Origin of the sequence: Nocardiopsis sp. CC223A (genome assembly GCF_030766825.1) — a bacterium.
In the GTDB taxonomy this organism is placed as follows: domain Bacteria; phylum Actinomycetota; class Actinomycetes; order Streptosporangiales; family Streptosporangiaceae; genus Nocardiopsis.
In genome coordinates this window covers 1-57,671 of sequence record NZ_JASFDV010000007.1, presented here as the reverse complement: position 1 = coordinate 57,671, position 57,671 = coordinate 1, and the positions used below count along the sequence as shown (strand labels likewise).

Sequence of the window (57,671 nt, the reverse complement as noted above, 5' to 3'; positions counted from 1 at the left end):
CGCCATGGACCGGCTGCTGGCGGCGGCCCTGCCGGGGCTGCTCGACAACGGCGACGCCGACCTGGCGTCCGACCTGCTGGACCGGCTGCGCCGCCGCGGTTCGGGGGCGGCCCGGCAGCGGGCGGCCCACGACCGCCGGGGACGCTTCACCGACGTCGTGGACCACCTCATCGACCACACCCTGGAGGGGCTATGACCCCCCGTTGCCCAGGTCCGCGGCGGTGGGCGGGTCCGCCCCCTCGCGGGTGACGGTGACGGCCGCGGCCCGGGCGGCGAAGGACAGCATCTCCGCCAGCTCCTGTTCGGTCAGCCCGGCCAGCCGGGCGCGCGGGCCCTCGCCCAGCCGGTCCCGTCCGTCCAGCCAGGCCAGCAGGGCGCCCATGAACGTGTCGCCCGCACCGACCGTGTCCACCACCTCGACCCGGGGCGCGGCCACCTCGGCCCGCACCCCGTGGGCGAGGGCGAAGGCGCCCTGCGCGCCGCGGGTGACCACGACCAGCGAGGGGCCCAGCGCCGCCAGCGCGGCGGCCGCCTTCTCCACGTCCTGGTCCGGGTAGAGGAACGCCAGGTCCTCATCGCTCGCCTTGACCAGGTGGGCCTGTGCCACGTCCCGCAGCGCCAGCGCCCGGGCGGTGTCCGGGTCGCCGATCACACCCGGCCGGATGTTGGGGTCGATGCTGATCGTCACCCGGTCCCGCCCGTGCTCGCGCCGCAGCAACGCCTCGACCGCCCCCGCACCCGGTTCCCGGAACAGCGCCAGGGAGGCGGTGTGCAGGGCGCGCACCCCGGGTTCGAGTTCCCCGGGCAGCTCGCCGGAGCGCCACCGCCAGTCGGCGGCGTCGTCCATCCGGAAGTCGTACACCGCGGACCCGTCCACGCCCAGCCGGGCCAGCGCCAGCGCCGACGGCTCCTCGGCGGCCAGCAGCCCGTCCGGGTCCAGGCCCTCCACCGCCAGCCGGTGCCGGATCGTCCGTCCGAACCCGTCGGAGCCGATCCGGGACAGGAACCGGGTCGGCACCCCCAGCCGGCGCGCGGCGACGGCCGTGTTGGCCGGGCCCCCGCCCGGGGCGGCCCGCAGCAGCCCCGGCTCGCCCGGCACCGGCAGCAGGTCCATGACGTTCTCGCCGACCACCACCAGGTGCGGTGCCGCGTGCTCGCGCACCGCCGCCGCCAGGGACACCGACAGCGGCAGCTGCGGCAGCAGGGTCGCCTGGTAGGCGTGGTACACGTCCGGTTTGCCGGCCCACACCGTGGCCGCGGGCCGGTTCTGCGGGTCCAGCTCGTGGTGCCAGCTGCCGTGCTCGAAGTCCAGGTGGTACCGCTGGGCGTAGTCCCACCACTGCTCGTAGTACTCCAGTAGGACCGGGTCCTTGGTGTGCAGGGCCAGCGCCCACGCCGCCATGGTCGCCTCGGCCGCCACCCAGTGCATGCGCTCGCGCACCACCGGCCGGTCGTCCCAGTCCAGGGTGTAGACGAAACCCTCGGCGCCGTCAACGTTCCAGCCGCGTTCGACCGCGTGGGAGAACAGGGCCCGCGCGTCCGTGCGCAGCCACGCGGGGGCGGGCTCGCCCGCCCGGTTCAGGGCGATCTCCAGGTGCACCAGCAGGCGCGCCCACTCCAGCAGGTGGCCGGTGGTGCTCCCGAACGGCCGGAACGGGTGGTCGGGCCGGTCCCGGTTGTAGTCCGGCAGGGGCTTCCAGTCGGCGGTGAAGTGCTCGGGCAGCCGCCAGTCGTGGTCGGCCGCCACCCCGTGGACGAGGCGCTCGGCGATGGCCAGTGCCCGGCGGGTCCACACGGCGTCGCCGGTGGCGTCGGCGGCGGCCAGGAACGCCTCGACCGCGTGCATGTTGCTGTTGGCGCCGCGGTAGTCCTCGGTCTCGGTCCAGTCCGCGTCCCAGCTCTCCAGCAGGGCCCCCGCGGACTCGTCCCAGAACCGCTCCTCGATCACGGCCAGTGCCTCGTCCAGCAGCTCCCGCGCACCGGGGCGGCCCGCGACGGTCGCCGAGGCCGCGGCCAGCGCGACGAAGGTGTGCGGGTAGGCGGACTTACGCCCATGGGAGCGCTCCCGGGGCACCACGTCGAACCATCCGCCCTGTTCACGGTCGCGCAGCGGACCCCGCGCCAGCGCCCGGACCCCGTGGTCGGCCGACTCGGCGGCGGCCGCGTCGCCGCGCAGGTGGGCCAGGGAGAACACGTGCGTCATGCGCGCGCTGATCCAGGTCTCCACCGGCCGGTCCGGCTCCACCCGGCCCCGCGCGTCCAGGGCGCCGAATCCGTCCGCCACCGCCGAGACGGCGGCGAACCCGCGCAGGCGCGCCTCCTCCTGCCTCAACCGAACGGGGTCGCCCGGGGGCCGCTGCATCACAGTCACATTCCCTCGCCTCTTCCAACGCCCGCACCCAGGGGCGGGCGACCGACATGGACTCAGGACAACGTTGACACAACCACCGGGCGGAGGTCACCCCGTCCCCCTCCTTAACGGCCCCTGACCAGTGGCCCCTACCCGGCACCGGCGGCGAGGTGGGCGTTCCGCAGATGCCCCAGATCCGCCGAACGGCAGGTCCACCTGATGTGCTCGGCCACCGACACCGGGTCGTCCGCCATCGGGATGTGGCCGCTGCCGACCAGGGAGACCATGCGCGCGGTGGGCACCCGGAGGTGTGCGTGCTCGGCGCTGGACGGCAACAGGGTGCGGTCGCGGTCGCCCCAGGCGATGGTGACGGGGCAGTCGATCGGCCGGGACACGAAGTCGTACTCGGCGATGCGCGGGATCATCCGGATGAACGGCGAACCCTCCTGGAGCCCGCGGACGCTGAAGTGCGTGGCCTTGGCCTGCGGGGTGGACGGGTCGCCGCGCAGGACGGTCCGGGCCAGGGCGCGGGCCGGGCGCGTGCTCGCCAGCCTCTCCTTGACCGGCATGGGCACGCGGGTGGCCAGATGGGCGAAGGCGCCCACCGTGCGCAGCCCCCAGCGGCCCAGGAGATCGGAGAACCCGGCGGGCGAGAACACCGTCACCGAGCCGGCGACCCCCCGGACACCGAGTTCGAGCGAGATGGACCCGCCCAGCGAGTTTCCCGCGATGTGGGGGCGCTCCAGTCCGTGGAACCGGCAGAACGCCTCCACCGCGTCGGTCATCGAGATGACGTCGTAGGGCTCGTCCGCAGGCGGCGCCGGGGTGCGCCCGAACCCCGGCAGGTCAATGCAGAAGACGCGGTAGTCCCCCACCAGGCGGGGCAGGACCGCGCTCCAGCTCTGGCGGCGGTCGCCCAGGCCGTGGAGGAGGACCAGCGGGCGGCCGGTCCCCCGTCGTTCGAAGGCGATGCGTGTCGGATCCATGCGGCTCTGTTTACCCCGAGGCGACGGGACACCCCCGGGTCCGTGGACGGATTCTGAACGGAATCTGTCGTTTTCACACCCGCTTCTCACCCTGCGGCTACGCCGGGCGACGCTCCGGTGACCGGGTGAGAACGACACCGGCGACGACCATCAGCAGTCCGAGCAGCGGGCCCAGGCCCAACCCCAGGCCGGTCACCGTCAGGGTGAGCAGGCCGCCGCCGGTCAGGGCCGCGGCCGCCAGCACCTGGATCAGACCGGGCGAGCCGGACAGCGTCTTGGGCGGGTTCTCGAACCGCACCGCCCAGTGGGCCAGCGGCAGGACCAGCGGTACCACGACCACCAGGCCCAGGACGCCCCACACGATCCACAGCCAGGTCATCGGCTCCGGGGTGTCGATCCCCAGGCCGAACACCACGACCCCGGCGACCACGCTCATCGGCAGCATGTGCCACAGGTAGACCGTCATCAGCTGCGGGCAGATCCGGTCCAGCAGGCGCGCGGGGCCGGGTTTGTCGGCCCAGGCGCCGATCGCCTCGCGGGCCAGCAGCGCCACGCCGATCTGGAGCGCGCCCAGGGCCTCCAGCACCAGCGTCGGCGGGGACACGTTGGAGGTCTCGGCGGCGAACACACCCGTCATGTTCAGCGAGTACGGGCCGAACGTCACCAGGGTGAGCGCGGTCAGCGCGCCCGCGCCGGCCAGCAGCGCGGCGTGGATCCGGCGGACGCGGCCGGTCACGTAGAGGAAGCCCAACTGGTGGACGGCCAACCAGACGAACGCGACGTTGAGGTAGCCCGGCCACTCGGCACCGGTGCCGAACCGGATCACGTCCACGGTCACCGAACCGGCGGCCAGTCCCGCCAGGGTCCACCAGCCGAAGCGCTCCTGGGCCCGGACCAGGACCGGGGTGCAGACCACCACCAGCACGTACACCGCCAGGAACCACAGCACCATGCCCGCGGCCCCCGCGCCCACGAGCACCGGCTGCGCGGGGGCACCGCCCAGCACCAGCACGTGGGAGACCACGATCCACAGCACCGCCAGGGGCACCACCGGCCAGGCGAGTCGGCGCAACCGCTTGGCGTACCAGGTGGCGGCGGGGACGCCCCGGCCCGAGGCGGCCCGCCAGCTGATGAGGTTCGCGGCGCCGCCGACGAAGAAGATCAGCGGCATGACCTGGGAGACCCAGGTGAGGGCGAAGCCGCCCTCGGTGGTCAGCACGCTCCCGGCGTCGAGCATGCCCTGGTTCTGCGCCAGGACGGGGAGCCACCAGTGCTGGGCCACGACCAGCACCATGACCAGCAGGCGGAGGACGTCGAGGAAGCGGTCCCGGCCGGCGGCCGGGGCGCTGTGCGACTCGACGCCCGTGAGGGTCCGGGCCGTCGGCGGGGTCGGCGGGCCCTCGGGGCCTGCGGTCACGGTCATCCGATCACTCCTTGCATCTTCCTGCCGGTGTGCCCGGACACGCGGGTGTCCACGGGAGGGCCGCACCGACCGGTTTCGGGGGGAGGACGCGCACACTCGCGCCCCGTCGAAGGGATCACGCCCGAGCGGGGGGTCTGCCACCGGACCGGGCGCTTCGTATTCCACGACCTTAGGTGTGATCTACCGGTGATCGCGATGGATCTGACGCCTCTTTACCGGGGGCGGTTCATCCGCCCCCGAATGGTGGTGCGTGCACCACCACGGCCGGGGTCCCCGCCCCCGTGACATCAGGGGGCGGTGGGCAGGGCCCGCTTGTGCGCGGTGGCACGGTAGCGGTCCACCAGGGCGGTCTCCACCTCCACGGGGACGGGCCGGCCCTCCAGGAAGTCGTCGATCTGCTCGTAGGTGAGGCCCAGGGCCTCCTCGTCCGGCTTCTGCGGGGCGAGCGACTCCAGGTCCGCCGTGGGGACCTTGCGCACCAGGTCGTCGGGGGCGCCCAGGGCGGCGGCCACGGCCCGCACCCGGCGTTTGGTGAGCCCGGTCAGCGGGACGATGTCCACGCCGCCGTCGCCGTACTTGGTGAAGAACCCGGTGACGGCCTCGGCCGCGTGGTCGGTGCCGACCACCAGGCCGCGCAGGCCGCCGGCGACCGCGTACTGGGCGATCATGCGCTGGCGGGCCTTGGCGTTGCCGATGACGAAGTCCTCGGTGCCCTCGTCGGGGTAGACCATCCCGCCCTCGCGCAGTGCCGCCGCCATGGCCTCGGTGGCCGGGCGGATGTCGACGGTGAGGAGCCGGTCGGGTTCGGTGAACGCGGCGGCGCGGGCGGCGTCGTCCTCGTCCTTCTGCTCGCCGTGGGGCAGGCGCATCGCGATGTACTCGGCGTCACCGCCCGCGGCGCGGACCCGGTCGACCGCCAGCCGGCAGAGCCGCCCCGCGGTGAGGGAGTCGACGCCCCCGCTGATCCCCAGGACCAGCGCGGTGGTCCCGGTGGTGGTCAGGCGCTCGGCGAGGAAGGCGACGCGGCGCTCGATCTCGGCGTGCACGTCGAATTCCGCGGCGACCTCCAGGTCGCGGATGATCTCTCGGCGGTCCCGGCCGGGCTCCGTGTCGGTCACGTGGTGTCCCCCTGGGGATGCGGTTCGGCTGTTGGCCGATTATCACCTGTCCGCAACACCGGATGTGACATCGGCGACCTGTTCGTCCGTTTTCGGGCCGCCGTGCAGTCTGCGGGCGAACCGCTCGTAATCCACGACCAGGCCGGCCCCGTCGACCGTCAGCCGGTACTCGCCGTGCAGCGGGTCGCGGTAGGTGTACACCTCCAGGCCGTCCTCGGCCGGGTGGCGGGTGTAGCGCTGGCGCACCCGGCGCACCCGCAGGGACGGAACGTCGATCCAGGCCACCGCGATGTCGCGGTACTCCCCCGGGCGCAGGCCCAGGCGGCGGATCGGCAGGGTGTTGGTGAGCGGTGTGGCGGCGACGTCCGCGTCCAGGCAGCCCACCAGCTCCGGCAGGGGGCGGCCCTCGGCGTCGGCCCAGTGGCCGCCCTGGGCGGTGAGGAGCACCGAGGACGGCCCGCGCGCGGAGATCACCTCCACCTTCACCTCCCGGGTGGTCCAGGCGAGGTCGGCGCGGACGCCGAAGCGCACGAAGTAACCGGCGCCGTCGTCGTTCACGACGGTCTCCCCGGCCTCCAGGCGGTAGCCGTCGGGTGCGGGAAGGAGGGCGCCCAGCCCGAGCCCCTCCGGGACGTCGGTGCGGGCCCAGGCGGCCGGGTGTTCCGTCGGTGACGACATGTCACCGTTCTACCGTTCCGGGACCATGGGCGCCAAGCCCGCACAGGGCCCGTATCACCGCGGTGATACGGGCCCTGTGCCTGTTTCCGGGGGTCCGTCAGACCGCGGCCTCCTCGGTGGCGACCGAACCGCCGCCCTTGCCGGAGCGGACCTCGGCTTCGACCCGGTCGAAGTCGGCGGCCATCTGGTCGCTGACCTTGGCCAGGCCGTTGAACACGAAGATCGCAACGAAGCTCAGGATCGCGGCCGGGACCATCGCGTACAGGCCGGTGTTGAACACGGCCTTGTCCAGGATGTCCCACAGGATCGCGGTGGCGGCGCCGGCGATCATGCCCGCCAGCGCACCGGCCCAGGTCATCCGCTTCCAGAACACCGACACCAGCAGGATCGGACCGAACCCGGCGCCGAACCCGGCCCAGGCGTAACCCACCAGGCCCATGACCGACTGGTTGCCCCACAGGGCGATACCCGCCGCGCCCAGGGCGACGGCGACCACCGCGCCCCGGCTGATCCACAGCAGGGTCTTGGGGTCGGCGTCGCGGTCGACGAAAGCCTTGTAGCCGTCCTCGGTCAGCGCGGAGGAGGCCACCAGCAGCTGGGAGTCGGCGGTGCTCATGACCGCGGCCAGGATGGCGGCCAGCAGCAGTCCGGCGACCAGCGGGTGGGACAGGGACTCGATCAGGAGCGGGAACACCTGCTCGGGGTTGGTCAGCGGGGTGTCGAAGTAGGCGATGCCGATGAACCCGACCAGGACGGCCAGGAACATGGCGGTGACCGCCCAGGTGACGCTGATGGTGGCGGCGGCCGGGATGTCCTTGACCGAGCGGATGCCCATGTAGCGGGCCAGGATGTGGGGCTGGCCGAAGTAGCCCAGACCCCAGGCCAGACCGGAGATGATGACGACCGTTCCCAGGGCCTCGGTGGGCATCCACGCCCCGATCTCGCCGTCCAGGGAGGTGCCGCCCACCGCGGAGAGCAGGCCGTCGCTCTTGGCGGCCACGCCCTCGGTCAGACCGCCGAAGCCGCCCAGGGCGGTGATGGCCAGCACCGGGACGACGATGAGGGCCAGCCACATCATGGCCGCCTGCACGACGTCGGTGTAGGAGACCGCGAGGAACCCGCCCAGAACGGTGTACAGCACGACGATGCCCACGCCGATGGCGATCGCCGGGGCCGGGTCCAGGCCGAAGACCTGGTCGAACAGGGCGGACATGGCCACCAGGCCGGAGGCCACGTAGAAGAAGTAGAAGACGATGATGAGCAGCGACGACACACCGCGCAGTAGGCGGGTGGGGTCGTTGAACCGGTTCTCCAGGAAGGAGGACAGGGTCAGCGAGTCGGAGTCGCCGCCCGTGCGGGCATCGGTCACCCGCTCGGTGTAGACGCGCAGGCGCGGGGCCAGCAGGATCCAGCTGCCGGCGAAGCCGCAGGCCAGGCCGACGGCGATCCAGGCCTCGCCCAGGCCGGAGACGTAGATGGCGCCGGGCAGGCCCAGCAGCAGCCAGCCGCTGAAGTCGCTGGCGTTCGCGCTGAGGCCCGCGACCCAGGGGTTGAGCTGGCGGCCGCCCAGGACGAAGTCGGACTGGGAGACGGTGCGCCGGTAGGCCCACAGGCCGATGGCGACCATCGCGATGAGGTAGACGATGAAGGTGCCGATCGACCAGAGCATGGACTCGGTCATGCCCATCCTCCTTCCTATAGGGCGCGCAATGTGAATCTCACGCGCTTCTTACATGCACTGTCCGGGATCATCACCTTTTGTTTCCCGGGTCACAACACTCGGGCTCGGAAAAACACCACTTCGAGACCTCATCGAGTCTTTGACCAGGCAGGATTGTCCGCTGCTCCATGCGCGGGGGTATGCATTCGTCCGCTGGGACAAATGAACCGAACGGAGTTCGATCCCCGGTCCGCGCCGCCCGCCGCCCACAGGCCGTGAGCGAGTATCGACATCGCCGGAACCGCCGCCTAGCCTGGAATCAGGGCGGGATCGACCGGCCGTCCCCGCGCCCGCCCCGCGACGACCCCCGTTCCCGTCCGAGAGTCGAGGACGAACGGCCTTCCCGAGCCGCCGTACAGAAAGCGGGAGGACCATGACGAGCGGAACCGGCCAGACCGGCGGGCGCCGCCGCGGCGACCATCCACCGGTGATGGGCGGCGTCCCCCCCGCCGATCCCGACTTCACCGGCCGCGAGGCGATCCTCGAACAGATCCACGAGGCCCTGCACCGGAACGGGGCCGCCCGCTACCTCATCGAGGGCGGCAGCGGTGTGGGCAAGAGCCTCATCGCCGGCCAGTACGCGCACCGGTACGCCGACCACTACGACCTGATCTGGTGGGTGCCCGCCACCACCGACATCGACGCCAACGGCTCCTACCTGCGCCTGGCCGAGCAGATCGGCCTGGACGCCTCCTACGACCACATCGCCCGCACCGTCCGGGACGTGCGCCGGGCCCTGGCCCACGACCCCGCGATCGGGTCCTGGCTGCTGGTGTTCGACGGCGCCACCGACCTGGAGACCCTGGCCGCCGACTACATGCCCGAGGGCGGCGGCCGCATCCTCATCACCGGCCGGGACCACCGCCGTCCGCACCGCAGCGCACCGGGCCTCGTCGACGGCCGCGTCGTCCCCCGGCTCGACACCGCCGAGAGCCTGTCCCTGCTGCGCAGGCTGTGCCCCGAGCGGCTGGAACCGATCGGCACCGGGGAGCGCCTGGCCGAGCACCTGGAGCACCTGCCGCTGGCCCTGGCCCAGGTCGGCGCGTTCCTACGGGAGTCGTCGCTGGGCACCGAGGAGTTCCTGGAACGCTTCGAGGAGCGGTACACGGACAAGGTCACCCGGATGGGCACCGACGACGAGCACACCGCCCCGCTGGCGGCGGCCTGGGAGATCCAGGCCGGGGAACTGCTCGCCGGGGACGCGACCGGGCGGGCGGTCGTCGAGCTGGTGCGGCTGTGCGCGTTCCTGGCCCCGCTGCCGCTGTCCCGGTCGTTCTTCGCCCGTGCCCGCGACCTGGACGCCGCCCCGGAGCAGGCGGGGCTGTTCGGCGACGAGGCCCGGCTGGACCGGGTGCTGGAGTTCATGCGGCGGCGGCGACTCGCCTCCGTGCGGCCCGACACCTTCCACCTGCACGAACTGTTCCAGGAGGTCATCCGCGACTCGATGCCCCTGGTGGAGAAGGTGCGCTACCGCGACCTGGCCCGCCGGCTGCTGGCCCACAACGACCCCGGAGACCCCACCGATCCCGCGCACCGCGACCACTACCTGCTGATGCACGCCCACGTGAAGGCCTCCCAGGCCTGGTCCGGGCGCGATCCCCGGGTGCGCGCCCTGGTCCTCAACGTGATCGACTTCCTCACCGAGATCGGCGAGTACGCCAAGGCGGTCGGTGTCGCCGACCAGGCCGTCAACGCCTGGGGGGACGACCCCGTCCAGCTGCTGCACGCGCGGTTGCGGCGCAACATGATCCGCCGCCTGCACAGCGAGTACACCACCGCCCTGGCCGAGGCGCGCGACATCCACTCCGGCGAGGTGGCCCGCGGCGGACCCGACTCCGACGAGGCGCTGGAGGCGCTGCGGGCGATCGCCATCGCCCTGAGCGGACTGGCCAGGTTCGACGAGGCCGAGCGGCTCTTCCGGTGGATCCTCGACCACCGCCGCGACCGGGCGCCCGCCGGACCGGCCGCCCTGGAGGCGGCGCACGACTACTCCCAGGTGCTGTTGGAGCAGGGGAGGTTCACCGAGGCACTGGAGGTGTCCGAGCAGAACCTGCGCGAGCGCGCCGCCCTGCTGGGTCCGGACAGCATCTCCACCCTGCGCACCGACCTCAACCTGGGGCTGACCCTGGTGTTCCTGGGCCGCTGGGAGGAGGCGCGCGACCGGCTGGAGGACTGCATGGCGCGGTTCGCGGCGCAGTCGGCCTCCGACACCCCGCACGCGCTCCAGGGACTGCTGCTCCTGGCCGCCGTGTACCGCGGGCTGGGCGACACCGGGGCCGCGCTGGAGCACTCCACCCGAGCGCTGGCCCTGTACCGGCGGCGCTACCCGCCGACGGTGCGCCAGACGCTACACGGCAGGGTCGTGCACATGGTGACCCTGGCCCTCGCGGGCCGGGGCCGGGAGGCGGCCGCCGAGGTGCGGCTGCTGCTGCCGTCCACCGACGAGCGGTTCCCCGCCGACCACCCGTTCCCGGCCTGGGCCAGGGTGGGCGCGGGCATCGCCCTGCGCTCCCAGGGGGCGTTCGCCGCCGCGGCCGACCTGGACCGCGCGGCCCTGGAGCGGCTGCGGACGCTCTACGGCGCGGGGTCGTTCAACACCCTGGCCGCGGCGCTCAACCTGGCGACGGACCTGTACGGCCTGGAGCGGTTCGAGGACGCACTCGCCCTGGACACCCTGACCGAGGCCGACTGCCTGGCCCTCCTGGACCCGGACCACCCGATCATGCTGACCGCGCGCCGCAACCGCCTGGTGAGCCGCCAGGCACTGGGCGAGGACGTCAAAGAGGAGTGGACGGACCTGTACCGGCTGTTCCTGTCCCGATACGGATCCGCCCACCCCGCCACAGCGTCGATGTCCTCCTACACGCGGCAGGACTGCGACGTCCCGCCGGTCGTCGCGGTGTAGTCGCGGTGCAGGAGGGAACGAGGGAGGGCCGTCAGATCTTGGCGGTCGCCAGGAAGGTGGTCCATTCGTCGTTCTTGAAGCCGAGCTGTGCGAGGTCCGGGTTGACCGAGTCCCGGAAGTGCGATTCCCCGGATTCCAGGTTCAGCACCTCACAGCACGCGCCGACATCATAGGAATAACGGGACTTCCGCCATTCACCGAAGAACACCGGTCCGTTTTCCGAACGACTGACCATTATCCGTCCACTCTGACTGATATAGCCATACTGGCCAATGAAAACTTATGCACCCAACACCGAAGCAGGCAAAAAGCAGACAAATAGCGATACAAGCCACTCGAACCCGAGTGGCTTGTGTTCATATCGGAGCCTGCCCGCGCGATCCCGGCGCCGGACGCAGCGAACAACTCTTTGTTCCATAGGAAACACACGACACGCAAGCAACACCAGGAGAAGAGGAGATCGCTTTTCTGTAACGCTGTGCGTGGTATGCCGCCCCTCGAAAGAGGGCGTGAAAAACGAGGGTGTTTCATGTCCGGATGTCTTTTTATACATCCGCTGATTAGCTTCTATGCACCGCTCCGGGTGGGACCCGGGCCCGGATACGACAGCGGCCCGGGTCGCGCGCCTCGACCCGGACCACCGGAGCGGGGAGGACGGCCTCCCCTTGGAGAAAAGGTACTGCCCGAACCGTCCGAGGGGGGAGATTCGCGCCCTTCCGACACGCCTTGTTCACCGCCGTACCGGCGGCCGCCGCGCCGGATGGTGTCCCGCCGGGTGGTGTACTTTTCCGGCCCCGTTCCCACGGATACGCGGCGCCGGCCGGACCGGCGCGCCGTCGCCTGCGGCGACGCCTCCACCCGGGTCACCGTGCCGACAGGGCGCGATGACCGTCCAACACCGGCCGACCATCGCGATGGCCCGCAAGGACGCACCCGCGCGAAAGCCACACCACGTCAGGGGACATGGCCCCGCGCCGGAGACCGAACGTGAACGGCCCTCCTCCCCTACCGCCGACAGGGGAGAAGGGCCGGGCCCATGGGGACCGCGCGGGACTAGTCCCAGTCCAGGCCGCCGCCGGTCTGGTACTCGATCACGCGGGTCTCGAAGAAGTTCTTCTCCTTCTGGAGGTCCATCATCTCGCTCATCCACGGGAACGGGTTCTCCGTCTCACCGAAGATGGGCGCCAGGCCGATCTGCTCGGCGCGGCGGTCCGTGATGAAGTGCATGTACTTCTCGCACAGCTCCGAGTTGAGCCCCAGGATGCCGCGCGGCATGGTCTCGCGCCCGTAGGCGACCTCCAGCTCGCACGCGTCGGTCAGCATCTGCCGGACCTCCGCCTGGAACTCCTCGGTCCACAGGTGCGGGTTCTCGATCTTGATCTGGTTGATCACGTCGATGCCGAAGTTCAGGTGGATCGACTCGTCGCGCAGGATGTACTGGTACTGCTCGGCGATGCCGACCATCTTGTTCCGGCGGCCCAGCGACAGGATCTGCGCGAAGCCGGTGTAGAACCACATGCCCTCGAAGATCACGTAGAACGCCACCAGGTCGCGCAGGAACGCCTGGTCGGCCTCCGGGGTCCCGGTGCGGAAATCCGGGTCCTCCAGGTTCTGCGTGTACTTGAGCGCCCAGGCGTCCTTCGCCGTGATGGACGGGATCTCCCGGTACATGTTGAAGAGCTCGCCCTCGTCCAGGCCCAGGCTCTCGCAGATGTACTGGAAGGTGTGCGTGTGCACGGCCTCCTCGAACGCCTGGCGCAGCAGGTACTGCCGGCACTCGGGGTTGGTGAGCTGGCGGTAGACCGCCAGGACGATGTTGTTCGCCACCAGCGACTCCGCGGTCGCGAAGAACCCCAGGTTGCGCTTGAGCATGAGCCGCTCGTCCTCGGTGAGCCCGTCACGGGACTTCCACAGCGCGATGTCGGCCTGCATGGCGACCTCGGTGGGCATCCAGTGGTTGTTGCACCCGGAGAGGTACTTCTCCCAGGCCCACGTGTACTTGAGCGGGAGGAGCTGGTTGACGTCGGCGCGGGCGTTGATCATCGCCTTGTCGTCGACGTTGACGCGCTCGGCGTCGCGCTCGATCTCGCCGAGGCCGCTGGCGGCGCTCGCGGTGTTCTCAGAGGTCGCGGTCATATGTCTTTCCTTCTCCGGGAGGGCCCGGAAACGCATCGTGGGGCTTGGAGCGGGCCGCCCGCCCCGGTCGGGGCGGGCGGCCGGATCACGTCGGCGGTCCTACTGGCAGGCCTCGCACTCGGGGTCGTCGATGGAGCAGGCCTGCCCCTCGACGATCTCGAACTCGTCCACCTCGTCCCGGACCGGCTCCCGCACCGGCTCGGCGACGGGCGCCGGACGCTCGGCCACCGCAGGGGCGGGGGTCGGCGTCGGGGCGGGGGTCGGGGCCGGAGCCGCCGCGACCGGAGCCGCCGGAGTGGCCGAAACCGCGTTCAGCCGCCCGTCCGTCCCCTTGATCGTGCTCTTCTCGACGTGGGTGGCGCTCTGCGACCGCAGGTAGTACGTGGTCTTGAGGCCCGAGCGCCAGGCGCGGCGGTACAGGGCGTCCAGCTTCTTGCCGCTGGGGGCCGCCATGTACAGGTTGAGCGACTGGGCCTGGTCGATCCACTTCTGGCGGCGGGCACCCGCGTCGACCAGCCAGTCGGGGTCGACCTCGAACGCCGTGGCGTACAGCGCCTTCAGGTCGTCCGGCACGCGGTCGATCCGTCCGAGGCTGCCGTCGTGCAGCTTGAGCTGGGAGACCATGTCCTCGTCCCACAGGCCGCGGGCCTTGAGGTCGCGGACCAGGTAGTCGTTGACGACGGTGAAGTCGCCGGACATGTTCGACTTGACGAACAGGTTCCGGTAGACCGGCTCGATCGACTGGCCGACGCCGGTGATGTTGGCGATGGTCGCGGTGGGCGCGATCGCCATCACGTTGGAGTTGCGCATGCCGGTCTTCTTGACCTTCTCGCGCAGCGAGAACCAGTCGAGGGTCTGGCCGCGGTCCATGTCGAGGTCGCCGCCGCGCTCCTTGGCGAGCAGCTTCACGGAGTCGATGGGCAGGATGCCCCGGCTCCACAGCGAGCCCTCGAAGGTCTCGTAGGCGCCGCGCTCGGCGGCCAGCTCCATGGAGGCCTCGATGGCGTGGTAGCTGATCAGCTCCATGCTCTCGTCGGCGAACTCCACGGCGCCCTGGGAGGCGTAGGGCAGGCGCAGCTTGAACAGCGCGTCCTGGAAGCCCATCAGGCCCAGGCCCACGGGGCGGTGGCGCATGTTGGCGCGCTCCGCCTCGGGGATCGTGTAGAAGTTCACGTCGATGACGTTGTCGAGCATCCGCACGGCGGTGCGGACGGTGCGGCGCAGGCGCTCGGTGTCGATGCCGTCGGGGCCGGTGTGCCGGGCCAGGTTGACCGAGCCCAGGTTGCAGACCGCGACCTCTTCGGAGTCGGTGTTGAGCGTGATCTCGGTGCACAGGTTGGAGGAGTGCACCACACCGACGTGCTGCTGCGGCGAGCGCAGGTTGGACGGGTCCTTGAAGGTGATCCAGGGGTGGCCCGTCTCGAACAGCATGGTGAGCATGCGGCGCCACAGGTCGACGGCGCGGACCCGCTTGAAGACCTTGATGCGGCCCTCGTCGGCGGCCTTCTCGTAGGAGGCGTAGGCCTCGGCGAAGGCGGTGCCGTACAGGTCGTGCAGGTCGGGGACCTCGTTCGGGGAGAACAGGGTCCACTGGCCGTCCTGCTCCACCCGCTGCATGAACAGGTCCGGAACCCAGTTCGCGGTGTTCATGTCGTGTGTGCGGCGGCGCTCGTCGCCGGTGTTCTTGCGCAGGTCGAGGAATTCCTCGATGTCGATGTGCCAGGTCTCCAGGTAGGCGCACACCGCGCCCTTGCGCTTGCCGCCCTGGTTGACCGCGACCGCGGTGTCGTTGGCGATCTTCAGGAACGGGACGACGCCCTGGCTCTTGCCGTTGGTGCCCTTGATGTGCGAGCCCAGGCCGCGCACCGGGGTCCAGTCGTTGCCCAGGCCGCCGGAGTACTTGGACAGCATCGCGTTGTTGCTGATGCCGTGGAAGATCGCCTGGAGGTCGTCACCGATGGTGGTGAGGAAGCAGGAGGACAGCTGGGCGCGGACCGTGCCGGAGTTGAACAGGGTGGGCGTGGACGCCATGAAGTCGAACGAGGACAGCAGCTCGTAGAACTCGATGGCGCGGGCCTCGCGGTCGTCCTCGTTCAGGGCCAGGCCCATGGCGACGCGCATGAAGAACGCCTGCGGCAGCTCGTAGCGGGTCTCGTCGCTGTGCAGGAAGTACCGGTCGTACAGGGTCTGGAGCCCCAGGAAGGTGAACTGCTCGTCGCGGTCGGCGTGCAGGGCCTTGCCCAGGCGCTCCAGGTCGAACTTGGCCAGGGCCGGGTCGAGCTGGCCCAGGTCGATGCCGCGGCCGATGTAGGCGGGCAGGTAGGTGGCGTAGCGCTCGGCCATGTCGGTCTGGGTGGCGGCGTCGGGGGCCCCGGCGATGAAGCTCAGGGCCTCGCTGCGCAGCTTGTCCAGCAGCAGGCGGGCGGCGACGTAGGAGTAGTCCGGGTCGACCTCGACGTAGCTGCGGGCGGCCATGATGAGGGCCAGCTCGACCTCGGAGTCGGGGATGCCGGGGTACAGGCCGCGCCGGGCCTCCGCCAGGACCTTCTCCGCCGAAACACCGGCCAGCCGCGCACAGGCCTCGGTCACGACGTGCTCGATCCGGTCGAGCGCGGTGGGGGGCGCGCCCTCGGTGATCGGCTCGGGCCGAACGGATGCGGGCGCGGCCTCGACGTCAAGGGTCATACAGCGGCTCCAACCTCGAATTGAAGAAGTCCCGGCGGGGTGGGGACGGTGGCTACTGGGTCGTGCGGCGCCCACTGGGCGACCGGCGCACCGGGTGCGTACGGTCGTCGCGGTGTGTCACGGGTCGCCCTCTCCCAAGCCCCCGTTCCCTACAAGCGCAGCACGGCGATGCGTGCGCGCCGGTGTTCGGTTCTCGTTCGCGCGGGCCGTCGTCCGGCCGCCCGGAAACTCGGGGGTTCCGGGCCGGTCGCGGCGGTCGCGTACCACTGATCCGGCAGGGTCGTCCCGGGATCTCTCCGGCGTTCCCTGCCACCCCGAGGGGTGAAGCACCAGCGGGAGTTGATACTACATCTAGTGGGTGCCGCTAGGAACCATCGCAAGATAGTGGCGTGTCGTTGTTTTCTCACGTTCTTCGATGAGCGTCGAACTCGCCCTCGGACCGTGGTATGGGGGCACGTATCCGGGCACGTGGAACGGCATCGCCCAGGGGCCGGAGCGGGTCCGGCGGGGGCACCCGGGGACCCGTCGGAGGGCGGTCCTGGCAAGCCTAAGACTCACGCGGAGCGGTTCGCGCCCGACCCCGCCGCGGTGGCGGGCGCCTCCGGCCGGGAAGCCCGCCACCGCGCGGCCGGACGGCCCCGGAGAACCTGGCGTACCCGGTCGGCGCCGACCGCCCGCACGGGCCCCGGGAGCGCCCGGAGCGACCTAGGTCACCTTCGTCACGGGCGTTTCGCACACGCACCCGGACATCCCCGGACACCCCGCCCCGCCCCCGGGCTCATTCCTCGTCGAGGCGGCGGTCCAGGTCGTCCTCGGGCAGGCCGCGGTCGGCGCGGATGCGGAAGCGGATCCGCAGCAGCTCCCACAGCAGGTCGTGGACGTAGGGCGTGAGGTCGCGGCCGAGGAAGCGGCGCGCCCCCTCGGTGGCCCACCGCTCCGCGCCCTCCAGGTCGTCGTGTGCGTACAGCGCCTCGGCGACGTGCAGGTAGGTCTGGAGTCCGCGCGGTTCCTCGCTCTCCAGCCGTTTGAGCTGCGCCCTGGCCTGTTCCATCTCGTCGAGCTGGAGCAGGGCGCCGGCGCTCAGGGCGCGCGCGTCGATGACCGTGGAGCCGCCGTCGTCGATCGCCCGCTGGTACGCGGCGCAGGCGCGCTCGTACTCCTGGGCGATCTCCCACTGCTCGCCCGCCCGGACGAACAGCTCCGCGCGGGAGATCTCACTCCCGGCGTCGACCCGGTTGGCCAGATCGAGGAGTCGCGCGGCGACCTCGCCGTGTTCGCCCGAGCGGACGGCGTGGAATTCCAGACGGTCGAGCTCGGCCGTCGTCACGCGGGTCACCCGCATCATCCGTCCACCTTCCGCATTCGCACGCGGCGCTAGCGCCTGGCACGCTCCAACGCCTGCCAGAACCCTTGGCGCAGCCCGTCCCGGACCTCGTCGCGCAACAGGTGGTCGATCGGCAGTGAGGACCCCTGGAGCAGACGCGCCTCCAGGTCGGAGGGCATCCGGGGCCTGCGGGCGAGAACGGCCTCGACCCACAGGGCGGGGGCTTCGCGCGCGATCGACTCCGCGAAGTCGTTCCCTTCCCTGCGCGCGACATGCACCGCTTCGTCAACGGTATGCGCGACGGAGGGCGTCTGCTGGGGATATCCGGGACCGGGTCGGGATTCGTGATATCCGGATGTCCCGAACCCGGCCTCATGGGCGGGACCAGTCGGCGGTGCGCCCCCGTAGGAGCCCACCCCGCCATGGGAGGCGGCGTCAGTTGCCGTACTGGTCCCATAGGTAGGGTTTGCGTCGTTCGCACCCCCGTACCCGGGGTCGTTCCCGCCGGGGAACCTCGGGTCCTGTGGCTGCCCCGCTCTGGGTGGCGGGTGCCCCTGGCGTGCGTCGTCGGCGAAGGAGCGCTGGGGGCCCGTCCCGTTGGGGAACGACTGCTGCTGGCGCCCGTCGTCGGCGAAGGAGCGCTGGGGCCCCGTACCGTTGGCGAACGACTGCTGGGGCCCGGTGCCCGCGGCGAAGGACTGCTGCGGCCCCGTCCCCGCCGAGAACGCCTGCTGGGGCCCGGTCATCGACTGCGACTGCCGGCCGGGCACGCCGTACCCGCCCTGGTCGCCGCGCAGCGACGGGTGGCCCCCGGTGGCCGGGTAGCCGCCGGTCTGCGGCGGGTAACCGCCGCCGCCCGCGGCGGACGGCTGGCCGCCGGAGGGGAACCCGTTGGCGTCGATGGCGCCGCCGCGCCCCTCGGTCGCCGGTCCGGCGAGGTGGTCTCCGCCGCCGCGCTGCTGGGCCAGGGTGCGGCGCATCGCGCGCAGCTGCTCCATGGCGGTGCCCTGGGCGACCGGCTGCCCGCCGGTCCCGGCGAACATCGCCTCCAGACCGCCGGTGGAGGTGTCGACCGGCTCCACCCGGGAGCCCCCGGGCTGGGCGGTGGCGACCGGGCGGCGCGGGGTCTCGGGTGCGGAGTGCCCCCGGCCGTTGGCGAACGGGGTGGTGGTCTTGGCCGCGGTCTCCTGGGGGGCGGAGCCGCCCGAGAGCAGGCTGACGTGCGGGCGCAGGTGCCCGGCGCCGATCTCGATGAGGTCGTCGCACTCCCGGCGCAGCGCGCGGGAGATCGTCCAGTTGCCTTCGACCGAGACGTGCACGACGGTGACGCGCACACCCATGTCCTGGACCTCGGCGACCACCGGTGCCATGTCCTCGTCCCCGCTGACCAGGACCACGTCGCACAGGGCGCCGGTCCGGGCCAGGGCGGCGAGGTCGCGCTGGACGTAGCTCTCCACGCCCTCGCGGCGGCCCGGTCTGATCCGCGCGGCACGGAACTTCACGCCGGGGATGTCCGCGATGCCGTCCTGCTCCTGGGTGCGGCGGTCGTCGGAGACCGCCTCGTACCAGTAGCAGCGCAGCAAGGGCAGGCCGGTGCGGTCGCGTGCGACCTCGTTGAGGAACTGCACGAGACCGGAGTAGTCCCAGGAGACGGAGTCCCGGTTGCGGGTTCCGTGCACGGCCATCGCGCCGTCCGCGAGAAGGTATCCCGCGTCGACGAACAACGCGCAACGGTCCACGACATCGCCCCCTTCCCTGTTGACTCTGGGGCCATATCCATGACCGGGGCACAGCCTAGCCAAGTCTGTATGGTTTTGCGTGCTCCTTGTGAACACGGACAGTCACGGTTGGGAGAACCGGGTGTCAGGAGACCCATGTGGAAGGCACCCGCGAACGCCTTCCCAGCGGTACCGGGTCTCCTTTGCCGGGGCGGGGTCTCAGGTCCGCATCGGGGCCACCAGGGCGACCACTCCGGCCAACACCGCGTCCTGTTCCGACTGGATTCGGATGTCCGTTTCCCTGCCCAGCACGGGGGCGAACCGGACGATGTCGGTGCCGAAGGCCAACGGGTCCCCCACCGCCCCCCGCGCCGACCCGGCGAACACGTTGTCGGCCGTCCCGTGGCCGTCCGCGGGCGCCGCGGCGACCCCGTCCACCACCACCCGGTCGCCGCCCAGGTCCGCGTCGCCCTCCCAGGCGACCACGTCCACCTGCGCGGAGACCGACGCGGGCAGCAGGCCCGACACCGGGAAGCGCAGCCCGGAGGCGTCGTGGAACACCGCCCCGGTCTCGTCCAGGACCATCGCCTGGTTGTAGGCGCCGATCGACGGGTCCTCCAGGACGACCACCAGGCTCCACCCTGCGTACAGGGCGCGCCCCTCCAGGGCCGGGACGTCGCCGACCCACCACTGGCCGCCGCCCTGGGCCCGCACGATATCGGTGACGTCGGCGAACGCCTGGTAGGCGGGGAAGCCCGGCAGCTCGGCCGAGCGCACGTCGGTGGCGGTGACCGTGTGGTAGACGTCCTCCGCCGGGCCCTTGATCCGCGCGGTGTGCGAGTCGTGGGAGCCCGCGGCCGAGAAGTACAGGCCCGCCCAGCGCACCCGGGCGCCCTCGGGCAGGCTCCAGACGGCGGAGCTGGAGGAGGTGGTGGTGGGGTTCCAGTCGTCGTCGCGCGGGGCCATCACCCAGTTGTCGTTGTCCCGGGCGTCCCCCCGGCGCTCGCGCGCCTGGGCGCACGGGCCGTCCGGGACGGTCTCCTCCGGTTCCTCCGACCCCGGCGTCGGCTCCGCGGTCGGCTCCCGGTCGTGGTCCAACGGGCTCTGGCCGCCGGGTTCCGTGACCGCATCGTCACCGGGTCCGGCCTCCGGCTCCGATGGGGTCACCTCCGGAACGGAGGACTCACCGGCCCCTTCCTCCCCGGAGGTCTCCGGCGTCCCGGGCAGGGCACCGTCCGGTCCGAGGCCCGGCGGACCGGACTCGGCCGGGTCCGGGTCCCGGGGGGCGCGCGCCAGGTCGGCGTCGTCCCGGGGGTCCGGCGAGGATTCAGGCCCCGGTGAGGAATCGGGGTCGGGTGAGGATTCGGGGTCGGGTGAGGAATCGGGGTCTGGGTCGGCCTCAGGGGCGCCGCGGCCCCACCACGGCCAGGGCCACGCGTCCTCCGGCTCGGTACAGGTCATCAGGGAGTTGCCGACGGTCTCCACCGTCACCCGGCCAGCCGTCGCGTACCGGGCGGGCACACCCTCGGCGGTGACGCCCCGTTCTCCGGTGGCGGCCGTGCTCACCGTGCCCGACGACACCGTCGCCGAGGCGGGCACGTCGAGCCGGGCGTCCGGGGACACGGTCACGTCGAAGAAGTAGGTGCTGTTCTCGCCCGCGCCCATCGCCGGGCGCACGCACTCGCCGCCGTCGGAGTCCGCCGCGCAGCTCCAGTCCCCCTCACCGTCGACCAGGCGCACCGCGTTGCCCGCACCGCCGGAGGAGACCATGTCCACGCCGGGGGGCAGGGTGATCATGGCGACGACCTCGTCGAGCGTGGGCGCGCCCAGGTTGCGCACGTCCAGGACCATGATCCCGGAGCCGCCCGGGACCAGGGCGCCCACCGGGTCGATCCCCACCGCGAACAGCGCCTGGGGCACCTCCTCCGCCGGCACCTCCTCCTCGGGGACGTCCGCGGGCGTCACCGCCGGGGTCGGGTCGGGCTCGCCCGGACGCGGCGGGGACTGGGGGTTCCGGGCCGGCGGGTCGGTCGGCCGCCGGGGCTCTCCGGGCGGGGTGTCCGGATCGGGGGCGGCGGCGGGCGGCTGGATCGCCGGGACCTCCGCGGGGGCCGCCTCGTTCGCGGGCGGGACCGGGGTCTGGCCGCCCACCAGGGCCAGGGCCACCGCGACCGCCACCCCGGCCGCGGCGACGCCGCCCGCCGTGGCCTGCTGCTGACGGCGGGACATCCGGCTCCACCAGGCACCCGTGGCCGCACCGCCCGGGGTGAGGGCCAGGTAGCCGGTGGCTCCGACGCCGACCACCAGGGGCAGGACCACCCCGCGCAGACCGACGTTGACGTCCATCAGCTCCGCGTACACCTCACGGCAGTCCGCGCAGCCGTCCAGGTGCTTGTCGACCTTGGCGGTGTCGCGCTTGGCCAGGCCGCCCCGGACGTACCCGCCGAGCAGACCCACCGTGGGGCGGCAGGCCTCGGGGACGGTGCCGCCCGCCAGGTGCATCTGGAGGTAGGCCTGGCGCAGGCCCTCCCGGGCACGGTAGGCCAGTGCCGCCACGCCGTTCGGGTTCAGACCCAGGATCGCGGCGGCCTCCGAGGGTTTGGCGCCCTCGATCTCGGTGTGCCACAGCACCGCCTGCCAGCGTTCGGGCAGGGAGAGGAAGGCGCGGGCGATCAGCGAGCGCTCCAGGCCTTCCAGAGCGGGGTCGACGAAGGGGACGCCCGGGTCGAGGCTCTCCATGTCGTCCGTGACGACCTGGCGTTTCTCCCCGCGCCCGCGGTCGTAGGCGGCGTTGCGGACCGCCGTGAGCAGGTAGGGCCGGAACGAGTCCGTCGGGCCCTTGCCCCGCTGGATGACGCTGAGCACCCGGGTGAACGCCTCGGCGACCGCGTCCTCCACCTCGGCGTCCCCGCGCAGCAGCTGCCGGGCCAGGCCGCGGGCGCAGGCGGCATGGCGTTCGTACAGGACGGCGTATGCGGAGGTCTCGCCCTCCCGCACACGGCGAATGTACTCGGCGTCACCCGTCAGTACCTCGGTGTGGTCAGCCTCGGCGTCGGACACCCGAACGTCCCTTTCTCGTGTGGTTGGGGGCCGAAGCAGTCAGGGGTTCTCGGCCTGCGAAAAAACACGTCAAAGAAATATCCCGTATCCGCGTCATCGCCGCCACCGATCTCCGTAATCAGGGTGAGAGCGCGCGGGAGGGCCTGTTGCGGGGGCACGGGCCCGACCGCGTGCCGGGAGGGGAGGAGAGCATGGCCGAGACGGACACCGTGGCGGTTCGCGGACTGCGCACCCCATGGGAACGCAGGAGCCGGGAGACCGGTTGGACGACACCCGAGGACTGGTGGACGCCGACCGTGGACCTGGTGTGCGCGGCGTTCCTCACCGGCGGGGACCTACCGCAGGCGTGCGCGCGGCTGGGCCAGGCCCGGGCGCGCGCCGGACTCGGGATCGGCGAGAGCCTGACCGACCTGGCGGCGTTCACCGAGGTCGCCGGGTGGTGCGATCCTCCCCTGGAGCTGGTTCGGGCGCTGGCCGAGGGCTGGGCGGAAGCAGGGCGGGACCGGGAGACCTGTCTGGACCCGCTCACCGGGCTGGGCACGCTCGAATACCTGCGGACCCGGCTGGGCGAGCTGTACCGGAACACGGACGGGACGGGTCATCGCCTGGTCGTGGTGCTGCTCGACCCGGCACTGGACCCGTGGCGGCGGGTGGCGCGGATGATCGTGCTCTCGTACGAGCTGTCCCGGTTCTTCACCCGCGGGGAGTCCGTCTGCGTGCTGGGGCGGGGGCGGATCGCAGTCCTCGCCCCGGACGGACCCGACCTGGACGGCGAACTGGACCGGCTGCGCAGCGGGCCCGGCTGGGAGCACGGGGCCGCGGTGTGGGCCACATCACTGCCCGCCACCCATCAGGGGGCGCTGTCACTGATCGACCGGTTGGGGGGTCGGTCGCCGTGACCGCATGAACGCCGCCCTGCGCCGCGCGGCCCGCCTTGAGGGGGGCTGGGCCCGGCGCGGGGCGGTAGGCCCGGCACCGCGCGGCCCGCCTTGAGGGGGGCTGGGCCCGGTACCGGGCGACAGGGCCGACCGGGTTCCGCTGAGGGGACGGACCGGGTCGGCCCCGCCGGACGACGACCGCGGATCTTCTGGCCCCGAGGGGCGGTCCGCGACGTCCGGCGACCGGGGGCGCCGTCACGGCGTCCCGGGGAGGCGCGTCCGCTGGGGAGGTGGGCGCGCCTCCTTCATCCTGTGAACCGATGACGGGACCTCAGCCGGGGTTGACCCGGCCGCCGGTGACGGTGAAGACGGTGCGCTTCCAGACCGAGGTCGGCACCGGCTTGACGGCGGCGAGACGCTGTTCGTAGCCGCCGGGGGCGGCGTACAGCGAGGTGAAGGAGTCCGCGCCCCGCCCGGCGAGGAAAGCGGACGCCGCGTCCCCGGCCCCGCCGGCCGCGCCCCGCTCCGACAGCATCCCGGGGACCCCGGGATACCCGGCGGCGGCCTGGCCGCCCGCCGCACGCACGCCGAAGTCCTCCGCGGGTGCTGCGGGGACTGAGGGGACCGCGGGGGCTGCGGGGACTGCGGACACTGCGGGGGCTGCGGGGGCTGCGGGGACCGCGGGGGCTGCGGGGACCGCGGGGGCTGCGGTATGCGGCCGCCCACCGGCCGCCGCCGGTTCCCCGAGGTCCTCCGCAGGCGCTTCCGTGCCGGCGGCCGCAGCACCGGGCCACCCGTCCGCCGTACCGGCGGGATCGGCCGCCCGGGCCCCGGAAACCGCCGTGGGGTCCTGTGCCGCGACGGGCTCGACCGCCCCGCGCTGTGCAGGCGCCGCAGGACCGTTCGTCCCGGGCGAGGACGGTGTGGCGGCGGGGTCCGGCTCCCCGGCGGCCGCACGGGCCGCCTCCAGGGAAGCGATGACCCCGGCATCCAGACGCACGGTGTCCCCAGCCGGATCCCCACCCGGGACCTGCGCCCCGGCAGCGAGCGGCTCCGCCTCGGCCACAGGCTCGTCCACCGCAGCGGACCCACCGGCGGCCTCGCGGGTGGGGGCGGACTCCGCGGACCGCTCCTCAACCTCGGCGGGTGCGGCGGCGCGGGGGCGCTCGTCCTCCTCCGGCGCGAACAGTGACACCCCGCGATACAGCAGGGAATCTTCGCGCTCGGGTTCGGGATCAGGATCAGGTTCGGGTTCAGGTTCGGGCGTCTCAGCCGCCGCCTCCTCCGTCGCGGTGCCGCGGGAGCCCTCTGTCTCCGCTTCTCCGTCCTTCTTCTCCGCGCGGGCACGCCGGTCGGCGCTCATGACCAGGAAGACATCCGTCTCCTCGGCGTCCGGGTCCGCGGGCTCCTCTTCCCCCCAGGGGTTGACGACACCCGGGTCGGCGGGGCGCGGTGGGCCGACCACGCGCGGGGCGCGGGTCCAGCCCTCGGCCTGAGGCGGTTCCGGACGGAGTCGTTCCGGGGCGGGGGCCGCCGGCGGCGCGGCCGCGGCCTGAGGCCCCGGCACGTCGTACCGGGGTTCGGGGGGCCGGGTCTCGGAAGACCACCGCGTTTCAGGGGTCCGCTGCGGCGCCTCGCGCTGGGGCATGGGCGTGCCGCTGAGGAAGGCCTCGGCGACCGAATCCTGTGCGAAGGTCTGCGGGGGCGGCTGCGGCTGTGGACCGGACGCCCCGGCGGAGTACGGGGTCCAGGGCTGCTCCCGCTCGAACTGACGCCGCCCCGGTACGAAGCCCTGGTGCCCGGGCGCACCCGGGCCTCCCTGCGCGGTGCCCCCGGGATAAGGGGTGCCCTGAGCCTGTTGCCCGCCGGAGGGATCCGCCCATCCGGGCTGCTCGCCCGAAGGGGCGCCCTGGCCCGTCGGCGTGCGAGGATGCCCCGGCCCGCCGGGGACCACGGGGCGCTGTGCACCGGACGGATCTCTCCAGCCCTGCTGCCCGCCGGACGGCGTACCCCATCCGGGTCGTCCTCCCGCGGGCGCGTTCGGGTTCCGCGGACCGCTTTCACCGGTGTTCGCCGGGTAGGGGTGTCTCGGCCCGCCGGACACGGCGGGGTTCGGACGGCCGCCCGAGGGTGCGCTCCACCCCGGCTGCGCACCCGAAGGCGTATGCGGATGCGGCTGCTCCGGCACGGGCCCCCGAGCCGATTGACCACCCGAGGGTGGGCTCCACCCCGGCTGCGCGCCTGAAGGCGTGTGCGGATGCGAGTGGTCCGGCACGGGCCCCCGACCCGGCTGACCAACCGAGGGTGCGCTCCACCCCGGCTGACCACCCGAAGGCGAACCCCACCCCGGCTGCGCACCCGAAGGAGCGTTCGGATGCGGGTGGTCCGGAGCAGGGAACCACCCCGGCTGCGCGCCTGAAGGCGTGTGCGGATGCGAGTGGTCCGGCACGGGCCCCCGAGCCGGCTGACCACCCGAGGGTGCGCTCCACCCCGGCTGACCACCCGACGGCGTGTGCGGATGCGGGTGGTCGCTCGGGGGATAGGGCCGACCAGGCGTGTTCGGGTCCGGTCGGGCGTAGGCCGGGGGCGGGATGTCCGGCGCCTGGGGGTTGGGCTCCCCCTCGGCGGGTTCCGGGTTCTGCTCGTACCGGTTCATCGTCCGCTCCCCGTGCTCGGGCCGCCGTCGATCGCGCGGTCCAGTGCCGCCACCGCCACCGTCTGCACCAGCCGGTGCGTGTTCTCCGCGATCCGGCGCGGCAGCACCGCCGTCCCCTGCGCCAGGTGGCGGTCGTGCGGCAGGGCGATCACCTCCGCGCCGCTCTCGGCGATGATCTTCGCCGTGCGCGCCACGTCCAGTCCCCGGTCCTCACCGCGCTCCTGGTCGAAGACCACCACCACGGTCCGCTCCGCCTCCCGGGAGCGTCCCTCCGCCGCCATCACGTCCAGTTCCCGGCCGACCCGCAGCACCGCGTCGCGGGTCGCCCGCACCACCCGCACCCGCGCGTGCGCGCCCGGCGCCACCGTCTCCAGGAATCCGCCGCCGTGCTCCCCCACCACGAGGGTCACCCCGAAGAACCGGGACACCGGCAGTAGCCCCGCGGCGTACGCGTCGGCGTCGGCCGGGTCGGTCCGCGCCGTCCACAGCCGGTCGGTGACTTCCCCCAGCCCCTCGCACACCGTCTCGAACACGGCCGCGTCCGTCCGCGCCAGGTCCCCCGGTCCCGCCGCCCCCAGCCGGGTGGCCAGCGACGGCTCCCGCCCGGTGGCGTCCACCGCCAGCACCCGGTCGTGGCGGAAGTGCGCGAGCGCCCGGGCCATCAGCGCCGCCACCACCGCGGCGTCGGCGCCCGTCCCCAGGTCGTCCACGGCGATCCGCCGACCGGTGGCCGTGGACCGCTGGAGCCCGGCCCCCAGGGCGATGGTGCGGGCCACCTCGTCCACCGGCCGGAACGGCCGCAGCACGGCGCGCCCCACCCGGCGCGCCCACCGGTCGCCGGAGACCGGCGTGACGCTCTGCCCGACCTGTTCGGTGTTCATCGGCGCCCCTCTCAGAACGTGCCGAGGAGGCGCTGGTAGGTGCCGAACGCGCCGATGGCCAACGGCACCAGCACCACGACGGCGACGGCCTCGAATCTGCTGGTGACCCCGCGCAGCCGGGCCCGCACGTGCTCCGGCTGCTCCACGGACAGCACCACCACGGGGATGGCGGCGACCGCCACGGCGATACCCAGTGCCGGCCACACCCCCCACGAGTACGCCTGTGTCCAGGAGAACAGGAACGCCGCCAGCACCACCAGGCTCGCCGCGGTGAGCGCCGCCTTCTGTGCCACCAGTGGGAACAGCCGTGCCCGGCTGGCCACCACGATGGCCAGCACCGCGGACAGCCCGGCCGTCCACGGGTCGAAGTGCGTGGCCAGCCCGATGCCCGCGGTCGCGGTGGCCACGGCCACCGCGAGGGTGGCGATGACGAGGCTGCGGTGCGCGCCCGCCACGGAGGCGAGCACGTCGCCGCGGGTCACCGAGTCGCCGGAGCTGCGCTTGTCGTCGAGCACGGCCAGACCGGAGAACATCAGGGCCAGCCGCAACAGCATGCTGAGCAGCACCACGCACGCCACGGTCATGACGGCCGCGACCTGGTAGGCGGGCAGTCCCAGCGCTGCGGCGGCCGACCACACGACGGCCAGGGCCAGACCGGCGCCGCCGCCGGTGAGCCCGCCCCGGCCCAGGCCGGAGGTGAGGCCAAGCAGCAGGACGAGCACGGCGATGAGGGCGGCGAGCCCGCCCCAGCGCGCCCATTCGGGCCACCCGAACAGGTCGCAGGCCAGCCACAGGGTGAGCCCGCCGACGGCGGCCCCGGTGATGGACAGCGCGGTGCCCAGCGCTTCGCGCCAGGTGGGACCGATGACGGCCCCCGCCACCATGAGCAGGGCGGCGGCCACGGCGAGCCCGACCATGCCGCCGGTGGAGGGCGCGTACAGGTGCGCGGTCCAGGCGCCGGTGAGGGCGAGGGCGACGAGCGACCCGGTCGCGGTCCACCTGGCGGCGACGGGGTTCCAGCGGCCGCTGTGGTCGTCGATGGCCTTGGAGACGGCCTCGGGCACCTCGTGGACGACCGGTGCGGGCACCGGTTCCTCGGCCCGGACCAGGCGCAGCACCGCGCCATCGGTGATCTGCCGGTCGGCGAGGGTGGCCTCGCCCTCCAGGACGGTCCCGGACGCGGTGACCAGGTGGCGCAGTCGCGCCGGGTTCTCGACGGGGTCGCCGAGGAGTTCGAGCACCTCCGGCATGAGCGCGCCCACGGGTTCTCCCGCGGGCAGGACCGCGTCCACCCTGCGCTCCTCGCCGACGAGCGTCACGCGGCTCCAAGCGGTCATGGCCTTCCCATCCTGCTGTGTTCGGTGTTGTGCGGTCGCGCCGGTGCGCGGTGTCCGTTCCGGGTCCGAGGGGTTCGGAGGTCCAGGGGTTCGGGGGTCCGGGGGTCCGGGGGTTCGGGGGTCCGGGGGTCCGGGGGTCCGGGGGTCAGGTTGGCACGTCGGTGACGGCGACGCGTTCGACGTAGCCGTTGCCGATGAGCCAGCGGAGGGTGGGCACGGGGGGCACCTCACCGAACCCGGCCGTGTCGAGGGTGAATTGGAGGCCGCCGCCGGGCGCGTCGCCTTCGGCGGGTGCGGTGGTGGCGGTCACCTGGAAGGGGTGGATCACCCGGTAGCGGTGGTAGAGCGGGGCGTCGTCGGCGCCGCTGCGCGCGTACTCGGGCAGTCCGCGCTCGGCGAAGGGGGTGCCGTCGGGGTAGAGGCGGCGTCCGCTCTCCTGGCCGAAGGCGTCCACCACGTCCCCGGGTTCGAGGGTGTGCAGGTAGGAGCCGCCACTGCGCTGTTCGAGGTTCTCGCGGACCGTGTCGACGAGTTCGGTGGTGGCCTCGGCGATCTCGGCCTCCTCGGCGGTGCCGAGTCGCTGGGGGTCGGGCTCGGTGGTGGCGAGTTCCCGGTGGAGCCAGCGCGCGGCCTCGTCCTCGGTGCTGAACTCGGGTCCGGGGCGGCCCTGGTCGTAGTCGATGACGGACACCGCCATGTAGCCCTCCTCGTCCTCGGTGACGAGGTAGTAGCTGTCGACGGTGCCGGGTTCGGGCCGCGGGTCCCCGGGGAGCACGTAGAGGCTCCCGGGGACCCCGGCCGCGTCGAGTTCCGTGCGGAGCTGGTCGAAGCCGACCTCGGCGCCGACCCAGTCGCCCGGGGTGGACGGGAGCGCGCGGTTGGCGGGGCCGGAGGCCTCCTGCTCCCGCTCGATGCGCTGGGCGCCCAGCTGATGGCTGACGAACGACCAGCCGACCGTCCCGCCGCAGACCACGGCGGCGAGGCAGGCGCTGATCATCACCTTGGCGATGTTCTCGTCGAGGCGGCGCCGAGTGCGCTGCCCGCCGAAGAGCACCGCCTCGCGCAGTCGCTGTCGGCGTACGGCGACGGACTCCAGCAGCTGGCTGTCGTAGTCGCGTGCCACCCGTACTCCTCGTCGGTTCTCGTTACCCTGCCGGCGCCCGGTTCAGGGGCCCGGATGCGGCGTCAGATGTTCTGGACCGCGGAGTTGGCGCGGCTCAGGGTCTCCTGTGCGGTGGAGTCGTTGGTCTCAAGGGTCTCGCGGACGAGCCGGATGATGTCCCGGACCTCGTTGGCCGCGTTGTGCCACTTGAGCTCCTTGGCGCTGTACTCCTCGGAGACACCGGTGGCCTCGAACTCGGCCATGGCGGAGCTGACGTCGGTGTCGCGCTCGCCGATGATGGCTTCGAGCCGGTTCATGATGGTGTTGATGTTGCCCTGGGCCTCCTGCGAGGCCCCGACGTCGTAAGCATTCTTCATCTGGAAGCTCCTCGGGGGTTCGGGGGCCGGGGGGGTCAGCGGAACTTGGCGGCGTCGAAGTTGGCCGCGCCCATGTTGGCGTTCGCGTCGTCGGCCATGGTGTCCGAACCGCTGACGAACGCGGTGTTCATGCCCTCCTGGCCGACCTGGATGGAGCCGAGTCCGGCCCGCAGGTCCGCGGTGATCTCGTCGGCGCGGGCCTTGAAGGAGTCGAACGCGCCCTTGCCCGCACCGTCGAACTTGCCGACGAGCGGCTCGGCCGCCTGGACGAGTTGCTGGATCAGCGAGCTGAGCTCATCGCCCGAGCCCGACGTGTTCTGCCCCAGAGTGGCCAGCGTGGTGTCGCCGACTTCCCAACGTGACATCCGTTCACCTGTTCTTTCTCGGGGGTCCTCGCGAAGCTGTCGCCTCTCGTAGAAGGAGGATGCACACAGCGTGCCGACAGTTCAGAAGAACGACCGCAGAGTCGCACAAGGAACCCGATAGCCCCTATAGGGAGGATCTGCATACTACAAGCGGTCACGGTCGGAGAAATAGGCATGTCGGCGACCTGTGGACAACCTGTGGACAAAGGGGTGGGCGCGGGGTGAAGTTCGAGGTAATGGAGCCCGAGGACGGGGACGGGGTCCCGGAGGGCGAGGACGCGGGAACGACCGAGGGAGCGGCTGCGGGGCCGCTCGCCTCGGGGGATCCGGGGGACGGGGACCCGGCACCGGGCGATCCGGGGCGCAATCGGATCGGGCGCATTGCCGAGCGAACGAATTCGCAGGTCAAAGCGGATATCGCGACAGCTCGGGCGGCTTTGGGAAAACTGTGGTCGACGATCTCCGAGACGGGTTCAGCCAATAGTGATTCTCGTCACATGGAGCCTTTGGGTGACGCCGAGCCCCCGCCGGATTTCCGCCCCTCCGCTTTCTCGCCCGGGCCCCGGACCCCCACCGACGACGAGAGCGAGCAGCACCCGTGAACGACCGCGGGAGCGGTCCCGCCGCCCCCGCGCAGCTGGGTCGCGGTGACGGCGGTGGTGTCGTCGGTCGGGCCCAGGCGGACGGCGTCCGTCACCGCCGTCCAGCTGCTGCGCCCGGTCTCCAGGGCGGCCACCACGAAGGAGTAGGGCCGGCCCGGGATGAACTGCGAGGCGTTCTCGGAGCGGCCGTGGACGCGGCAGAACAGCCGGTCGGGGCTGGTGGGCGCGTCGGGGCGCAGTCACGGGGGGACGTCCACCGCCGACACGCTCCGCCCGTCCGCCCGTCGGCCGCCTGCGCCGGTCCCTGGCCGCCCGGGGTGTCGGAAGGCGTGCGCGCGACCTTCGCCACTGGGCTTGAGGTCAGTGGAAACGTGCCGCCACACCCCTTGGGGTGAAGGTGGCGGGCACGGCCGGGTCCACCCCCCTTCGGTGACGGAGGGTGGGCACCGCCGGGGTCACCCCGTCTGTGGTCGGGCTTTCAAACGAGCGTGGAGCATCCCGCCGTTTGCAGGCGGACCATTGCCTCCCGCCCCGAGCGGTGCGGGTGTGCACGCTCCACGTGCACCCGGCTCCGGCAATCACACCCCCACCACCCGGGACGGGCGCCCAACGATGCTCTCCACACTCTGCCGGGCGCCGACTGCGGCCGGGGCCGGGCCCACGCGTAGCGCCCCGTCCGTTTCCAAGCGGCTGAGCTTTTGGAAACCTTCACCTCTGTCGCGAACCCCCCCTATGGCCGGGCACCCCACTGGCGTGACACGGCTACGGCCGGGCACTCCGATCGGGTGAACAACCCCCTGGCGCGAAGGACTCCGGTTCTCCTCCCGGCTATGGCCGGGGTTCCCGGGCGGGTGAACAACCCCCCGGGGCGGGGGCGGCGCGACGCCCTCCGGCAGGGGCCGGGGGCTCCGGGCGGGGCCGAGCTTGTAGCAGGTTCGGAGGAGAAGAATTTCAGGGAAGTACCGCCGGGTCGGGAGTGGGAGCACCACCGGGATGGTGGTGGCGGTCCATCCGGTGGATCTCCGGAGGCCTCCGGATTGCGGCCCGGGGTGGCCGCGATGTGAGCCTGTGGGAGGACCGCATCCCTGGAGGCCCCCTTGCCGTCGTTCACCCGGCGCCCGTCCGCACCGGCGTTCGCCGTCACCGTCACGGTCGCCCGTTTTCTCGTCATCTCCCTCGCGTTGGCGGCCGCGCCACTGATCGGCATCACCGGCTGGTACATGGGCCTGTTCGCGAACGCTGTGTGCGTGGTGTTCGCGGTGGCGCTCGTGACCCGGCTCGGTCTGTAGCGGGGCAGCGGGCTCCTCACGCTGTGGCGTTCGCCCAGGGTGGCGCTCCTCGTGCTGCCGTTCGCGGCCGAGGCACTGCTGTGGCTGCTGGCGCCGGGCGGCCTGGTGGAGCGCGCCCGGGTTCGGCCTGTGGGCGCTCACCCTCCTGTTGGTAGGCGTCAACGAGGAGTTGGTGAGCCGGGTCGTGATCCTGCGTACGCTGGCGGGGCCGTTCTCGTCGGCGTGGGCGGTGGTCTTCACCGCCGTCCTGTTCGGGCTTCAGCACCTGTCGCAGTTCGCGGTCACGGATCGCCCCGCCGAGGAGATCCTGTGGAACGTTCTGCTGTCGGCGGTGGCGGGGTTCGCCTATGCCGCCTTCCAGCTGCGCTTCTCCTGGCTGTGGCCGCTCATTCTGTGCCATACCGCGCACGACTTCACTCGGATCATGGCCGGACAGGAGGCCCCGGACTCCTGGTACGCGGTGGTCCATGTGCTCCTGTTGGCCTTCGGTGTTCTGCTGTTGATGGACGCGCGGCGGACGGACCGGCTCCCCTAGGCGCAGGGGCCGGTGGCCATGCGCCCTCGTAGGGGCGTTCGGAGACAGGGGCGATGCCAGGACCGGGCCCCGGTGGATAGGGGACGCGGCCCGGGCGGGCGGCGTCCCCCATCATCGGCCGGGTTCAGGCGGGGCGGGTGGGACCGAAGGAGGCCCAGATGTGGTGCCCGAGGTCACCCCACGGGCACAGCGGAAGATATCCCCAGCCTGTGGACAACTTTTCGACGAGCAGCAGACCGCGCTGCCCCTCCGCCCAGTCCCATTCTTTGGCACTGCGGGCTTTCGGGACCTCCGGGAGCGTGCCGCCGCAGCCCTCGTCGATGAATCCGAGGCGGGCCCCGCCGTTCCCGTCCGTCCACAGGGTGCGGACGATGCGGCCGCCGCGCTCCCCCGAGGCCGTGTACCTGACCGCGTTGGCGAACAGTTCGCTGCCGCAGAGCACGAGGGTTTCGGTCAGGTCGGAATCGAACCCGGCCAGATCCCTGACCAGGTCACGGCGTACGGCGGTGAGCCGGGCCAGGTGCCCCTTGTAGATGCGGTGCCGCCGGATCGTCCAGTTCGGTGCATGCTTCACACCCGTACCTCCCGTCGCCCCTGCTGCGCCAGCCACTGACGGGTGACGGCGGCCAGTTCCTCGTAGCCCTCCCCTATCAGGGGCTTCGCGTGACCGGTGGGGGTGGCGGGACCCGTGGTGTGCCGATGCCTGACCGCCGGTCGGGCAAGAGGTTCGAGCGGCGCAGCGAGAATGTCTCCCAGGGGAGCAGACCGAGGCCGTGGGATGGCCGGGATGAGCGCTCGGGCGGGCGGGGCGGTGGGCATCTGGGGATACGAGGTGTTCGGAGTGGTCCAGCCGCGGAGGCGGGCGAGTGCCTGGTCTTGAATGCGGGCGAGTTCGTGCTCTTCGGCGGCAGGGGCGGCGTGGCGCGCGGCGGACCGTTCGTGGGCGGCATAGTAGGGCCGGACCAGGGCGACGTCCTCGGCCGGGAACACCTCGGCGGGCGGGGCGAGGGGTGCGCCGGGGCGAGGTCGGCGGGGAGGCGCAGGATGGAACGGCGGGCGGGTCCGGGGTTCGCGGCGTAGCGGCGAACGCGCGTTGACCTGCGGCGGAGGACGAGGATGCGGGTTCGGGAGTGACGTCCGCGAGGAGGGGAGAAGAGCGCTTCGAGCATGCGCAGGGCACGGCTCAAAAGCGCGGCACTAGCCTCGGGCTTTCATCTGGGGCGTAGGACAAACCCCCTTGAACACACGGAAGGCGCTCCTGAGCTGGGACCATAAGGACTGTCGAGATCCATGTCCCCAGCAGAACAGAAACACCTTCCGAGTGAAGCCTACCCACCCCTACCCCCGACCGCTCCCCGCCCGCGACGGCACCGGCATCGCCTCCCACGCCGGCGGGATCCTGCTCACCGAAACGATCCGTGCCACCGGCCTGGACACCCACCTGACCCGAGCCCAGACCAGATGGCACAAACCCCGCGCCCGCCACCACCCCGCCAAAACCTGCACCGACCTGGCCCTGGCCGTGGCCTTGGGCGGGGACCACCTATCCGATACCGCCCTGCTGCGCCATGACCGGGACCTCTACGGGACGGTGGCCTCCGACCCCACCGTCTCGCGCACCATCGCCGCGCTGGCCGCCCGCCCCGAGGCCGCCATCGACGCGATCCGCACCGCCCGGGCCCACGCCCGCCGACGAGCCTGGGCCCTGGCCGGGACCACCGCACCCCCCGACGGGCAAGGGCGGCTGATCATCGATATCGACGCCACGCTGCTCACCGCCCACTCCGACAAAGAAGGCGCCGCCCCCACCTGGAAGCACACCTCCGGGTTCCACCCCCTGTGCGCGTTCGTCGACCACGGGCGGGCGGGCACCGGTGAACCGCTGGCCGTGCTGCTGCGGCCCGGAAACGCCGCGGCCAACACCGCCGCCGACCACATCACCGTCACCGCGGCAGCGCTGCGCCAGCTCCCCGCGGCCCATCGGCGGGGCCGTAAAACCCTGGTGCGCACCGATAGCGGCGGCGGTACCCGTGCGTTCTTGGCCTGGCTCACCAAGCGGGGCCGGTGGTTGTCCTATTCGGTCGGGATGACCATCACCGAACCCGTCCAGGCCGCGATCGACCTGGTGCCCGCCACCGCGTGGACCCCCGCCTACGACGCCGACGGCCAGGTCCGCCCGGGGGCGTTCCTGGCAGAGGTCACCGATCTGGCCGATCGCTCCGGCTGGCCCGCCGGGATGCGGTTGATCGTCCGCAAGGAGCCCCCCATCCCGGAGCGACGGTACGCGCCACCGACGCCGACGGCAACCGGTTGACGTGTTTCGCCACCAACACCCTTACCGGGCAGCTCGCGGACCTGGAGCTGCGCCACCGGCGCAGGGCCCGGGCCGAGGACCGGATCCGCCATGCCAAGGACACCGGGTTGGCCAAGCTGCCCTTGCACGCCTTCGCCGCGAACCGTATCTGGATCGAGGTGGTGTCGTTGGCGTTGGAGGTGATCGCCTGGGCGCAGATGCTCGCCCTGGGCGGGCACCAGGCGCGCCGGTGGGAGCCCAAACGGTTGCGGGTGCGCTTGTTCTGGGCCGGGGCCAGGGTGGTGCGGACCGGGCGGCGGTGCTGGGTGCGGTTCGATGCCTCCTGGCCCTGGAGCGGGGTGCTGGTCGCGGGTATCGTCCGGCTCCGCGGGCTTTCCGGGGTGCCCTGAGGTGCGGTGATCGGTATCTGCGGCAAGGAGAGGAGGCGGGTCCGGGAGGTGTGGGTTCCGGCGCTGACCCGAGCGGATCGGGGTCTTGCGGTGCGCGCGGACAGGTTTTTATTGTTCGGGCGGTGCCCAAAGCTGCGCTGCTGACGCTGAAGTGGTGAAGTTACGAAATCCCGACCTTTCGTTCCTGGCCGCTTTGACCTTCCCGGCGGTATCGCGGGACACATGAGGTACGCACATGGCGGCGGCCTCACCGCCGCCCAACGCCATCAACGCGAACTCGTGCGCCTGAAGGCCGCGGACCTGTTCGCCCGCCAGATCCCGCCCACCGTCGTGGCACACCGCCTGCGCGTGAGCCGCATGTCCACCAACCGCTGGTACCGGGCCTGGAAGAGCGGCGGCACCGCCGCCCTGGCCTCCCGCGGCCCCGGCGGCACCCCCTGCCGCCTCACCGGCGACCAGATCGACCGCCTCCAGGCCGCGCTCCTCCAAGGGCCGGCCGCGCACGGCTGGGACGAGGACCAACGCTGGACCCTGGCCCGCATCACCGACCTGATCCACACCCTGTTCGGGGTGGACTACACCCCCCGCGGGGTCTCCTACCTCATGCACCGCCTGGGCCGGAGCCCCCAGATCCCCGCGCACCGCGCCGTCGAGCGCGACGAGGAGGTGATCGCGCAATGGAAGGCCCGCACGTGGCCGCGCATAAAACCACCGCCCGACAGGCGGGGGCCTGGCTGTGCTTCGAGGACGAGTCCGGACAGCACCTGAGACCGCCCAAGGCACGCACCTGGGCGCCGCGCGGGCACACCCCGGTGGTGCGGGTGACCGGCATGGGCTACGGGCGGGTGTCGTTGGCGGGCCTGGTCTGCACCCGGCCCGGGCAGCGCACCCGGTTCCTGTTCCGGACCCGGGTGCGGCACAGCGGCCGGCGCCACGAGCCCAAGGGGTTCACCGCCCGCTCCTATGTGGACCTGCTGGACGAGGTGCACCGGCGGCTGGGCGGGCCGATCGTGCTGGTGTGGGACAACGAGCGCCGCCATGTGGGAGCCCTGGTGCGCCAAGCGGTGGAGGAGCGGGAGTGGTTGACGGTGTTCCGGTTCCCGACCTACGCGCCGGAGCTGAACCCGGTGGAGGGAGTGTGGTCGCATCTGCGGCGGGGGCTGGGCAACCTCACGCCGCGCGGGATCGACCAGCTCGCGGTGGTGGTCAGGTCCCGGCTGAAGAAGATGCAGCACCGTCCCGGTCTGCTGGAGGGGTTCATCGCAGAGACCGGACTCGATCTCCCATCACGATAACTCCAACCGTTCAACCTCAGCAGCATCGCCTGCACGCTGATCTGCTACCGCAGACTCACCAAATGAGATGAGCTCTTACTTTCCCGATTCTTCTTTCACCTGTGGGAGGTGGAGCGCCTCGCCAAATGTTACCCAGATGAGACCGGAGATGCTGCGCTGTACGCAACTGCATGCCACCATGACTTGATGACCAAGTGGGAATATGCACGCGTCGTGTGGTCCGTGGAGGCCACCCGAGAACAAGTCGGCTCGGACGGTAAGTGGAAATACCAGTGGACATGGACAATCGTTCGACCCGAGAGCGAGATAGAGGAATGGAAATTCAACGATCATAGCCTTGTCCCTAAAGGTGTCGACATACTAAGCGAGTTGGGCTCTACTGGGTGGGAGCTTTGCAGTGAAACAGTCCTGTCTCGGGCCGCCATGACTGCACAAGGCTTCCCTAACTCAGGATCGCCTACATCTATTTCATACATACTGAAGCGGAAAATTGAATGACCTCTTACTGTCCGCAATGCGGTGGAACGGTTCGAAGAGTCGTCGCTCCAGGGGTGTTTGTTTGCGAGTCCACTCACATAGTTAATGCGGTTCCACCTGGACAGGGCAGCAACTGGGGAGTGGCTCCCATCCCGATCTATGGCCCCTGCCAAACGCAATACAATGCCACTGGAGACGACGATTGGCAGACGCTCATCTTGCTCTTGTCGTAGCCGACCAAAGCCAGCATGACAACGCGAAAACGCCCCGCGGGCCACAACGGATCGCAGGGTGTTTTGTTTTCTCAGCCTCACATATAGATTAAGCCTTTTTCATCCTGCTTTTCGAAGCTGAAGCACCAGCACCGCGCGGATGATCTCCCCGGCCCGTTGTGGGCAGCGGCGTAGGCGGCGCAGGATGTCCCATTGTTTGAGCTGGGCGATCCCGTGCTCGCCCGGTGAGCGGAGCTTGGCGTGAGAGGAGCTGGTGTCCTTCTTCCATTGCGGCCTGCCGCGCCCCTTGAACGGGCAGAACACCACGTCCGCCAGCCCTTGCGGCGTATGCACATGGTGCGGACGGCCAGGTCCAACGGTCCGGCGCGACAGGGGCAGCACGGCACGATAGAACAGCATGCGAAGCCCTTGGTCGGGCGGGTTTTCTTGGTCGTTAATCCATCTACCAGGGGCTTCTTACCGTCAGAGGTGCTCACGGCGAGCTGGTACGAGGCTGTGACCTACGTGCTCAGGATGAAAAAGGCTCAATCTACACGAGCCCCCGGCGCATCGTCTTTCATTCCCGGAAAGCCCGAAGATGCTGGCCATCCGGTAATGCCGCAGGTCAGAGTGGACGCGTGGGAAAGCTCACCGGTTCACCCACGCCACATCCGGTTTTCAACCGCCTGAGAGGGAAGGGCTACCACGATGAACGGCATCTACCTCGACGACCTGCTGGCCACCGCCGCGGACGTACTCGATCGTGTCGGTACCCGCGTCGGCCCGGGGACCGGCGACGAGCAGTGTGTCCGGGCCGTGCGTGACGCCCTGCGCCACGCGCGGGAGACCGACGACGCCCATGCCGCCGTCATGCTTCTGGACCGGAGGATCTGCGCATGTAAGGAGGCCTCTCCGTGACCGCGACCCCTCCCTTTCCCTCTGCCATCCCGTACGTCGCACCGCTGTGCGGGGAAGCCCACCTCGACCACGCCTGCGCACGCCGGACCTGTCTGCTGGAGACCGGCCACAGCGGCCCGCACGAGGACGCCAAGGGCTGGACCTGGGAGCCCCCGGAGGTGACCCTCGAACGCCTGCGCGGCGTCTGGGGCTCCACCCACCGCATCGCCTGGACGGGATCGCTGTGGATGGCGACCCACCGGGATCCCGATGCCCCCTGGCGGACGGAGGTCGAGCCCACCCCCGAGCAGTTGGAGGAACGCCTGCGCGCCCACTCCCCCCGGTGAACCCCGGTCGGCCTTCCCGGTTGTGTGGATTCGTTCCTGGAGAATCCACGCGGACACCGGTCCGTCTGATCGAGCCTCCCCGCGGCGGATCCGGTACCCGCTTGGATCCGACGAACAACAACACGTCCCGGGTATGCCGGTAGGCCGTTTCCAATGCCGGTCGTCCAGCCGGGCATTACGGCCCGGTGCCGACCCCGGGCTGGTCGTTTCCGGTGGAGGGTGTCCCGCTATCGTCATCGCTGGCATACACCACGTAGCGACCGAATAGGGCACCCCCATGCAGACCGAGACCCCGCCCAGAGCTGCGCATCAGCCGTCGATCCCCTTCAACGAGCGGCTCCACTGGAGCATGTACGTCTTGGTGGCGGGCGTGTTCTTTCTCCCGTGGGTGCCCGTGGCGGTGGTGGCTTCGGTGCTGGTGCCCTGGTTCGTCGCCGATCGCGGCCGGATCGTCGACGGCGCACTCTGGTTGGACGCGCCGCTGTCGGATTTGCTGCCCGCTTGGGTGTTCTGGGGTGCCGGCGGTGTTCTCGTGTTCGTCGTGGCCCTCCTGTGGGGAACAGCCGTGCACCTGTTCGCGCAGGCGTTGCGCGGACGGCGGTCCCGTCCTGGGCAGGCCCTGGTCCGCTCCCTGGTGCGGTCGCCGTTGACCCTGGCCGCCGGTGCGGTGACCGCGGGCGCCCTGTTCGCGGTGGACTCGGCCTTGCTGGCGGTCGATGACCAGGCCCACCCGGCGCTGCGGTTCGGGTCGGGCGCCGCCCTGTTCGCGTCCTTGACTCCGCTGTGGCTCCCGATCGCCGCGGTCCACACCCGGGATCGGCCCTTGGCCTTCCTGGCCGGGCTGCGCGGCCGTGGCCTGCTCACCGGTTCCGGCGGTGCCGGCCAGTGGGGAGCGGTGTCCGCGGTGGTCGGATGCGCGGCCGTGGTCGCCTACCTGGGAGCGGGGATCACCACCGAGAACGCCCTGATCCCCACTCTGATCGCCGCGCTGGTGGGGCTGACGGTGGCGGCTTTGGCGTTGACCCTGGCCGCCGTGGGTGAGGGCCCCGCACCACAGACGCAGCCCGGACATCCCTACCTGGCGGCGGGGCTGGCGGTGGCGATCGCCGCGGGGCTCACCGCGCCGACCCAGCTCTACCAGAACCTGCTCACCGACGGGCCGTGGCCGACGCTGCGCTACGACACCCTGTCCCTGACCCCGTGGGGCCGCCACGAGACCGCCCCCCGGCCGCTGCTGTTGCCCGAGGACGGGGCATCGGTGTTGGTCGGCACACGGGAGGTGCTGTGCGGTGAGGACGCCGAGTGCATGGACCTGGACACACCGGTCGAGGACATGGGCCCGACACTGGCGGTCATCGGTACCGCGGGCGGCGCGGTGCGCACCGTGCACCCCACACGGCAGGTGTGGCTGCCTCAGGGCAGCATCGTGCTGCACGACCGATGCCTGCGCGCCGCCGACTGCGAGTCGGGGACGTGGACGATCGAGCCGCCGGTGGAACCGGACGGGCGGTGGGGCGCCGAGGTGGACGACCCGGTCGAGCAGACCAGCACCCGGGACATCGACAGCCTCATGGCGGCCTGGGGCGGGGCCGGTGGCGGCCGCCACCTGGTCGTGACCGCGGTCCCGTCAGTCGGCCGCTCCGAGACCCTGCTGACCCTGTCCGGTTGCAGCACCGATGGCTGCCGGGACCAGGCCTCCACTCTGCTGGTCCGCGCACCCGGCGACGCCTTCACCAGCAGAAACCGTTCCCCCCGTTCGGCTCATCCCTCCCTGATCAGCGTCACCGCCGACGAGGAGGGAGCGGGTCGGGTGAGCGTCCACCATCCGGACACCGGTGCGCTCACCCTCTACGCCTGCCACGACGTGGAGTGCGGCGACGTCACCGCCACCGAGCTGGTCCCGCCCACCGGTGTGTCCCGGTTTGCGGTGCCGGAACACACCCGCTACACCGGCGCGCCCGTGCGGATCCGCCCCGACGGGACCCCGGTCCTGGTCCACCTCGACACCCGTGACGGGTCCGTGCAGCTCATCGACTGCGCAGACGTCGTATGCGCCGAACGCGACACCGTCCGCGTGCTGGGCCCGGGCTGGCAGCGCACCCCGCCCGCGCTGGCCCTGGACTCGGCCGGGCTGCCGCAGATCGCGACCTACGATACGACCACCCGGGAGGTCCTCTACCTGGCCTGCGCGGACGAGCGCTGCCAGGACTACGACCGCACTGTGGTGGGCGTCTACGACCGCACCCCGGGGTGGATCGACCTGGAACTGGACGGCGCCGACCGGCCGCACCTGGTGTGGCACCGTGTCGCCGACGAACGCGCGGGTGAGGAGCACGCCTACGAGTTGGTGCGGTGCGCCAGGAGCCATTGCCGCCGGTGAGGGTCAGCCGGTGTTGACCGCGTACAGACGGGGTTCCGCACACCGCACTCCGGGCGCATGGGGTTCGGGTTCCAGGGTTCCGAGCCCGTCGGGGGCGCATGCCAGGGCCACCGTCGTGTGCCCGCGCTCCTGTGGGGTGTCACCGATCCGGGTCAGGGCGACCGTGCCCAGCCCGGCGGGCCCGTACCAGCCGGGGTTCACCTCCACCGCGCTGGCCGGTCCCTCGTCCACCTCGGTGGTGAACACCCGGGAGGGAGTGTTCAGCCGGCCGCCGGACAGGTCCGCCTCGTCACCCTGTCGGAACTCCCACAACGTCCGGCCGGTGGCCAGGTCCAGGGCCATGTAGGAGCCTTCGCGGTCATGGCAGTGCTCCAGGACGACACGGCTGCCATCGACGGCCGTCAGGTCACCGGCGCACTCCGGGAGGGCGACGACACCCGACACGGCTCCCTCGGCGGCATCGACCTCCACCAGCCCGTCGGCGAACCGCAGCACGATGCGGTCGGTATCGGCGTGCAGCGACCGCAGACCCGAGTGCAGGAAGTCCGCCTCCGGGTTCCGGCGCAGGTCGGTGGTCCACCGCAGTTCGCCGGTGTCGGCGTCCACCATGCGCAGCAGGGCGTTCTCGGCGTAGAAAACTCCACCGTCTCCGGCCTCCACGGCCTGGAACGTGGAGGCGTTGTCATAGTGGGCCGCACCGGTGTCCGGATGGTAGAAGGTCAGCCACTCGATGAGGCGGTACTCGCCTTCCAACGGCAGGGACCAGCGCACCTGGCCCCTGCCGTCACAGTCGGGTGCCCGCTCCCCGTCGGCAGTGCACAGCAGGTGCTCACGTGGGCTGATATCGGAGACGGTCGGCTCGTATCCGGTCTCGGCCAGGTACTCCGCCACCGGGTCGGGCGCGGGTTCGCCCGGGCCGGGGGTGACCGCGCAGGCGCTCGCGGCCAAGGCGGCGGCCGTCGCGGCAGCAGCGGCGAATCGGACACGGGGGAAAGGCGAGGGGCCGGGCATGGACCGAAATCTAGCGAAACCCTCACACGGGGTGACCACCGGCTCCCACTACGGCGTCCGTGGAAGCGCATGCCCACGAGGCCGGTGGGGGCGGCTCCGGCGAACCCGCCTCCAGCTGTCACCAATGGAGCAGCGACCCGGACGTCCGCGGTGCCTGGTAGCGTCCGGCCCCATGCAGAAGAGCACCCGACACGGCGTCGACGACGATTACTGCACGCGCATCGCAGATCGCGAGGAACTACGGGAGCGCGTCCACCTGCAATTCCACGAGGTCCAGCACTACACCTCCCGGGTGAGCACCCTCCAGCGGATGAGCCGTACCCTGCTGGACCACCTGGGGGCACACTCGGTGGACGACCCGGGCCTGTCCCAGGACCGCGAGCACTTCGGCCTCGTGCTGCGCACCGCGGCGGAGGCCGCCGACGGCGTGCTGGAATGCCTGATGGCCCCCGAGGGCGACCAGCGGATCCCGCTCTCCTGGCTGCGCAGAGAACTGACCAACATGGACGAGGACCACGACGACCTCAACCCACGCTTTCGGCCCACGATCGACCTGGACCTCACCCCGCGGGTGTGGGTGGAAGCGGTCGAGCTGGCGGTGGTCAGCCACCGGGTACGGGACCAGGGCCGGGCGTCCGGAGCCGGGTACCGGATGTACGCGTCCATCCTCCACGACATCTCGGAGAAGGAGGCGTTCCCGGCGGCCGACGTGGCGCAGATGAACGCCCTGGGCGCGTACCTGAATCCGGCGGGATTCCCCCTGCCCCGGGATTGGCCGAAGGTCGCGCTGCGCATGCCCTCGGAGGCGGAGCGGGCGACGGCGGCACGAGCCCTGGACTCCGTCGGGGAGCTGAGCGGGGAACAGGCCCTGCTGCGCGTTCTGCTCCAGGACGACCGGGAGTCGTTCGAACAGGCGCTGACCGAGCACCTGGACCGGTACCGGCGGGACATGGGCGCTGCCCAGGACCCGGCGCCACGGACCCTGCTGCCGATGGGTGTGATCGCGCTGGTCGCGTTGGCGGTCCAGGTGCACGGCTGGCGGGTGGACCTGTCCTCGGACTACCTGCCCGATGTCCTGGTGCGCGCACCCGCGGGTGTCTCGCCGGTGGAGCGCCCGGCGCCATCCGCCGGCTGAGAGCCGGTCGGGCCCGCGCCGATCCAGGGGACGGCCGTCCACTGGATCGGGATCAAATGGGGAAATCGTCGTGCCGGGTACGCTCCAGGATGTGCTTGGGAAAGTAGGGGGTGTCCAGGTCGGGGTCGAACCCCGGAACGACCTGAGCGAGGTCGTACGCCATGCACGCCAGGCCGAGAAGACGAAGCGGAACAGTGCCGTCGCTGTTCTGCGACCGTTCCTCGTTCGCGGTGTAGAAATCGTGGAACAGACGGATGCCCTGTTCCACGGCCTCATCGAACTTCTCGGTGTCCTGCTGGACGAGTCGGTAGAAGGTGTTCACCTGCGGGAAGACGAGCTTGTCCAGGTTCTCGGGTGTGCTGATCGTGGCGTTCGCCGGAGTGGACATCTCCATCGCCCGGTACAGGTTGTCCCCCAGCGGGGGGCGGCTGAGGATGAAGTCCTGGATCGCCGCGATCCAGGGATAGATGTACTCGTCGTACGCCCCGCCCCGGGCCTCGCTCGCCTGCCGCAAGAACTCCGGGGTGACCTGGCACAGGGACGCGACCCGTTTCTCGTCACGGCAGGTCACCGCCAGGAAGAACGCCGTCAGCCAGGTCCCCGCATCGCACTCCGGCCCCGGAGGCAGGTGGTGCAGGGTGCGGGTCTTCTGGTTGATGATTCGCTCGGTGGTCTCCCCCGGCTCCAGCACGCACATCGCGAACGGAGCCTCGGCCACCTGCATCCACGTGGTCCACGCCTCCCAGGTCAACAACTCGGCGGCCCGGGGATCCATCGCCAGGCAGACGCGAGTTTCCGAAGCGATGATGTCCAGGACCATGCCCGCCATCGACGGAGCATCGACCAGCCACGAGACCTGCTTCTCCGGATATTTCTCCATCAACCTCCGGAAATGCGGCATGCTCACATCATGCTTGGGGATGTCCGCCAGCACCGGAACCTGAACCTCCTTCGTCTCCCGTCAGATGGGAAACTCCCCGTACCAGCTGGCCTCGACGATGTGCTTCGGCAGGTACTCCGAGTCGATGCCCAGCGTGAACTCCGGGTCCTGCTGCCGGAACTTGTCATGCCCCAGGCACGCCAAAGACAGCAGGCTCAACGGCACGACACCCCCCAATTCCTTGGAGTCCCGTTCTGGCGATCCGTAGAAGCGCTTGAAGTCCTCCAAGGCCTGGATCAGGGCCTTGACGAACTCCTCCGGATCGCCCATCAACAGCCGACGGAACACCTCCAGCACCGGGAAGGCCAGCAACGCCACACTTTCCGACCCGAACGGCACCGCCCTCGGATCGCACCACTCCATCGACCGACGCAACTTGTCCACCAGATCCGGACCACCGGCCACGAACTCCTGGAGCGTGTCGATCCACGCATAGGTGTACTCCAGGTACTCCGACCCACCCCTGGACGCAGACTTGCGCAGGCTCTCCACCGGAATCCGGCACAGCGCCCGCACACGCTCATGGTCCCGACAGGTCACCGCCAGATGGAACGCCGTCTCCCAGTCCGCGGGCCGTGCCACCGGCACCCGCTTGCGGACCTTGATCCGCCGCTCCTCGTGATCGACACGCAGCACCGCCTCCTCCCCCGGCTCCACCGCGGAGAGCTGGAAGAGCGCGTTGGCGATCTGCATCGCGAACACCCACGCCTCCCACGTCTCCAACCGCGAAGCCGAGGGGTCCAACAACAGCCCTTGACGAGCCGTGTCCAGAGCGGCGTCCACCTTCATCATCAGGAACGACGGCTCCCGCTCCAAAGTCCGCAGGGCCAACCGCTTACCCCTCGCACTCGCCTCTCGGCGGTAGTCATCGACCACGAAGCCGATCTCATGCCGCTTCACCCGAAACACTTTTCCGTCGTCCTCCGCCCCGATCAGATGGGGAACTCCCCGTACCAGCTGGCCTCGACGATGTGCTTCGGCAGGTACTCCGAGTCGATGCCCAGCGTGAACTCCGGGTCCTGCTGCCGGAACTTGTCATAGCCCAGGCACGCCAAAGACAGCAGGCTCAATGGCACGACGCCGTCAAAGCGATCGGTGGCCTCTTCGAACGAGTCGTAGTAGCGCTTGAAGTCCTCCAGGGCCTGCACGAGTGCCTTGACGAACTCCTCCGGATCGCCCATCAACAGCCGACGGAACACCTCTATCGTCGGGAAGGACAGCAACGCCACACTTTCCGACCCGAACGGCACCGCCTTCGGATCGCACAACTCCATCGACCGGCGCAACTTGTCCACCAGGTCCGGACCACCGGCCACGAACGTCTGGAGCGTATCGATCCACGCGTAGGTGTACTCCAGATACTCCGACCCGCCCCGGGCGGCCGACTCGCGCAGACTCTCCACCGGGATCCGGCACAGCATCCGCACACGCTCATGGTCCCGACAGGTCACCGCCAGATGGAACGCCGTCTCCCAGTTCACAGGCCGAGCCACCGGCACCCGCTGGGCGACCTGGATCCGCCGCTCCTCGTGATCGACGCGCAGCACCGCCTCCTCACCGGGCTCCACCTCGGAGAGCTGGAAGGCCGCGTTGGCGATCTGCATCGCGAACACCCACGCCTCCCACGTCTCCAACCGCGAAGCCGAGGGATCCACCAGCAGCTCCTGACGAGCCGTATCGAGAGCGGCGTCCACCCTCCTCCTCAGGAACCACGGCTTCCCAGTCAGAGTCTGGAGAGCCATCTGCTTGCCTCGTGCGTTGGTCTCTCTCCGGTAGTCATCGACCACGAAGTCGATTTCATGCCGCTCCACCCGAAATACCATGGTTATCCCTGCCCCCTGAGATCGAAGAGTCGATACCTATATCCGTCAGCGGTAGAACCGTTCCACCCCTGGCCATTACCTTCCGTGGGATCGTACCCGGACACATCAGAGTCGTTGATATAGGTATCACTCGGGTTCCCCTTGAAGACCGCGTAGGCCACCCTTCCTTGCTCCAACTTCCGCTCGATCTCGTCGGCGAGAGCCGCCTCGTTGAGGTTTCCACTCTCGCCGCGCTTCCTCATTTCCCGAAGAATATCTTCGAAGTAATCGAGGTGACCCTGGCTGACCCTGCGCGGCGGGTTCCCCGGAAGCCTACGGGACCCGAGCTCGGTGTTGGTGCTGCTCTTGGCCTCGATGATGACGATGTCACCATCGGCGGTGCGGTAGATCTGGTCGAACTGGTTGTTGCCGTTTAACGGGGCCTTGTCCGCCGTGGGCAGCAGTTCCGCGCCTTCCAGGTTCGGACGGAACTCTTCGAGCGTCGTGTTGCCATCCGCATCGGTCACCTCGCGCATGAGCGGGTCTCCGTTGGCATCACGAATGACGTCACCATTGAACTCGAAGCGCGCCCCGACCTTGGCGGTCTCCTCACCGAAAGCCTCGCAGATTTTCGTGCTGTAGTCCTGCGCAGCCCGATAATTCCGCTTGGCCTCTTCGAGTTCCGGATGGTTGGGCCCGTTGTCGTTGTACTCGCCGTGCTTCTGTTCCATCGCCTTCAGGCGCTCATGGGCGGCCGCGGCAGAGTCGATCGACAGCCGACGCTGCTCGGCGAGCCAGTCGAGGTCGCCCAAGGCCTCCCGCAAACCCTCGGGGAGGTCGGCGTCGGGCGAGTTCAGCCGGACGTCGGTGGCGTCACCGAGGTAGGTCGGCTTCTCCGCCTCCGGAGTCACATCCCAACGGCCGGTCTCCGAGTTCCAGGTGATCTTCGGGAGCTCGTAGCCCTGTGTGCCGATGGTGTCGTCCGCACTCCACCTGTGCCCGTCCGACCGATAGAAGGTGCCGCGCAACTCGGAACTGTTGTTCAGACGCTCGACGAAGTCGTTCTGGAACGCCTCCGGGGAACTCATGTCGAGGCCGTCCAGGTGCGAACCCGCGAGCCGGATACGCTGCTCGTTGGTCAGCCCGGAGCCGTTCTTCGGCCTGTCGCCGACCCAGCCGGAATCGGTGCCCGACGTGTCGGTGGCGTCCGGGTCGGTGTCGATGTCCGGGGGGAGGTCGTCGGGACCGTCCGGCAGACCGCCTCCGCCTCCGCCGCCGTTCCCACCGCCTCCGCCACCGCCGCCGGTGCTGCCGCCGCGGCCGGAGCCGGAATCCACGTCCACCACGGTCGTGCCGCCGCGCGGGGTGTCCAGGGTGCCGGTTCCCCCGGCACTGTTGTTGACGGTCGTGTCATGGCGGCCGTTGATCTCGTTGCCCGCGCTGTCGACCTCGACCCGCTGCTCGGTGTCGGCCTCGACCTGGGACGGCTCGGTCTCGTAGTGCTGCACCGGGGTGTCGTTGACCGAGGAGATGTCGTCGGGCACCTCCTGGGAGGCGACCCAGTCGTCCAGCTCACCGTCCAGGCCCTCGTCCAGCGCCCGGCGGGACTCCGGGTCGATGCCGTCCAGGAACTCCTGGCCGGCGTCGAGCTGGTCGGCGGTCGGGTCGACGGTCTCGTCGGAGTCGCCGTTGCGCCGGTTGTTGTTCTCCGTCTGCGTGTCCGACCCGTTGGCGGTCGTGCCGCGCGGGATGGAGCCGCTCTCGCCGCCGGACCCGGTGTCCGTGGTGCGGCGGCCGTCGCTCCCGTCGGGGAGGTCCGTGGTGGAGGTGTTGAGCCGTTCCAGCGCCTCGTTCATCCGGCCCAGGTCGGCGGCGCTGATGTCGAGGCCCTCGACGTCGCTCAGGTCCAGCGGCTTGAAGGACCCGTCGCCGAACCGGGGGATCCGCGACAGCAGCGACGGGTCGATGCCGCCGGGGAAGTCCGCGAGGTCGGGCACGTCCGGGGTGCGGCTGCCGCCGACCGCGTTGGCGATCTTGGCGCCGCGCCAGGCCATCAGCGGCACGCCCACGACCGCGCCCACCCCGGTGGCGGTCAGCAGCGCGCCGCCCACCATGGCGCCGATGTTGAGGGCCGCCGTGCCGATCACGTACCAGGGCCGCTCGCCCCACTCCTCCCACGGCACGACCGCGTGGGCCGCCTCCTTCCAGGCGTTGCCCGCGGTGTCCAGGGACCAGCCCCAGTCGCCGTTCTCGTCCTTGCCGACGCCCACCAGCGCGCCCAGGCCCTCGACGGTGCCGCCCCAGTACTCCCAGAGGTTGTCGCCCCAGTTCCCGGCGAACCACCCGTCCGGACCGTGCGCGCCGACCATGCCGCCGGCGTCCTCGGCGATGCCCACGAAGAAGTCGCCGACGGCGTCGCCGAGGTCGTTGTACCAGGCGTGGTCGGTGGTCTGCGGCGCGCCCCACTCCATGGCGACGCCCTCCAGGGGCGCGTCGAACCCGTACACGAACTCGCCGTCGCCCGCGGTGACCGACCCGTCGGCCTTCTGGGCGACGAACCTGGTACCGCCGAACAGCCCGGTGATGGCGTTGGCGCAGGTCCGCTCCGCCTCCTCGAACTCGAACAGCAGGCCCGCGGCCCGGTCGTGCAGGGCGTTGTGCTCGCCGACCTCCTCGCTCTCGGTCTTCCACCACAGGAAGCCGCCGCCGTCGCGCCAGTCGTCGTCGCCCTCGATCTTGTTGAGGAACGCGTAGGAGTCGGCCTTGAGGGTGGCCCAGCGCGCCTTGATGTCGCGGACCGTCTCGGCGAAGTCGCTGAGCGCGTCGGAGGTGCTGGACAGTGCGGTGGAGACATCGTCGCCGTTGCCGGTGAGCGGGTTGAGGACGGTGAAGAGGTCCTGGTCCTCGGGCGCGGAGTAGATGCCCTCCAGCCCGGCCCACGCGCCGGTGATGTCGGCAGCGGTGTCGGTGAGGTCGGTGCCGTCGGTCTTCAGCTTGGCCGCGACCGCGTCAAGGGCGTACGTGAGGGTCTCGGGGACGGGGAAGCTGCTCGGATCGATCAGGTCGGACAAGGTGACCACCGTTGCCTGTGCCGGGGGGAAGGCCGCCGGTCGGGGCGGGGGCCGTGGCGCTTCCCGGGGGTTGGTGTCTGAGGAGTGGATCCGCGGTGCGTCCGGTACGGCCCTGGGCGGACCGTGGGAATCGGGCGCTGCGGCTCCGGAGGCCGGTGGGGGCCGGCACCGGGGTGGGGAGGAGCTGGTGGGGGCGGGTCGGGCGCTAGACGGCCTGGTAGGGACCGTACTGGGGCTGCGGCTCCGGCTCCGGGATCACACCCGCGTTGGCCTGGGCCTCCTCGGCCATCTCCAGGTTGCCGTTCATGTAGTGGGTGGTGGCCTCGCTGGCGCCGGTGACGGCCGCCATGGTCAGGCCCGCCATGTCGCCCATGATGCCGAAGTAGTGCTCGGCGAACTCTCCCAGGGCCATGCCGATGATGCCGCTCTTGGCGTATTCGCCGCAGTCCATCAGGTGGTCCTCGACGCTCTCCATGACGCCGACCAGGCCTTCGCCGCTGCCCTCTTCACCGAGGTGACCGGCGACGGACTGGAGGACACCGCCCACGGCTGCGGGTTGGATGTTCCACTGCGACACGGACTGCTCCTTTCACGTGTGCGCCGGTCGGCGGGCGCGGCCGGCGGGGTGCGGGTACGGGTCGGAGGGGGTGGACGGGGCGGCGCTCGGGTCAGGCGTCGCGGGAGGAGAAGGCACCGGGTCGGAAGTTGGCGGGGGTCACGGCGTCGGCCGGCAGGGCCACCGGCTGCGCGGCCTGGGCGGAGGTGATGACCTCCCACATGCGGCCCAGGGTGGCCTGGAGGGCGTCCGCCTGCTCGCGAAAGCGCTCGCGGGCGTGCCCGGCGGCCGCACGGATCGGCCCGACGGCCGGGAGCGGCTCGGGCTCGTCGTGAGCGGCCTGCGGGTCCTCCCAGTCGGCGGGTTCGACCAGCTCGAACTTCACAGTGCTTCCTCCTACGGCGGTTCAGGGCCTTTCATGGTCTTTCGTCCACTGTTGAGGGGCGGACACAGGTATGGGATGTTCGTTCGGCGTTGATGGTTTCACCGCCTGTGGACAGAAGGAAACCGTTTCCGCGCCGCGGCTTTCCGGGGGGTCGGTGACCTGCGGCGACACGGAGAAAGGTGATGTGCGTCCCTCTCGGAACCGTGCGCCGCGGGGGACCGGGCCGCCCCGGGGCACGGGAACGTGAACCTTCCGGACACTCCACGTATCCCACCCGATACCCCCTTCCCCCGGCCCCCCACGAGTGTTCACGAGTGTTGAGGAGACCCCTTGAGCCACGACGCGGTCGCCCTGCTGTCCGGCGCACCCGACCGGCGCGCCCTCATCGCCGCGCTCGCCGCCGCCGGCCCGGACCTGAAGGTGCGGCTGGTCGCCGACGGAGCCGTGGTGGAACTCCGCGACGCCGACGGCCGCGTGGTCGCCTCCCTCCAGGCCGCCCAGCGGCTGGCGCTGTCCGCCGAGGCCGAGCGCCTGCTCGCCGACGGCATCGCCGACGACCTGCCCGCCCAGCCGTACTGGGTGGAGGCCCGCGGCGCGGAACTCGCCGACACGGACACCGCCGGAGTGGTCGGCCGGTTCGTCCGCGACCTCGCCGAACGCCTGGGCGGAGCGGTGTGGGAGCCGGACTCCGCACTGCTCCGCGGCCACCCCTTCCTGGAGGGCGCCACCGAGCACCCCGCCGTCACCGCGCTCACCGAGCAGGCGGCGGTCGTGGTGCAGGACCGCCCCCTGGTTCCGCTGTCCCCCTGGATCGTGGACGCCATGGCCCGGCACGGCCGCCGGGGCCTGCGCCTCCAGGTGGTCACCCCCTCGACCTCGCGCCTCACCCACGCGCTCCGGTCGATCCTGCGGTCCCCCGCGGCCCGCTGGGTGGTCCAGACCCCCGCGGGCGCCTACTACGACGGCTTCTCCGGCGTCCCGCTGCGCTGGGACGAGCGGACGGCGTTCACCGTCGACGAGGACGCGCGGCCCGACGGGCCGCCGGAGGAGTTCCGCGCCGACGACGCCGACCGCGGCTGCCAGTTGCACGTGGACCTGACCGTGGAGCACCCCGCCGACAACGGCCTGGTCCTGGGCTCCTGTGTGGAACTGCTCGCCGAACACCTGGGCGGCGCCCTCCCCGCGGTCTGGGGCACCGCCGAGCCCTTCGCCCAGGAGTGGCGGCGGGCCGTGTTCACCCGGACCGCCCGCAACCGCGCCCCCGGGCAGACCTGGGCGGCGTTCTCCGGTCCGCCCGAGGGGATGCGCGAGGACGGTGTGCGCCCGTTCGCGGGCACGGTGCGGGTGAGCCGCACCGCGTCGGGGGTGCGCGAGGCGATCACGCTCGCCGTCGGGTATCCCGAGGGCGGGGAGCCCGACCTGTCGGCGCTGCACCCCCTGGTCAGGGAGCTCACCGCGCGGGACGTGCTGCGGACCATGACGGTGCGGCGGGCGGGCGGCCGCGCCGACCTCACCTACGCGCCGCACTGGGCGGGTCTGCCGCTTCCGGTGGGCGTGGCGCTGGGGCAGGAGGCGGTGTCGGTCATCGGCACCGGGCGGGCGCTGGGCGCGCCCGTGCGGCCGCTGCCGTTCGGTCCGCCGCTGACCCCCGCGTTCTGGTACCAGGTGGGCACCGGGGTCGAGGAGGACTCCTGGGTGCGGTTCCGGGAGCTGATGGCGCACCTGCACCCGGACGGAGAGGCCGACGGCGGGGCCGGGGATCAGGACCCCGGACAGTCCTCCGAGCGGGCCTCCGCGGACGGGGCGGCACCCTCTCCGTGAGTCATCACGCCCGCACGCACCGAATGGTCAGAGGCGTCCGGTTCGGTAGGGTTCTCCCGGGCCCCTGGCACCCCGTCTCCCCCCGCACCTCCACTCCCCTGCACCGCCGAGAGGAACGCCGATGAGTCTTCGCGTCGTGCACCGCCCGACCAGGACCGTGCACCCCGCACCGGCGCAGGAGCCCCATGAGGTGGAGGCCCCGCCGACCCTTCCCGACGGCAAGGCGCAGGGCAACCCGCTCATGACGATCCTGCCCATGGTCGGCATGATGGGGTCGATGACCATCATGATGGTCATGCGCAACCCGGCGTTCATCGCGCTGGGCGGCGTCGTTCTGGTGATCGCCCTGCTGGCGGCGCTGGGCATGCTGTTCTCCCGGCGCGGCCAGGTGGGCCGCCAGCGCCGCAACCAGCGCGAGCTGTACCTCCAGTACCTGGAGGAGCTGCGCGAGGAGCTGACCGAATGGGAGGACTCCACCCGCTCGCACGCCCGTCTGCTGGACCCGCCGCCGGAGGCCCTGTACGACGTCGTCCGCGATCCCACCCGGCTGTGGGAGCGCCGCCGCAGGCACCGTGACTTCCTGCGGGTGCGGGTGGGCACCGGCCTCACCGAGGGCCGCCTGCTGCGGCTGGCCGAGCAGGGCACCGCGCTCACCCCCACCGACCCGTTCATGCTGTCGGAGGCCCAGGCGGCGATCCGCCGGTTCGCGACCATCCCGGAGATGCCCCTCTCCCTGCCGCTGGACATGGCCGGGAACGTCAGCGTCGTGGGCGAGCGCGAGGACGTCATGCGGCTGATGCGGGCGCTCATCGCCCAGTTCGGCGCGTTCCACGCCCCCGAGGACGCCGGTCTCGCGGTGGCCTACCCCGCCGAGAACGCGGCGGACTGGGAGTGGCTGCCGTGGCTGCCGCAGGTACTGGACCCGCAGCGGCGCGAGGGCGGGGCCGCGGTGCGGCTCATCGCCCCCACCCCCGCCGAACTGGGCGGCCTGCTCGCCGACGAGCTGCGGGCGCGCACCGACTTCGCGTCGGAGGTGCGCCGGGGCATGGGCAAGCGGGAGGCGTACCAGATGATGCGCCGCCTGCTCGTCGTCCACGACACCCACGGGGAGGTCGCCGCCGAGCTGGTCCGCCCCGACGACGCGGTGGACCCCGGGGCGCTGGCCGTCACCGTGCTGCACCTGGTGTCCCGGCAGGTGGACGAGCCGGGCGACGTGAGCGTGCGCATCACCGTCGAGGGCGACCGGGTGCAGGTGGAGGAGCTGCGCGGCTCCGACCCCGTGGTCACCGTCGGCACCGTCGACGACGTCCCCGCCGCCACCCTCTCCGGCCTGGCCCGCATGCTGGCCCCGCTGCGGCTGTCCCCGGAGTCGGTGGAGGAGACCGCCCAAGAGGGCGGCGCCGTCGACTTCACCGCGATGATGGGCGTCCAGGACCCGGGCGCCATGGACGTGCAGCGGCTGTGGGCGCCGCGCAGCGAACGGGCGTTCCTGCGGGTGCCCATCGGCATGGACGACATGGGCCAGCCGGTGGTCCTGGACCTCAAGGAGTCCGCGCAGCTGGGCATGGGCCCGCACGGGCTGTGCGTGGGCGCGACCGGTTCGGGCAAGAGCGAGATGCTGCGCACCCTGGTGCTGGCGCTGGCGGCCGGGCACTCGCCGGAGCGGGTCAGCATGGTCCTGGTCGACTACAAGGGCGGTGCGACGTTCGCGCCGTTCGAGGACATGCCGCACGTCGCCGGGGTGATCACCAACCTGGAGGACGACGCCGCGCTCATCGAGCGCGTGCACGCGAGCCTGTCCGGCGAGGTGCAGCGCCGCCAGCAGGTGCTGCGCGACGCCGGGAACGTCCCCAACATCGGCGACTACACCTACAAGCGGCAGCACGACCCGAGCCTGCCGCCGCTGCCGCACCTGCTGGTGATCATCGACGAGTTCGGCGAGCTGCTGACCGCCCGCCCCGACTTCATCGAGCTGTTCCTGTCGATCGGCCGCATCGGCCGCAGCATCGGTGTGCACCTGCTGCTGTCCAGCCAGCGCATCGAGGGCGGCAAGCTGCGCGGCCTGGAGACGTACCTGTCGTACCGGTTGGGCCTGCGCACGTTCTCCGAGGAGGAGAGCCGCACCGTCCTCAACACACCCGACGCGTTCCACCTGCCGTCGCTGCCCGGGTTCGGGTACCTCAAAGTGGACACCAGCGTGTACCAGCGTTTCAAGGCCGGGTACGTGTCCGGGCCCTACCGGGGCCCGGTGGCGGAGGAGTCCGAGTCCGACGGGGTCGTGACGGTGCGCCCCTACACCGCGTACAACACGGCCCCCGAGGAGCCCGGGGCCGTCCGGTCGGCGGGCGAGGAGAGCCCGATGCCGTCGCGGACGGTCGGCCCGACCCTGCTCGACGTGATGGTGTCCCAGTTCGACCGGCACGGCGAGCGGACCCGGTCCATCTGGCTGCCGCCGCTGCCCACCGCCGCCTCCCTGGGCACCATGGCGGGCGCTCCCGAGAGGACCGACCACGGTCTGCGGCTGCCCGGCGGGCACGCGCCCATGAGCGTCCCCGTCGGCCTGTTGGACGACGCCACCAAGCAGTGGCAGGGCGTGTGGAAACTGGACCTGACCGCCTCGGGCGGGCACGTCGCCGTCATCGGCGGCCCGCAGAGCGGCAAGACCACGATGCTGCGCACCCTGGTGCTGTCGCTGGCGCTGACCCACACCCCGCAGCAGGCGGCGGTGTACTGCCTGGACCTGATGGGCGGCGGCCTGCAATCGCTGTCGGCGCTCCCGCACGTGGGCGGGGTGGCGGCGCGCACCGACATCGAACGGGTGCGGCGGACCGTCGAGGAGATCCGGGGCATGCTGGAGCACCGCCAGGAGGTGTTCCGGGAGCGGGGCATCGATTCGGTGGCCCAGCTGCGGCGCATGCACGCCCGCGGCGAGGTGCCCGAGCTGGCCAGCGCAGACGTGCTGCTGGTCATCGACGGGTTCGGGGCGCTGCGCAAGGACTTCGAGGACATCGACGGCATGGTCAACGAGCTGCTCCAGCGCGGCGGCGGGTTCGGCGTGCACGTGGTGGCGGGCATGCTGCGCTGGAACGACGTGCGCATCGCCGTGCAGTCGAACTTCGGGCAGAAGGTGGAACTGCACCTCAACGACCCGTCCGAGTCCACGATCGACCGCAAGCTCGCCGAGACCATCAGCGCCAAGGCCCCCGGGCGGGCGCTCACCGACGACGAGCTGTTCGGCCAGGTGGCGCTGCCGCGCATCGACGGGGTGGACTCCGACGAGGACCTGGGCGAGGCCGTGGAGAAGGCGGTGCGGACCGTCGACGGCGCCTGGGGCGGCCGCCGGGCGCCGAGCGTCCGGGTGCTGCCGCACCGGCTGTCGGCGCGGACCCTGCCCACCCCCGAGTCGGAGCCCCGGCTGGTGCCGATCGGGGTGGACGAGCGGGCGCTGGACCCGGTGCTGCTGGACCTGTTCGACCGCGACCAGAACCTGCTGGTGCTGGGCGACGGCGAGTGCGGCAAGACCAACCTGCTGCGGCTGGTGGCCGAGGGCCTGGTGTCCCGGTACTCGTCCGACGAGGTGGTGTTCGCGGTGATGGACCCGCGCCGGACGCTGCGCAACGTGGTGCCCGAGGAGTACATGGGCGGGTACGCGAGCACCCCCAAGGTGTGCGCCGGCCTGGCCGGGGGCGTGGCCAAGGAGGTGGAGTCGCGCATCCCCGAGGACGGCGACCTGGACTCGCTGGAGCCGGGGTCGTTCAAGGGCCCGCGGATCGTGGTGCTGGCCGACGACTACGACGTGCTCACCACCGCCGGGCAGAAGCCGCTGGCGCCGTTCGTGCCCTTCGTGCCCAACGGCCGGGACATCGGCCTGCACTTCGTGGTGGCCCGCCGGGTCGCCGGCGCCGGGCGCGGGATGTACGAGCCGCTGGTGCAGGCGATCCGGGAGATCGGCACGAGTGCGCTGGTCATGACCGGCGACCGGTCCGAGGGACAGATCCTGCCGCGGGTGTACGCGGCGGCGCAGCCGCCCGGCCGGGGCAAGTGGGTGACCCGCGGCGGGGCGACGCAGCTGATCCAGACGGCACTGAGGGACTAGGGCGTGTTCCGCGGATACCCACCCTGCCGCGCGGTGCCCCGGCACCTCCCCCGCCGCGTTCTCACCGGTCGGCAGGAGGACCCGCCCCGACTCCTTCTCCGGCTTCACGATGCATGCACCAGGACCCCGTTCGCGACGAGCGGCATCCACGGAACACGCCCTAGCGGGCAGTGAGCGGAGGAAGTCCGATGAGCGATACCACCGCGGTCGACGCCCTGGCCGGGCGCATCCGCGCGATCGACTGGAGCGGGGGCCCGGACCGCACCCGGTCGCGGGTGGCGCTGATGCGCGAGTACCTGCGGCGGGCGGCGCTGTGGACGCGGGCCGTGCAGGGCAGGGGATGGCCGTTCTACGACGTCGCGGCGTTCGCCGCGCCGGGTGTGCGCGCCGACGACGGGGTCGTGCGCGGGGTCCTGGGGAGTCCGGCGATCGTCGAGCAGGATCCGGCGGTGGGCAGGTCCTGTGCCTGGGCGCTGCACCTGGCCGCGGCCCGTGACGCCGGGGTGTCGCTGCCGGACCTGCCGGACCTCTTCGAGCCGCTGATCCGGATGTACGAGCGCGGCGGCGGCTTCTCGCTCTCGGGGGCGGGCACGATCGACATCGACGCCGCGGGCCTGTACCGCGGCACCCTGCTCGACCACCTCGGGGACGAGCCCCGGGCTCCCGGGACCGACGCCGAACTCGACGCCCTCGACGGCATCGCCCCGCGGGCCGCCGCACCGGAGGAGGTGGCCGCGCCCCCCGCATACCCGTCGGCCGCCTACGCGGTGTCCGTTCCCGAGACGGCCGCGGCCCCCGTCCGGGAGGCACCGCCCGCTCCCGCGGCTGCGGCCGCCCAGGCTGCGCGGGCCGCGGCCCCGGGTCCTCCTGAAGCGCCGGTGACGCCGGGGGTCCCGGGTGCACCGACCATGCTGCCGCCCGCCCCCGGGCATCCGTCCGGGGCCTACCCGCAGCCCGGGCCCTACGCGCACGGCGGGTACCCGGGGCACCCCGCTCCCGGCCACGTCCCCCCGGCGCAGGCCGTCCGGCTCCGCCACCACACCCACTGGAACCCGGACGATCCCACCGTCGGCCTGGCCGAGCCGTGGCAGCGCTTCTTCGCCCGGTTCGTCGACACCGTCCTGGTCGGGGTCCTGTGGTTCCTGTTGATGCTGGCCACGACCTTCACCGCCGTGATCATCGGTGGCGGGGACATCGTGGGGGAGTCCGCCGAGCCGGCCTTCCAGATCGGGGCGGTCTTCTCGTTCGCGGTGTTCCCGATCCTGTGGGAGTGGTTCCAGGTCTGCGTGTGGGGCCGCTCGGTGGGCAAGATGCTCCTGGGCCTGTGGGTGGTCCGCGCCGAGGGCGGCGGAAAGCCGCCCGCAGGGCGCGCCCTGCTGCGCGCGCTGTGCTTCGCGCCCGGGTTCACCAACATCGTCAACTGGCTGCTGCCCTGGTCGCTGACGAACGTGCTCTGGTCGCTGCGCGACAAGGAGCGCAGGCGCTGCCTGCACGACAGGTTCACGCGCTCGGTGGTCGTCCAGGTCGGCTGAACCCCGAAACCCTGGCCCGATCCGGACAAACGGGAACATCGACGAACGTACGGACACTAGGTTCGCACCATGCGTCAATTCATGGGAATCCTCATCGGCGCCGGCTTCGGCCTGGCGTTCGTGCTCGCGAACGCCGGGCCGCCACTGCCGTCCGCCGTGGGGATGGTGCTGCGCGTCCTCGCCGTGGCGGCGCTGGTGGCGACCGTCGTGCTCTCGGGAGCCCTCTCCCGCCGCCCGGCCCCGCCGGCGGCGGAGGCCGGACCCGCACCCGCGTTCCGGTTCGGCCCGTTCTACGGGGTCGTCGTACTGGTGGAGGTCGTGCTGATCTTCGGCGGTGTACAGGTACTGCGCCTGTCGGAGGCGCCCTGGCAGGCGAACGTCGCCTGGATCGCGCTGGTCGTGGGGCTGCACTTCCTGCCGCTGGCCTGGTACTGGCGGATGCGGGAGATCCTGGCCGCCGCCCTCTACATCTCCGCGATGGGCGCGGTGGGCCTGGTCATGGTGGCGGTCGGCGCCGCGGAATGGGCCCCGTTCGTCAGCGGTGTGCTCACCGGCCTGGGCATCCTGGCCGGAATTCTGGTGAGCCTGGTCGTCATGCTGCGCGCCTCCCGCGACGCGGTCGGCCACACCCCGGGGACCGCTCCGCTCCGCTGAGCCCCGTGTCCGGCGACACCGGTCCCGGCGCGGGGCCGGACCCGGCGAGGGCATGCCGTGAGCGGCCCGGACGCCCCGGCACCCGCCTCCGCGGCCCGGTGCGGGCGACCGCCGGGGCCGGACGGGAACGGACGGCGCGGGCGCACCGGGGAACGGGCTCAGAACCGGTACGGGTGGGGGACGTCGAACCAGGCGCGGCGGGGCCCGCGGGGGATCGCCCCCGGGCGGGGCT

The 57,671-nt window shown here is 71.6% G+C and carries 42 protein-coding genes and 2 pseudogenes (1 of these 44 running past the window's edge); 16 read left to right on the top strand and 28 right to left on the bottom strand.

The window, feature by feature from the left end:
* Positions 1–196, top strand: partial view of a glutamate--cysteine ligase gene (locus QJS33_RS04565; RefSeq protein WP_306366576.1) — the 3' portion only. Its footprint begins 941 nt before the window's first position; the window shows 196 of its 1,137 coding nt (coding positions 942–1,137); the start codon falls outside the window, past its left edge; it ends in the stop codon at positions 194–196.
* Here QJS33_RS04565 and QJS33_RS04560 read toward each other — a convergent pair.
* The 7 genes and pseudogenes from QJS33_RS04560 to putP form a co-directional block, all read right to left on the bottom strand.
* Positions 191–1,114 (bottom strand): carbohydrate kinase, encoded by a 924-nt coding sequence (locus QJS33_RS04560; RefSeq protein ID WP_306366626.1) that lies wholly within the window; start codon positions 1,112–1,114, stop codon positions 191–193. The two genes, QJS33_RS04565 and QJS33_RS04560, sit on opposite strands and share 6 nt — an antisense overlap.
* Positions 1,115–1,159: 45 nt before the next feature.
* Positions 1,160–2,362, bottom strand: a pseudogene (locus QJS33_RS04555) (AGE family epimerase/isomerase); the annotation flags it as partial.
* 137 nt (positions 2,363–2,499) lie between these two features.
* Positions 2,500–3,336 carry an alpha/beta fold hydrolase gene (locus QJS33_RS04550; protein ID WP_306366575.1) on the bottom strand — a complete coding sequence of 279 codons (837 nt, stop codon included), beginning with the start codon at positions 3,334–3,336 and terminating at the stop codon, positions 2,500–2,502.
* Between the two features lie 97 nt (positions 3,337–3,433).
* Entirely contained in the window at positions 3,434–4,759 is a 1,326-nt protein-coding gene (locus QJS33_RS04545; protein ID WP_306366574.1) for an acyltransferase, read from the bottom strand.
* A 287-nt stretch (positions 4,760–5,046) separates the two neighbouring features.
* Positions 5,047–5,877 carry an ammonia-dependent NAD(+) synthetase gene (gene nadE / locus QJS33_RS04540; RefSeq protein WP_306366573.1) on the bottom strand — a complete coding sequence of 277 codons (831 nt, stop codon included), beginning with the start codon at positions 5,875–5,877 and terminating at the stop codon, positions 5,047–5,049.
* A gap of 42 nt (positions 5,878–5,919) precedes the next feature.
* Positions 5,920–6,555: a putative glycolipid-binding domain-containing protein gene (locus QJS33_RS04535; protein ID WP_306366572.1), complete on the bottom strand. Its 636-nt coding sequence runs from the start codon at positions 6,553–6,555 to the stop codon at positions 5,920–5,922.
* Between the two features lie 97 nt (positions 6,556–6,652).
* On the bottom strand, positions 6,653–8,236 hold the full coding sequence (putP, locus tag QJS33_RS04530) for a sodium/proline symporter PutP (RefSeq protein ID WP_306366571.1): 1,584 nt from the start codon (positions 8,234–8,236) through the stop codon (positions 6,653–6,655).
* Positions 8,237–8,648: 412 nt separating this feature from the next.
* Between putP and fxsT the strand changes: the two genes are divergently transcribed.
* Positions 8,649–11,180 (top strand): FxSxx-COOH system tetratricopeptide repeat protein, encoded by a 2,532-nt coding sequence (gene fxsT / locus QJS33_RS04525; protein WP_306366570.1) that lies wholly within the window; start codon positions 8,649–8,651, stop codon positions 11,178–11,180.
* Between the two features lie 31 nt (positions 11,181–11,211).
* Here the strand turns inward: fxsT and QJS33_RS04520 are convergent, their stop codons facing one another.
* The 6 genes from QJS33_RS04520 to QJS33_RS04495 form a co-directional block, all read right to left on the bottom strand.
* Positions 11,212–11,388, bottom strand: a complete 177-nt coding sequence (locus QJS33_RS04520; RefSeq protein ID WP_306366569.1) for a DUF397 domain-containing protein — start codon at positions 11,386–11,388, stop codon at positions 11,212–11,214.
* Positions 11,389–12,233: 845 nt separating this feature from the next.
* Entirely contained in the window at positions 12,234–13,316 is a 1,083-nt protein-coding gene (locus QJS33_RS04515) for a ribonucleotide-diphosphate reductase subunit beta (protein ID WP_306366568.1), read from the bottom strand.
* A gap of 99 nt (positions 13,317–13,415) precedes the next feature.
* On the bottom strand, positions 13,416–16,001 hold the full coding sequence (locus tag QJS33_RS04510; RefSeq protein WP_306366567.1) for a ribonucleoside-diphosphate reductase subunit alpha: 2,586 nt from the start codon (positions 15,999–16,001) through the stop codon (positions 13,416–13,418).
* A 778-nt stretch (positions 16,002–16,779) separates the two neighbouring features.
* Positions 16,780–17,343 carry a hypothetical protein gene (locus QJS33_RS04505; protein ID WP_306366625.1) on the bottom strand — a complete coding sequence of 188 codons (564 nt, stop codon included), beginning with the start codon at positions 17,341–17,343 and terminating at the stop codon, positions 16,780–16,782.
* 32 nt (positions 17,344–17,375) lie between these two features.
* Positions 17,376–19,064, bottom strand: coding sequence for an NYN domain-containing protein (locus tag QJS33_RS04500; protein WP_306366566.1), 1,689 nt, complete (start codon positions 19,062–19,064; stop codon positions 17,376–17,378).
* A 198-nt stretch (positions 19,065–19,262) separates the two neighbouring features.
* On the bottom strand, positions 19,263–22,103 hold the full coding sequence (locus QJS33_RS04495) for a sigma-70 family RNA polymerase sigma factor (protein ID WP_306366565.1): 2,841 nt from the start codon (positions 22,101–22,103) through the stop codon (positions 19,263–19,265).
* Between the two features lie 191 nt (positions 22,104–22,294).
* Here QJS33_RS04495 and QJS33_RS04490 point away from each other — a divergent pair, with 191 nt between their 5' ends.
* Positions 22,295–23,002, top strand: a complete 708-nt coding sequence (locus QJS33_RS04490) for a hypothetical protein (protein ID WP_306366564.1) — start codon at positions 22,295–22,297, stop codon at positions 23,000–23,002.
* A 310-nt stretch (positions 23,003–23,312) separates the two neighbouring features.
* Here QJS33_RS04490 and QJS33_RS04485 read toward each other — a convergent pair whose 3' ends face one another.
* The 6 genes from QJS33_RS04485 to QJS33_RS04460 all read right to left on the bottom strand — a co-directional run bounded on the left by QJS33_RS04485 (position 23,313) and on the right by QJS33_RS04460 (position 29,699).
* Positions 23,313–23,567, bottom strand: coding sequence for a hypothetical protein (locus QJS33_RS04485; RefSeq protein ID WP_306366563.1), 255 nt, complete (start codon positions 23,565–23,567; stop codon positions 23,313–23,315).
* 2,066 nt (positions 23,568–25,633) lie between these two features.
* Positions 25,634–26,518: an ATPase gene (locus tag QJS33_RS04480; protein WP_306366562.1), complete on the bottom strand. Its 885-nt coding sequence runs from the start codon at positions 26,516–26,518 to the stop codon at positions 25,634–25,636.
* Between the two features lie 11 nt (positions 26,519–26,529).
* Positions 26,530–27,855: a type VII secretion integral membrane protein EccD gene (eccD, locus tag QJS33_RS04475; RefSeq protein WP_306366561.1), complete on the bottom strand. Its 1,326-nt coding sequence runs from the start codon at positions 27,853–27,855 to the stop codon at positions 26,530–26,532.
* 145 nt (positions 27,856–28,000) lie between these two features.
* Positions 28,001–28,978: a TNT domain-containing protein gene (locus QJS33_RS04470; RefSeq protein WP_306366560.1), complete on the bottom strand. Its 978-nt coding sequence runs from the start codon at positions 28,976–28,978 to the stop codon at positions 28,001–28,003.
* Between the two features lie 62 nt (positions 28,979–29,040).
* The gene (locus QJS33_RS04465) at positions 29,041–29,334 is read right to left on the bottom strand and encodes a pore-forming ESAT-6 family protein (protein WP_306366559.1); all 294 of its coding nucleotides are present in this window, start codon (positions 29,332–29,334) and stop codon (positions 29,041–29,043) included.
* Between the two features lie 35 nt (positions 29,335–29,369).
* Positions 29,370–29,699 (bottom strand): hypothetical protein, encoded by a 330-nt coding sequence (locus tag QJS33_RS04460; protein ID WP_306366558.1) that lies wholly within the window; start codon positions 29,697–29,699, stop codon positions 29,370–29,372.
* Between the two features lie 1,699 nt (positions 29,700–31,398).
* Between QJS33_RS04460 and QJS33_RS04455 the strand changes: the two genes are divergently transcribed.
* Complete coding sequence (locus QJS33_RS04455; protein ID WP_306366557.1) at positions 31,399–31,590, top strand: hypothetical protein; 192 nt, start codon at positions 31,399–31,401, stop codon at positions 31,588–31,590.
* A gap of 127 nt (positions 31,591–31,717) precedes the next feature.
* Entirely contained in the window at positions 31,718–32,125 is a 408-nt protein-coding gene (locus QJS33_RS04450; protein WP_306366624.1) for a CPBP family intramembrane glutamic endopeptidase, read from the top strand.
* 124 nt (positions 32,126–32,249) lie between these two features.
* Here QJS33_RS04450 and QJS33_RS04445 read toward each other — a convergent pair whose 3' ends face one another.
* Positions 32,250–32,699: an ATP-binding protein gene (locus QJS33_RS04445; protein WP_306366556.1), complete on the bottom strand. Its 450-nt coding sequence runs from the start codon at positions 32,697–32,699 to the stop codon at positions 32,250–32,252.
* A gap of 747 nt (positions 32,700–33,446) precedes the next feature.
* On the opposite strand from QJS33_RS04445, the pseudogene QJS33_RS04440 reads away from it, so the two are divergent.
* The 3 genes and pseudogenes from QJS33_RS04440 to QJS33_RS04430 all read left to right on the top strand — a co-directional run bounded on the left by QJS33_RS04440 (position 33,447) and on the right by QJS33_RS04430 (position 36,123).
* Positions 33,447–34,828: pseudogene (locus tag QJS33_RS04440) on the top strand (IS1380 family transposase).
* A 222-nt stretch (positions 34,829–35,050) separates the two neighbouring features.
* A complete protein-coding gene (locus tag QJS33_RS04435) occupies positions 35,051–35,596 on the top strand; it encodes a winged helix-turn-helix domain-containing protein (protein ID WP_306366555.1) in 546 nt (181 codons plus the stop codon).
* The gene (locus tag QJS33_RS04430) at positions 35,521–36,123 is read left to right on the top strand and encodes a transposase (protein WP_306366554.1); all 603 of its coding nucleotides are present in this window, start codon (positions 35,521–35,523) and stop codon (positions 36,121–36,123) included. Before QJS33_RS04435 ends, QJS33_RS04430 begins: the two co-directional genes overlap by 76 nt.
* An 809-nt stretch (positions 36,124–36,932) precedes the next feature.
* Here QJS33_RS04430 and QJS33_RS31355 read toward each other — a convergent pair.
* Positions 36,933–37,232, bottom strand: coding sequence for a hypothetical protein (locus QJS33_RS31355; RefSeq protein WP_372339588.1), 300 nt, complete (start codon positions 37,230–37,232; stop codon positions 36,933–36,935).
* A gap of 288 nt (positions 37,233–37,520) precedes the next feature.
* Here QJS33_RS31355 and QJS33_RS04420 point away from each other — a divergent pair, with 288 nt between their 5' ends.
* From QJS33_RS04420 to QJS33_RS04410, 3 genes are all read left to right on the top strand, one after another.
* A complete protein-coding gene (locus QJS33_RS04420; protein WP_306366553.1) occupies positions 37,521–37,730 on the top strand; it encodes a hypothetical protein in 210 nt (69 codons plus the stop codon).
* Positions 37,727–38,056 carry a hypothetical protein gene (locus QJS33_RS04415; protein ID WP_306366552.1) on the top strand — a complete coding sequence of 110 codons (330 nt, stop codon included), beginning with the start codon at positions 37,727–37,729 and terminating at the stop codon, positions 38,054–38,056. The genes QJS33_RS04420 and QJS33_RS04415 overlap by 4 nt, the downstream gene beginning before the upstream one ends.
* A gap of 277 nt (positions 38,057–38,333) precedes the next feature.
* The gene (locus tag QJS33_RS04410) at positions 38,334–40,436 is read left to right on the top strand and encodes a hypothetical protein (RefSeq protein ID WP_306366551.1); all 2,103 of its coding nucleotides are present in this window, start codon (positions 38,334–38,336) and stop codon (positions 40,434–40,436) included.
* A gap of 3 nt (positions 40,437–40,439) precedes the next feature.
* On the opposite strand, the gene QJS33_RS04405 is transcribed toward QJS33_RS04410, so the two are convergent.
* A complete protein-coding gene (locus QJS33_RS04405) occupies positions 40,440–41,384 on the bottom strand; it encodes a PQQ-binding-like beta-propeller repeat protein (RefSeq protein ID WP_306366550.1) in 945 nt (314 codons plus the stop codon).
* A 235-nt stretch (positions 41,385–41,619) separates the two neighbouring features.
* Between QJS33_RS04405 and QJS33_RS04400 the strand changes: the two genes are divergently transcribed.
* Positions 41,620–42,582 carry an immunity 49 family protein gene (locus QJS33_RS04400; RefSeq protein WP_306366549.1) on the top strand — a complete coding sequence of 321 codons (963 nt, stop codon included), beginning with the start codon at positions 41,620–41,622 and terminating at the stop codon, positions 42,580–42,582.
* Between the two features lie 52 nt (positions 42,583–42,634).
* On the opposite strand, the gene QJS33_RS04395 is transcribed toward QJS33_RS04400, so the two are convergent.
* From QJS33_RS04395 to QJS33_RS04370, 6 genes are all read right to left on the bottom strand, one after another.
* Entirely contained in the window at positions 42,635–43,462 is an 828-nt protein-coding gene (locus QJS33_RS04395) for an immunity 49 family protein (RefSeq protein ID WP_306366548.1), read from the bottom strand.
* 81 nt (positions 43,463–43,543) lie between these two features.
* A complete protein-coding gene (locus QJS33_RS04390; protein WP_306366547.1) occupies positions 43,544–44,422 on the bottom strand; it encodes an immunity 49 family protein in 879 nt (292 codons plus the stop codon).
* Positions 44,423–44,454: 32 nt separating this feature from the next.
* Positions 44,455–45,309 carry an immunity 49 family protein gene (locus QJS33_RS04385; protein ID WP_306366546.1) on the bottom strand — a complete coding sequence of 285 codons (855 nt, stop codon included), beginning with the start codon at positions 45,307–45,309 and terminating at the stop codon, positions 44,455–44,457.
* 38 nt (positions 45,310–45,347) lie between these two features.
* Positions 45,348–48,395: a hypothetical protein gene (locus tag QJS33_RS04380; protein ID WP_306366545.1), complete on the bottom strand. Its 3,048-nt coding sequence runs from the start codon at positions 48,393–48,395 to the stop codon at positions 45,348–45,350.
* 205 nt (positions 48,396–48,600) lie between these two features.
* A complete protein-coding gene (locus QJS33_RS04375) occupies positions 48,601–48,972 on the bottom strand; it encodes a DUF6507 family protein (protein ID WP_306366544.1) in 372 nt (123 codons plus the stop codon).
* Between the two features lie 91 nt (positions 48,973–49,063).
* Positions 49,064–49,336 carry a hypothetical protein gene (locus tag QJS33_RS04370; protein WP_306366543.1) on the bottom strand — a complete coding sequence of 91 codons (273 nt, stop codon included), beginning with the start codon at positions 49,334–49,336 and terminating at the stop codon, positions 49,064–49,066.
* 330 nt (positions 49,337–49,666) lie between these two features.
* Between QJS33_RS04370 and QJS33_RS04365 the strand changes: the two genes are divergently transcribed.
* The 4 genes from QJS33_RS04365 to QJS33_RS04350 all read left to right on the top strand — a co-directional run bounded on the left by QJS33_RS04365 (position 49,667) and on the right by QJS33_RS04350 (position 57,439).
* Positions 49,667–51,157, top strand: a complete 1,491-nt coding sequence (locus tag QJS33_RS04365; RefSeq protein WP_306366542.1) for a DUF6177 family protein — start codon at positions 49,667–49,669, stop codon at positions 51,155–51,157.
* Between the two features lie 121 nt (positions 51,158–51,278).
* Positions 51,279–55,253, top strand: coding sequence for a type VII secretion protein EccCa (gene eccCa, locus QJS33_RS04360; RefSeq protein WP_306366541.1), 3,975 nt, complete (start codon positions 51,279–51,281; stop codon positions 55,251–55,253).
* 188 nt (positions 55,254–55,441) lie between these two features.
* Entirely contained in the window at positions 55,442–56,785 is a 1,344-nt protein-coding gene (locus QJS33_RS04355) for an RDD family protein (RefSeq protein WP_306366540.1), read from the top strand.
* Positions 56,786–56,854: 69 nt separating this feature from the next.
* On the top strand, positions 56,855–57,439 hold the full coding sequence (locus QJS33_RS04350; protein WP_306366539.1) for a hypothetical protein: 585 nt from the start codon (positions 56,855–56,857) through the stop codon (positions 57,437–57,439).
* The last annotated feature ends 232 nt before the right edge of the window (positions 57,440–57,671 follow it).

What these genes read in the sequence shown, in the direction of transcription:
- QJS33_RS04560 (WP_306366626.1), bottom strand. Translation starts at nt 1,114, where the DNA reads ATGGACCTGCTGCCGGTGCCGGGCGAGCCGGGGCTGCTGCGGGCCGCC.
- QJS33_RS04550 (WP_306366575.1), bottom strand. Translation starts at nt 3,336, where the DNA reads ATGGATCCGACACGCATCGCCTTCGAACGACGGGGGACCGGCCGCCCG.
- QJS33_RS04545 (WP_306366574.1), bottom strand. Translation starts at nt 4,759, where the DNA reads ATGACCGTGACCGCAGGCCCCGAGGGCCCGCCGACCCCGCCGACGGCC.
- QJS33_RS04535 (WP_306366572.1), bottom strand. Translation starts at nt 6,555, where the DNA reads ATGTCGTCACCGACGGAACACCCGGCCGCCTGGGCCCGCACCGACGTC.
- putP (WP_306366571.1), bottom strand. Translation starts at nt 8,236, where the DNA reads ATGACCGAGTCCATGCTCTGGTCGATCGGCACCTTCATCGTCTACCTC.
- fxsT (WP_306366570.1), top strand. Translation starts at nt 8,649, where the DNA reads ATGACGAGCGGAACCGGCCAGACCGGCGGGCGCCGCCGCGGCGACCAT.
- QJS33_RS04515 (WP_306366568.1), bottom strand. Translation starts at nt 13,316, where the DNA reads ATGACCGCGACCTCTGAGAACACCGCGAGCGCCGCCAGCGGCCTCGGC.
- QJS33_RS04510 (WP_306366567.1), bottom strand. Translation starts at nt 16,001, where the DNA reads ATGACCCTTGACGTCGAGGCCGCGCCCGCATCCGTTCGGCCCGAGCCG.
- QJS33_RS04505 (WP_306366625.1), bottom strand. Translation starts at nt 17,343, where the DNA reads ATGCGGGTGACCCGCGTGACGACGGCCGAGCTCGACCGTCTGGAATTC.
- QJS33_RS04490 (WP_306366564.1), top strand. Translation starts at nt 22,295, where the DNA reads ATGGCCGAGACGGACACCGTGGCGGTTCGCGGACTGCGCACCCCATGG.
- QJS33_RS04480 (WP_306366562.1), bottom strand. Translation starts at nt 26,518, where the DNA reads ATGAACACCGAACAGGTCGGGCAGAGCGTCACGCCGGTCTCCGGCGAC.
- eccD (WP_306366561.1), bottom strand. Translation starts at nt 27,855, where the DNA reads ATGACCGCTTGGAGCCGCGTGACGCTCGTCGGCGAGGAGCGCAGGGTG.
- QJS33_RS04465 (WP_306366559.1), bottom strand. Translation starts at nt 29,334, where the DNA reads ATGAAGAATGCTTACGACGTCGGGGCCTCGCAGGAGGCCCAGGGCAAC.
- QJS33_RS04460 (WP_306366558.1), bottom strand. Translation starts at nt 29,699, where the DNA reads ATGTCACGTTGGGAAGTCGGCGACACCACGCTGGCCACTCTGGGGCAG.
- QJS33_RS04435 (WP_306366555.1), top strand. Translation starts at nt 35,051, where the DNA reads ATGAGGTACGCACATGGCGGCGGCCTCACCGCCGCCCAACGCCATCAA.
- QJS33_RS31355 (WP_372339588.1), bottom strand. Translation starts at nt 37,232, where the DNA reads ATGCTGTTCTATCGTGCCGTGCTGCCCCTGTCGCGCCGGACCGTTGGA.
- QJS33_RS04420 (WP_306366553.1), top strand. Translation starts at nt 37,521, where the DNA reads ATGAACGGCATCTACCTCGACGACCTGCTGGCCACCGCCGCGGACGTA.
- QJS33_RS04410 (WP_306366551.1), top strand. Translation starts at nt 38,334, where the DNA reads ATGCAGACCGAGACCCCGCCCAGAGCTGCGCATCAGCCGTCGATCCCC.
- QJS33_RS04400 (WP_306366549.1), top strand. Translation starts at nt 41,620, where the DNA reads ATGCAGAAGAGCACCCGACACGGCGTCGACGACGATTACTGCACGCGC.
- QJS33_RS04395 (WP_306366548.1), bottom strand. Translation starts at nt 43,462, where the DNA reads ATGGAGAAATATCCGGAGAAGCAGGTCTCGTGGCTGGTCGATGCTCCG.
- eccCa (WP_306366541.1), top strand. Translation starts at nt 51,279, where the DNA reads ATGAGTCTTCGCGTCGTGCACCGCCCGACCAGGACCGTGCACCCCGCA.
- QJS33_RS04355 (WP_306366540.1), top strand. Translation starts at nt 55,442, where the DNA reads ATGAGCGATACCACCGCGGTCGACGCCCTGGCCGGGCGCATCCGCGCG.
- QJS33_RS04350 (WP_306366539.1), top strand. Translation starts at nt 56,855, where the DNA reads ATGCGTCAATTCATGGGAATCCTCATCGGCGCCGGCTTCGGCCTGGCG.